This is a genomic window from Microterricola viridarii (genome assembly GCF_900104895.1).
Lineage (GTDB): Bacteria > Actinomycetota > Actinomycetes > Actinomycetales > Microbacteriaceae > Microterricola > Microterricola viridarii.
The window spans coordinates 2,045,252-2,102,922 of record NZ_LT629742.1; the positions used below are offsets into that span (position 1 = coordinate 2,045,252).

Consider the following 57,671-nt stretch of genomic DNA (forward strand, 5'->3'; position numbering starts at 1 on the left):
TACCACGTGCTCGTCCTGCTCGGGGCGTGAACTCGGCCTGCCGCTAGGCTGATCGCATGAACCACAAGCCCGTCACCCGCATCCTCGTGCTCAACGGCCCCAACCTCGGCCGTCTCGGCTCCCGCGAGCCGGAGGTGTACGGCTCCGGCAACCTCGCCGACCTGGAGGCGCTCCTCGTCGAGTCGGTGCCGCCCGGCATTGAGATCGACCTGCGCCAGACCAACGACGAGGGCGAGCTCATCGACTGGCTGCACGAGGCGGTCGATTCCGCCACGCCCGTCGTGCTGAACCCGGCCGCGTTCACCCACTACAGCTACGGGCTGCGGGATGCCGCCGCACTCGTCACCAAGGCCGGGCTGCCCCTCATCGAGGTGCACATCAGCAACCCGCACACGCGGGAGGAGTTCCGCCACGACAGCGTCATCAGCGGCGTGGCCACCGGCGTCATCGCCGGCTTCGGCTTCGACTCCTACCGGCTCGGCGTCGACCAGATCTTGCGCGCACGCTCCTAGCCGCCCGTCCAAAGCCAGGCGGCGCCTGGACGCGGCGGGAGCAGTGGTCAGCACGCTGACAGCAGAGGGGGAGGCCTCGCGTGCCGCTCGGAAGTGGCGGCTTTCAGCGAAGCACGCGGTGATCGACTAAACTTGCACGTCGGGCCGTGTGCGCGAGCATGCCGGCCGTGAAACTTTCCCAACTGAATGGACACAGACAATGGCTTCTACCGCTGACATCAAGAATGGCGTCGTTCTCAACATCGACGGCCAGCTCTGGACCATCATCGAGTTCCAGCACGTCAAGCCGGGCAAGGGTGGCGCCTTCGTGCGCACCAAGATGAAGAACGTCGTCACCGGCAAGACCGTGGACAAGACCTTCAACGCCGGCGCCAAGATCGAGACCGAGAACGTCGACCGCCGCGACTTCCAGTACCTCTACGCCGACGGCGAGTCCTACGTGTTCATGGACGTCACCGACTACGACCAGCTGCACGTTCCGGCCGCCGTCGTGGGCGACGCCGTCAACTTCATGCTGGAGAACCAGAACGTCACCCTTGGCCTGCACAACGGCAACCCGCTCTTCATCGAGCTGCCGGCATCCGTCACCCTGCTCATCACCCACACGGACCCGGGCCTGCAGGGCGACCGCTCGACCGGCGGCACCAAGCCGGCCACCGTCGAGACCGGTTACGAGATCCAGGTGCCGCTGTTCCTCGAGACCGGCACCAAGGTCAAGGTCGACACCCGCACGGGTGACTACCTCGGCCGCGTCAACGACTAATGAGCGCACGCACGAAGGCGCGCAAGCGCGCCCTGGACATCCTCTACTCCGCCGACATGCGGCAGATCTCGCTCGATGACGCCATCGCCGCCGAGGCGGCCCGCGCCGTCAGCGAGCCGGACCGCGCGGCCAGCTGGCTCTACGCCCGGGAGATCGTCGACGGCATCGTCGACAACCGGGCCGAGATCGACGAGCTCATCGAGACGTACGCCGTCGGCTGGACGCTGCACCGGATGCCGGCCATCGACCGGGCCCTGCTCCGCATCGGCATCTGGGAGATCATATTCAACGACGAGGTGCCGGATGCCGTCGCCATCTCGGAGGCCGTCGAGGCGGCCACCGTGCTCTCCACCGACGACTCCGCCGGTTTCATCAACGGCCTGCTGGCCAAGATCTCGCAGGTGAAGCCCGCCGGCTCGGCACGCTGAGCACAGCGACTGCAGAAACAGAATGAGGGCCACCCCGCCGGGGTGGCCCTCAGTCGTTCTGCGGGGTGCTAGACGGCCGTGTAGCCGCCGTCGATCAGCACGTAGGAGCCGGTCATGAAGCTGGCCTTGTCAGAGAGCAGGAAGGTCGCGAGGTTGGCGACCTCCTCTGCCCGGCCGAGCCGGCCGAGCGCGTGCTTCTGCTTGAGGCCGTTCAGCACGGCCTCCGGGGCGTGCTCGAGCAGCGGGGTCTGGATGTAGCCGGGCCCGATCGCGTTGACGCGCAGGCCCTGAGCGCCGTACTCGACCGCCGCGTTCTTGGTCAGGCCGACGACGCCGTGCTTGGCTGCCGTGTACGCGGCGTTGCCCGGGACGGCGACGGAGCCGTGGATGGAGGCCATGTTCACGATCGCGCCCTCCGCTGCACCGGCCGCGAGGATGGCCGGGATCTGGTAGCGCATGCCGTAGAGCACGCCGCTGAGGTTGATGGCGATGACCCGGTCCCAGTCGTCCAGGTCGACATCGCCGACGGGGGCGCTGGCGCCGCCGATGCCGGCGTTGTTCACGGCGTAGTGCAGGGCGCCGAAGGTCTCGACCGCGAAGTCGACCGACTTCTTGCTGTCCTCTGCGACGGCGGTGTTCGCCTGGAATGCCGCGGCGGAGCCGCCGGCGGCGGTGATCTCGTCGGCGACGCGCTGCGCGCCCTCCAGCGAGATGTCGGCCACGACGACGTTGGCGCCCTCGCGTGCCAGGTCCTTGCTGATGGCCTCGCCGAGGCCGGAGCCGCCGCCCGTGACGAGTGCGGTCTTGCCCGTGAAGTTGCCCATGATTTCTCCTTCTTCGCGGGATTGTGTCCCGCGACTGTTCCGGTGCCCGGCCCGTTCGGTCGGCCTCCATCTACAACCCTACGCCGCCCGCCGGCATTCCATGCATCTGCATGTAAATGCGCTGGCGACCGCCGCTACGGCTGCGGGTTGCGGGCGTCGTAGTTCCGGAAGGACGGCTGGGCGCGCATGATCAGGGCGATGAGCGCGATGATCAGCACGCCGCCGAGCAGGGGCGGGAACCAGAGCCCGACCGCCGTCGCCAGGATGCCCACGTAGAGGTCGCCGATGCGCGGCCCGCCGGTGACGACGACGGTGAAGATGCCCTGCAGGCGGCCCTGCATCGCGTCCGGGGTTGCCGTCAGCATCATGGTGCTGCGGAAGATGGCGCTCACCTCGTCGGAGGCACCCATGCCGGCCATGGCGAGCGCGGCCAGCACGAGGGCCGGCACATTGACGGCGCCGAAGTCCGCGCCGACGGTGCCGAACCAGCCCGTCTGCATGGCACCGACGACGAGGCCGAGCACGGCCACGCAGCCGCCGTAAACCATGATCGAGCGGGCGATGGCGACGCCGTAGCGGTGCACGTGCGCGACGGGCCCGCTGAACAGGCTGGTCAGGAAGGTGCCGAGCGCGGCCGCCGCGGTCAGCACGCCCACGGTCACGGCCCCGCCGCCGACGGCGAGCGCCGCCACGGCCGGCAGCAGGGCGAAGGGCCGGCCGAACGTCATCGCGACGATGTCGACGATGAAGCTGCTGCGAATGTTGGGCGCCTGGCGGAGGAAGTCGATGCCGTCGAGGAGCGAGCGCAGGCCAGCCCGCGTCGCCGACTTCTCCGCGGGCAGCCGCGGCAGCATCACGATGCCGAGGAACCCGGCGGTGAACAGCACGGCGTCCACCGCGAAGGTCACCGGGAAGCCGAGCGTGGCCACGAGCACGCCGGCCAGCGCCGGGCCGAGGGTGAGCTGCACGCCGATGCTGATGCCGTTCAGGGCGGCCGCCCGCGAGATGAGGTCGGCCGGGAGGATGCGCGGGATGACGGCGGCGCGGGTGGCCCCGCTGATGGTGGCGGCGACGGTGGCGATCGTCGTGGCCAGGTAGAACGGCCAGAGCGGGACGGCCGCGTCCGTGCCGCGGGTGAGCGTGTCGGCGAGGGAGAGGCCGAGCAGGCTGAGCGTGCCGAGCCAGGCGACGATCGAGCTGACGATCAGCACCGTGCGCCGGTCGAAGGCATCCGCCAGCACTCCGCCCCAGAGTCCGGCGATGATCATCGGCAGCAGGGCGATGCCGCCGACCAGGCCGACGGCGAGCGTGGAGTGCGTCATGTCGAAGATCTGCAGCCCGACGGCGACGATCGTCATCTGTGCGCCGATGCCGGCGATGGCCCCGCCGACCCAGAGCCGGCCGAAGGCGGGAACTCGCAGGGGGGCGAGGTCGACGAGTCGGCGGCGTTGCTGGGAGGGGGCTTGGGTCACCTGAAAACGATAGCGGCAACGCAGGCGCGGTTTTGCTCGTTGTCAGCGTGGTCCCGCGGTGCTAGCTTTCACGACGAAAGCTCACTTCTCAGTGCGAGGGAGTACCCCATGGCTGACACCAACGCGCCCGTGCAGCAGGCTCCGGAGCCGGAGCACCACCACGAGCTCCAGGCCGACGGGGTCACCGCGGCCGGCTCGATCGTGATGGCCGTCGCCGGCAGCGCCCCGGCCTACTCCATCGCCGCCACAACGGCGACGCTCGTGGCCGTGGCCGGCCTCGCCAGCCCGGCCGCGCTGCTCTGGTGCGCCCTGCCGATGCTCGGCATCGCCTGGGCCTTCGCCTACCTCGGCAGGGCTGACGTCAACGCCGGCGCCGCCTACTCCTGGGTGGGGCGCGCCCTGCACCCGATCCTCGGGTTCCTCTCCGGCTGGGCGCTCGTCATCTCCGCCACGATCTTCATGGTCGCCGGCGCGCTGCCGGCCGGCGTGATGACGGTGGCGCTGTTCAGCCCAGAGAACTCCGACAACGTGCCGCTGGTGACCGCCATCGGCGCCGTCTGGTTCCTGGTGATGGCGGCGTGCGTGCTGCTCGGCGTGCGCATCACGGCCCGCGCCCAGTGGATCATGTCGAGCGTGGAGGTCGCCATCCTGGTGGTCTTCGCCATCGCGGCGATCGTGACCGCGGCGACGGGCGCCCACGCCGGCCCCTCCTTCTCGTGGAGCTGGCTCGGCTTCGAGCACTTCAGCGGTACCGGCGCGTTCGTGGCCGCCGCGCTCATCGCCGCCTTCTATTACTGGGGCTGGGATGTCGCGGCCAACCTGAGCGAGGAGACGAAGAACGGGCGAAAGGCCTCCGGCATCGGCGGCATCGTCGGGGTGATCATCGTGTTCCTGCTGTTCGAGATCTTCACCATCGCGACCCTCGTCATCCTGCCCGCCGAGACGATCGAGGCCAACAGCGGCAACGTGCTCAACGTGCTCGGCGAGGCGATCTGGCCGGGGCCGGGCGGCAAGATCCTCATCATCGCCGTGATGCTCTCCACGATCGCCACCCTGGAGACGACGCTGATCCAGGTGACCCGCACCCTCTTCGCGATGGGCCGCGACCACACGATCCCCGCCGCGTTCGGCCACTCCCACCCGAAGTGGCGCACGCCCGCCTTCGCGACGCTCGTCGTCACCGGCGTCTCGCTCGTGCTGTTCATCGGCTCCAACTTCCTCGGCAGCGTCGGCGAGATCCTGAACAACGCGATCAGCTCGATCGGGCTGCAGATCGCCTTCTACTACGCCCTGGCCGGGATCGCCGTCGTCGTCGCGTACCGCCGGATCATCTTCAGCTCGGTGAAGAACTTCATCTTCATCGGCCTGTGGCCGGGCCTCGGTGCCCTGTTCATGGTGTGGATCTTCTTCGTCTCGATCCCGTCGCTGGAGACGATCGTGATCATCATCGGCCTCGGCAGCCTGGCCCTCGGCATCGTGCCGATCATCGTGTTCTGGAGGAAGGGCGCGGCCTACTTCAGCCGGCGCCCGCTGGAGCTGCCCGACGAGCTCGACGCCTCCGCGCCGGAAGACGTCGACACGGCCCCGCCCCGCTAGGCGCCCGGCGCGCGCCGGGCCTGCAGCAGGCGCAGGGTGTGCTGCACCACCTCGGCCGGCCCGTCGTGCTGGCGCAGGGCGGCGCCGACGCGCTCGGCGGATGCCCGGAATGCGGGGTCGGCGGACACCCGGCGCCACGCGGCCAGGATCTGCCGCGGCGACGGGGTGCCCGTGCGCAGGTCGATGCCGGCGCCGGCCCACGCCACCCGCGCCGCGATCTCCGGCTTGTCGAGGTCTCCGCCGGCCACGATGAGCGGGATGCCGTGCGCGAGGGCGGCCAGCACGCCGCCCCAGCCGCCGTTCGTGATCATCACATCGACGTGGGGGAGGAGGCCGGCGTAGGGGATGACATCGCTGACAGCGGCGTTCGGCGGGGCAGGGAAGGGCAGCTCCGGCCTGCCGCGCCTGCCCGTCACCGCCACCAGCCGCACGCGCTGCCGGCCGAGGGCGGCGAACGCCGGCTGGATCAGGTCGCGCGGCTCGGTGTTCAGGGTGCCCTGGGTCACGTGCACGACGGGGTCGCCGCCGGCCGCGGCATCCGGCAGCCAGTCTGGCCGTCGACCGGGCGGCGGCGGGGCGGCCGCCGCCGGGGTGAGCGTGCCGACGTAGACGACCTGCGACGGCAGGTCACGGCGCGGGTAGTCCAGCTCCGGCACGCCGCTGGCACAGACCAGCTCGGGCGAGTACCAGGCGTCGCCGAACGGCCGCCCGCCTGGCGCCAGTCCCGCATCGGAGCGGGCCAACCGGTAGTCGCGCTCCAGGCGCGCGCTGACCAGGGGCAGGATGCCGCGGAGCAGCGCATCGCGGGCGCGCCCGAGCGGGCCCCGGCCGGGCCGGATGCCGAGGCCCGGCGGCGGCAGGTCCCGGCTCGGGATCGTCAGCGGCACGATGCTCACGGTCGCCCACGGGGTGCCGGTGTGCTCGGAGGCCAGATGGGCGCCGAGGCTCAGCCCGTCGGCGACGATCACCTCCCACGGCTCCTCGTCGAAGGCGGCACGGAGGTCGACGCACTGCCCGGCCGCCGTGTTGATGAACACCTCCCGCACATTGGCGAGCATCTGGGCGGGCCCCTTCCGGTCCCGGAGGGCCGGAAACGCGGCCGGCAGATCGTGCTCGTCGAAGTCGGGGGCGACACGCCACGGCACGACCCCGGCCCCGAGCGAGGCGAAGGCCCCGGCGTGCGCGGCGCCCGTGTACACCCGCACCCGGTGCCCGTCGGCGAGGAACGCCTCGGCCACGGCGCGCATCGGCGCGACGTGCCCGACGAACGGCATGACGGCGATCATGATGGAAGCCATGCGGCCATGCTGCACCCGGCCGGCGCACCGGGCAACGGGGCTGGCACGGAGACCGGGGCGGACGGGAGGGCCCGCGCAGGCTGCTAGTGTGGACACCGCACTTTGACAACCTTTAAGAACCGTCCTGTGAGACGGAGAAGGGAGTCGGTTGATGGCACGCACAGTGCTGCAGCAGGCTGACATTGCCCGAGCGTTGACTCGGATCTCCCACGAGATCCTGGAGTCCAATCGGGGCCCAGACAACCTCGTGATCCTCGGCATCCCGACCAGGGGCGTGATCCTCGCCCGGCGCATCGCCGAGACCATCGCCCGCATCGAGCCGGATGCCGCCCCCGTCGCGGTCGGCACGCTCGACGTGACGATGTACCGCGACGACCTCTCCCGCACCCGCACCCGCACCCCGGCGCCGACGCACGTGCCGGGCAGTATCGACGGCAAGACCGTCGTGCTCGTCGACGACGTGCTGTACTCGGGCCGCACCATCCGCTCCGCCCTGGACGCGCTGAACGACCACGGCCGGCCGAGCGCCGTGCGCCTGGCCGTGCTGGTCGACCGCGGCCACCGCGAGCTGCCGATCCGCGCCGACTACGTGGGCAAGAATCTGCCGACATCCGCCGTGGAGCGCATCAACGTGCACCTCGAGGAGATCGACGGCGACGAGTTCGTGAGCATCGAGGGGGGCGGGGCCGAGTGATGCGCCACCTGCTCTCCACCAAGGACCTCTCCCGCGAGGCCGCCATCGAGATCCTCGACATCGCCGAGGACATGGCCGACGTGCAGCAGCGCGAGGTCAAGAAGCTGCCGACGCTGCGCGGCAAGACCGTCGTCAACCTCTTCTTCGAGGACTCCACCCGCACCCGCATCTCCTTCGAGGCCGCCGCCAAGCGCCTCTCCGCGGATGTCATCAACTTCAGCGCCAAGGGCTCGAGCGTGTCCAAGGGCGAGAGCCTGAAGGACACGGCGCAGACCCTGGCCGCGATCGGCGCCGACGGCGTCGTCATCCGCCACGGAGCCTCCGGGGCCCCCGCCGTCCTGGCCGCCAGCGGCTGGATCGACGCCGGCATCATCAACGCCGGTGACGGCACCCACGAACACCCCACCCAGGCGCTGCTGGACGCGTTCACGATCCGCCGCCGCCTGCACCCCGGCGCCTCCCGCGGCCGCGGCCTCGACGGCGTCACCGTCACGATTGTCGGCGACATCCTGCACTCGCGGGTCGCCCGGTCCAACGTCTGGCTGCTCAGCACCCTCGGCGCCAGCGTGCACCTGGTGGCCCCGCCCACCCTCGTCCCGGTGCACACCACGGCGTGGCCGGCGACGATCGGCTACGACCTGGACGCGGCGATCGACGCCGCGCCAGACGTCGTGATGATGCTGCGCATCCAGGCCGAGCGCATGAATGCGGCGTTTTTCCCGAACAGTCGGGAGTATTCCCGCACATGGGGTCTGGATGATGATCGCTTCCGGCGCCTCGCGCCGAGTAGCATTGTGATGCACCCCGGGCCGATGAACCGCGGCCTGGAAATCTCGTCTGCCGCAGCCGATTCGGCGCAGTCGACGGTGCTCGAGCAGGTAGCGAATGGAGTTTCGGTGAGAATGGCCGCGTTGTACGTCTTGCTTTCTGGCGAACGTGAGGTGGCCCGATGACTTCATCAACACCGAGCGAGCGCACCCTCATCACCGGCGCCACCCTGGCCGACGGACGCCGCACCGACCTGCTGCTGGAGAACGGCCGCATCACCGAGACCGGCTCCGGCCTGAGCTCCGCGGGCGCCGCCGTCGTCGACGCCGACGGGCTGCTGGCCCTGCCGGGCCTCGTCGACCTGCACACCCACCTCCGCGAGCCCGGCTACGAGCAGAGCGAGACCGTGCTGACCGGCAGCCGCGCCGCCGCGGCCGGCGGCTTCACCAGCATCTTCGCCATGGCGAACACCTCGCCCGTCGCCGACACCGCCGGCGTCGTCGAGCAGGTGCTCTCCCTCGGCGAGCAGGCCGCCTACGCCACCGTGCGCCCGATCGGCGCCGTCACCGTCGGCCTGGCCGGCGAGAAGCTGGCCGAGCTCGGCGCCATGGCCGCCTCCCGGGCCCAGGTGCGCGTCTTCTCCGACGACGGCTTCTGCGTCTCCGACCCGCTGCTCATGCGCCGCGCCCTCGAGTACGTCAAGGGCTTCGACGGCGTCATCGCCCAGCACGCCCAGGAGCCCCGCCTCACCGTCGGCGCCCAGATGAACGAGGGCGCCCTCTCCGGCGAGCTCGGCCTCACCGGCTGGCCGGCCGTCGCCGAGGAGTCGATCATCGCCCGCGATGTCCTCCTCGCCGAGCACGTCGGCTCCCGGCTGCACGTCTGCCACGTCTCCACCGCCGGCTCCGTCGACGTCATCCGCTGGGCGAAGGCCCGCGGCATCAACGTCACCGCCGAGGTCACGCCGCACCACCTGCTGCTGACCGAGGAGCTCGTCGCCAGCTACGACGCCCGCTACAAGGTCAACCCGCCGCTGCGCCGGCGCGAGGACGTGGAGGCGCTGCGCGCCGCCCTCGCCGACGGCACGATCGACATCGTCGCCACCGACCACGCCCCGCACCCGGTCGAGGCCAAGGACTGCGAGTGGGACGCCGCGGCGAACGGGATGGTCGGGCTCGAGTCCGCCCTCTCCGTCGTGCACGCCTCCGTCGTGGCGAACGGCCTGCTCGACTGGAACGACGTCGCCCGCGTGCTGAGCGGCGCCCCCGCCCAGATCGGCCGCCTCGCCGGGCACAGCAGCGTGCTGGAGGTCGGCGCGATCGCCGACATCGTGCTCTACGACCCGAACGCGAGCCGCGAGTTCAGCACCCAGAACCTGGCCGGCAAGGGCGTCAACTCGCCCTACCTCGCCATGACGCTGCCCGGCCGCGTCGAGGCCACCTTCCGGCACGGCTACGCCACGGTGCTGGGCGGCGAGCTGGTCGCGGCCGAGCAGGTCGCCCGCGCCGCCTCCATGCTGAGCGGGGCCAGCGCGTGAGCGTCGAGCGCGCGCTGCTGGCCGCCCTGCTGGTCGTCATCGTCGTCGTGCTGCTGCTCGTCATGGTGCGCAGCTGGAAGCGCCGCGGCCGCCGGGACCAGGGCCTGACCGCCTACCCGGTGCCGGCATCCGCCGCCGCGCCGAGCCTGAGCGTGCGGGCCAACTACGTCGCCACCACCCGGCACGAGCTGCCGCTGGAGCGCCTGCTGCCCGCCGGCCTGCGCTTCCGCGCGCAGGGCACGCTGGCCGTCGCCCCGGACGGCCTGACGATCGAGCTGGACGGCGGCGCCCCGCTCTTCATCCCGGCCGGCGCCCTCCGCGCCGTCGGCGAGAGCAGCTGGGCGATCGACCGCGGGGTCGAGCAGGGCGGACTCTGCCTCGTGAGCTGGCAGATGCAGGGCGGCCAGGATGGCGCCGCCACCATCGCAGACAGCTACTTCCGCGTGATCGACGCCGCAGAGAGGCCCAGAGTCCTCTCCGCGATCTCCACCATTCTTCCGGCCGTGAAACCGGCCGACGCCAACAGTGAGGCACCAAATTGACTATGGGAAGCGCAATGACAGCTGAAACCGCAACCACCCCGAACGCCCGGCCGGGCCAGGCAGTGCTCGTTCTCGAGGACGGCACCCGCTACGTCGGCCGCGCATACGGCGCGACCGGCCGCACCCTCGGCGAGGCGGTGTTCTCCACCGGCATGACCGGCTACCAGGAGACGCTGACCGACCCGAGCTACGCCGGCCAGATCGTGCTGATGACCGCGCCGCACATCGGCAACACCGGCGCCAACGACGAGGACATGGAGTCCAGCCGCATCTGGGTCGCCGGCTTCATCGTCCGCGAGCCCTCCCGCATCGTGTCGAACTTCCGCTCCCAGCGCAGCATCGACGACGACCTGGTCGCCGGGGGAGTCGTCGGCATCAGCGGCATCGACACCCGCGCCGTCACCCGCCGCATCCGCTCGGTCGGGGCCCTGCGCGCCGGCATCTTCTCCGGGGCCGACTTCGAGCTCTCCGACGCCGAGCAGCTCGAGCTGGTGCGCTCCGGCGCCCAGATGACCGGCCTGAACCTCTCGGGCGAGGTCTCCACCAGCGAGCGCTATGAGCTGCCGGCCACCACCGAGCGCGTCGGCACGGTCGCCGTGCTCGACCTCGGCGTCAAGACCTCCACCCTCGAGTTCCTGGCCGCCCGCGGCTTCGACGTCGTGGTGCTGCCGCAGACCACGAGCGCCGCCGAGATCCTCGCGCTCGCCCCCGACGCCCTGTTCTTCTCGAACGGCCCTGGCGACCCCGGCGCCTCGGACGGCCACGTCGAGCTGCTCCGCGAGGTGCTCCGGGCCGGCGTGCCGTACTTCGGCATCTGCTTCGGCAACCAGCTGCTCGGCCGCGCGCTCGGCTTCAACACCTACAAGCTGCCCTTCGGCCACCGCGGCATCAACCAGCCGGTGCTGGACAAGGCCACCGGCCGGGTCGAGATCACCGCGCACAACCACGGCTTCGCCGTGGAGGCGCCGATCGACGTCATCAGCGAGTCGACCGAGGGCTTCGGCCGCGTCGAGGTCAGCCACTACGACCTCAACGACAACGTCGTCGAGGGCCTGAACTGCCTCGACATCCCCGCATTCTCCGTGCAGTACCACCCCGAGTCCGCCTCGGGCCCGCACGACGCCAACTACCTCTTCGACCGCTTCCGTGACATGGTCATGGCGCAGCAGCAGCAGAACGGAAACAAGTAATGCCCAAGAGAGACGACATCAAGAGCGTTCTGGTCATCGGCTCCGGCCCGATCGTCATCGGCCAGGCGTGCGAGTTTGACTACTCGGGCACCCAGGCCTGCCGCGTGCTGCGCGAGGAGGGCGTGCGCGTCATCCTGGTCAACTCGAACCCGGCCACCATCATGACCGACCCCGACTTCGCCGACGCCACCTACGTGGAGCCGATCACCTGGCAGGTCATCGAGACCATCATCGCCAAGGAGAAGCCGGACGCCATCCTGCCGACCCTCGGCGGCCAGACCGCCCTCAACGCGGCGATCCAGCTGCACGAGAACGGCATCCTGGAGAAGTACAACGTCGAGCTCATCGGCGCCAACTTCGAGGCCATCAACAAGGGCGAGGACCGCCAGATCTTCAAGGACCTGGTGCTCGCCGCCGGCGCCGACGTGGCCCGCTCCTACATCGCGACCAGCGTCGAGCAGGCCGTCGAGCAGGCCAAGGACCTCGGCTACCCGCTCGTCGTGCGCCCCTCCTTCACCATGGGCGGCCTCGGCTCCGGCTTCGCGTACACCGAGGAGGAGCTGCGCCGCATCGTCGGCGACGGCATCCACCAGAGCCCGACCAGCGAGGTGCTGCTCGAGGAGTCGATCCTCGGCTGGAAGGAGTATGAGCTCGAGCTCATGCGCGACACCAGCGACAACACCGTCGTGGTCTGCTCCATCGAGAACGTCGACCCCGTCGGCGTGCACACCGGAGACTCGATCACCGTTGCCCCCGCGCTGACCCTGACCGACCGCGAGTTCCAGAAGCTGCGCGACATCGGCATCGACATCATCCGCGCCGTCGGCGTGGACACCGGCGGCTGCAACATCCAGTTCGCGATCGACCCGGCCGACGGCCGCATCATCGTGATCGAGATGAACCCGCGCGTCTCCCGCTCCTCGGCGCTGGCCTCCAAGGCGACCGGCTTCCCGATCGCGAAGATCGCCGCCAAGCTCGCCATCGGCTACCGCCTCGACGAGATCCCCAACGACATCACCAAGGTGACGCCGTCCAGCTTCGAGCCGACCCTGGACTACGTCGTCGTCAAGGTGCCGCGCTTCAACTTCGAGAAGTTCCCGGCCGCGGACGCCACCCTGACCACGACCATGAAGTCCGTCGGCGAGGCGATGGCCATCGGCCGCAACTACGCCACCGCGCTGCAGAAGGCGCTCCGCTCGATGGAGAAGAAGGGATCCTCCTTCCACTGGGGCGAGGAGCCACGCTCGCTCGCCGAGCTGCTGGAGATCTCGAAGGTCCCCACCGACGGCCGCATCGTCACCGTGCAGCAGGCCCTGCGCAAGGGCGCCTCGATCGAGCAGGTCTTCGAGGCCACCAAGATCGACCCGTGGTTCATCGACCAGATCGTGCTGATCAACGAGGTCGCCGAGACCATCGCCACCGCGGAGACCCTCGACACCGAGGTGCTCATCCACGCCAAGGACCACGGCTTCTCCGACGCCCAGATCGGCGAGCTGCGCGGTTTCGGCGAGGCCGACGTGCGCGAGGTGCGCCACATCCTCGGCGTCCGCCCCGTCTACAAGACCGTCGACACTTGCGCGGGCGAGTTCCCCGCCCTCACCCCTTACCACTACTCCAGCTACGACCTGGAGACCGAGGTGCTGCCGAGCGACCGCAAGAAGGTCGTCATCCTGGGCTCCGGCCCGAACCGCATCGGCCAGGGCGTCGAGTTCGACTACTCCTGCGTGCACGCGTCCTTCGCCCTCTCCGACGCGGGCTTCGAGACGATCATGATCAACTGCAACCCGGAGACGGTCTCCACCGACTACGACACCTCCGACCGCCTCTACTTCGAGCCGCTCACGCTCGAGGACGTGCTCGAGGTCATCCACGCGGAGAGCCAGAGCGGCGAGCTCGTCGGCGTCGTCGTGCAGCTCGGCGGCCAGACGGCCCTCGGCCTGGCCAAGGGCCTGGAGGCCGCAGGCATCCCGATCCTCGGCACCACGCCGTCGGCCATCGACCTGGCCGAGGAGCGCGGCTTGTTCTCCGGCATCCTCGAGGCGGCCGGCCTGATGGCCCCCCGCAACGGCACCGCGACCGACGCCCCCGGCGCCATCGCGGTGGCCGAGGAGATCGGCTACCCCGTGCTGGTGCGCCCGAGCTACGTGCTCGGCGGCCGCGGCATGGAGATCATCTACGACAGCGCCTCCTTCGCCGACTACTTCGCCCGCATCGAGGGCCAGGTCGTCGTCGGACCCTCGCACCCGCTGCTGGTGGACCGCTTCCTCGACGACGCGATCGAGATCGACGTCGACGCCCTCTATGACGGCACCGAGCTCTACATCGGCGGCGTCATGGAGCACATCGAGGAGGCCGGCATTCACTCCGGCGACTCCAGCTGCACCCTCCCGCCCGTCACGCTCGGCCGCGGCCAGATCGACAAGGTGCGCGAGGCGACCCTCGCGATCGCCCAGGGCATCGGCGTGCGCGGCCTGCTGAACGTGCAGTTCGCGATCGGCGCCGGCGTGCTCTACGTGCTCGAGGCCAACCCGCGCGCCTCCCGCACCGTGCCGTTCGTCTCCAAGGCGCTCGGCATCCCGCTGGCCAAGGCCGCCTCGCTCGTCATGGTCGGCAAGACCATCGCCGAGCTCAAGGCCGACGGCCTGCTGCCGGCCAACGACGGCTCCCGCGTGCCGCTGGACTCGCCCGTCTCCGTCAAGGAGGCCGTGCTGCCCTTCAAGCGCTTCCGCACCAAGGAGGGCACCGTCGTGGACTCCGTGCTCGGCCCGGAGATGCGCTCCACCGGCGAGGTCATGGGCATCGACAAGGACTTCCCGCGGGCCTTTGCCAAGAGCCAGCTGGCCGCCTACGGCGGAATGCCGCTCTCCGGCACCGTGTTCGTCTCGGTCAGCGACCGCGACAAGCGCTCCGTCATCCTGCCCGCGCTGCGCCTGCAGGAGCTCGGCTACGAGCTGATCGGCACGGAGGGCACCGTCGAGGTGCTGCGCCGCAACGGCATCCGCGCCGAGCAGGTGGCCAAGTTCTCCGAGAAGGCCACCGAGGCGGACTCCTCGATCGTCGAGCTGATCCACAGCGGAGAGGTGCAGGTCGTCATCAACACGCCGAGCGGCCGCTCCGCCCGTGCCGACGGCTACGAGATCCGCGCCGCGGCCGTCGCCGCCGACATCCCGCTGTTCACGACGATCGCCGAGCTCAGCGCGGCCGTCGGCTCGCTGGACGCGGTGCGCACCGGCTTCGAGGTCACGAGCCTGCAGGAGTACGCGATTCAGCGGGCAGCGAGCGCGTGAGCCAGCCAGAGGCACTGACTTTCGGTGACAAGCTCGGGGCGGTCTTCGACCGCTCCGGGCACCTCTGCGTCGGCATCGACCCGCACGCGTGGATCCTGGACCAGTGGGGTCTCGAGGACTCTGCAGAGGGCGCTCGCGAGTTCGGCCTGCGCGTCGTCGAGGCGGCCTGGAACCGGGCCGGCATCGTCAAGCCGCAGGTGTCGTTCTTCGAGCGGCACGGCTCCGCCGGCTACGCCGCACTGGAGCGGGTGATCACCGAGGCGCGTGCCGCCGGCATCCTCGTCATCGCCGACGCCAAGCGCGGCGACATCGGCAGCACCCAGCAGGCGTACGGCGAGGCGTGGCTGCGGCCCGGATCGCCGCTCGAGTCGGATGCCGTCACGCTCAGCCCGTACCTGGGGCTCGGCTCGCTGCAGAGCTCGCTCGAGCTCGCGGAGGCCGCGGGCAAGGGCGTGTTCGTGCTCGCCGCCACCTCCAACCCGGAGGCGGCCGGCCTGCAGACCGCCCGCGTCGCCGAGACCGAGCGCACCGTCGCGGCGAGCATGCTCGCCGGCGTCGCGCAGTGGAATGGCAGCCGGAAGGACCAATCCGAACGGCGCTTCGGCTCGGTGGGCGTCGTGCTCGGCGCGACCCTGGAGCTGGCGAAGTTCGGCATCAACATCAACGAGGAGCCCGTCGGCCCGGCCGTTCCCGTGCTGGCCCCCGGATTCGGGCACCAGGGCGCCGAGGTGAGCGAGACTCGCCGGCTGTTCGGCGCGCTCACCCCCGGCGTCATCGTCTCGGAATCGCGCGGCCTGCTCTCGGCCGGCCGCGACGGCATCGCCGACGCCATCGCGCGTCGCGCAGAGGAAGTGGAGGCCAAGCGTGGCTGACTCAGCTGTAAAAGACACCGACGGGCAGAACGTCGACAAGCCCAAGCACCTGAACCCGCCCGAGGTGGACCGGGTCGCGGCCAGCCGCGCCGCCGTCGCCGCCCGCCGGGCGCGCGCCGCCGTCAAGGCGGCGATCGCGGCGGGGGAGCGCAACCCGCTCGACGTCATGCGCACCGCCTTCGCGGAGCCGCTCGGCGCCGAGGGCAAGCTGCGCGTGACGGAGTTCCTCACCAGCATCCCCGCGATCGGCGTCACCAAGATGCACCGCATCATGGACGACCTCGGCATCTCCCCGGCGAAGCGCCTCGGCGGGCTCGGCAAGCACCAGCGGGAGCGCCTCTACGACTTCCTCTACGACCGGCTGTCCGCGCGCACCCCCGCGCCGGCGCGCCTGGTCGTGCTGGCCGGCCCGACCGCCGTCGGCAAGGGCACCGTCGCCAACCACATCCGGGAGAACCACCCGGACGTGCTGCTCTCGGTCTCCGCCACCACCCGGGCGCCCCGCCCCGGCGAGGTGGAGGGCGTCAGCTACTACTTCGTCGACGACGCCGAGTTCGACCGGATGGTCGAGGAGGGCGAGCTGCTGGAATGGGCGACGGTGCACAACGCGCACCGCTACGGCACCCCGCGCGGCCCCGTCGATGCGGCCCTGGCCGCGGGCAACAGTGTGCTGCTGGAGATCGACATCCAGGGCGCCCGCTCGGTGCGCCGGGCCATGCCGGAGGCCAGACTGGTGTTCCTGCAGCCGCCGAGCTGGGAGGAACTGGTCCGCCGCCTGGTCGGCCGCGGCACCGAGACGGCCAGCGAACAGGCCCGCAGGCTCGAGACGGCGAAGGTCGAATTGGCCTCCGTCGACGAGTTCGATTTCCAGGTCGTGAACAGCGACGTGGGCGAGGCCGCGCAAGAAGTCGTAGACTTGATGAAGACTCGCAAGGCGAAGCGCTGACCCAGCGCGCCCTTTTCCTCGTTTTGCTCACCCCTCACACAGGAGTTCCACATGGCTGACAAGCTCACCGGCATCATCGACCCGCCCATCGACGAGCTGCTCTCGAAGGTCGACTCCAAGTATGCCCTCGTGATCTTCGCCTCCAAGCGCGCCCGCCAGATCAACGACTACTACTCCGACCTGCACGAAGGCAGCCTGTTTGACAACGTCGGCCCCCTGGTCGACTCGTCGATCGAGGACAAGCCCCTGTCGATCGCGATGCACGAGATCAACGAGAACAAGCTGACGGTTCGCCCGAACGCCGAATAACCCTGTAGAAGGCGGCTCTTCCGTGTCCCAGCCCCTCACGATCGTCGTCGGCATCAGCGGCGGCATCGCCGCGTACAAGGCTGTCAACGTGGTGCGGGCATTCGTGCTGGCCGGGCACTCTGTGCACGTGGTCGCCACGGATGCCGCACTGCGGTTCGTGGGCCGGCCGACGCTGGAGGCCATCTCGCGGAACCCCGTGCACAGCGAGCTGTACGAGGGAGTCGCCGAAGTGCGGCACGTGGCGATCGGCCAGTCGGCCGACCTCATCGTGATCGCCCCGGCGACGGCGAACACCATCGCCAAGCTGGCCGCCGGCATCGCCGACGACCTGCTCGGCAACACCGTGCTGGCCAGCACCGCCCCGCTCGTCATCGCCCCGGCGATGCACACCGAGATGTGGCAGAACCCGGCCACCGTCGCCAACATCGCCACGCTGCGCTCGCGCGGCGTCACGGTGGTCGGCCCCGCCGTGGGCCAGCTGACCGGCGCCGACTCCGGCCCCGGCCGGCTCGAGGAGCCCGACGCGATCGTCCGCGCCGCCCTCGCCGCCTACGACGCGTCCCGCCCCGACGCCCGGGCCGCGCAGCTCGACCTGGCCGGCCGACGCGTCGTCGTCACCGCCGGCGGCACCCGCGAGCCGTTGGACCCCGTGCGCTTCCTCGGCAACCGCTCCAGCGGCAGGCAGGGCATCGCCCTGGCCGAGGCGGCGGCCGCCCGCGGCGCCGCGGTGGTGCTCATCGCGGCCCACCTCGAAGTGCAGGCGCCGGCCGGCGTCGACGTGCGCGAGGTCTCGACGGCCTTGCAGATGCAGGATGCCGCCGCCCTGGCATCCGAGGGCGCCGACATCGTCATCATGGCGGCCGCCGTCGCCGACTACCGCCCCGTTGAGGTCAGCGAGGGCAAGATCAAGAAGGACGAGCGCGGCGACACCATGACGCTCGAGCTCGTCCGCAACCCCGACATCCTGGCCGGCCTCGCCGCCGCCAAGGCCCCCGGCCAGCTCGTCGTCGGCTTCGCCGCGGAGACCGAGCCGGACCGCGCCGCCCAGCTGGAGCTCGGCCGTAGCAAGCTCGCCCGGAAGGGCGCCGACCTGCTCGTGCTGAACCGGGTCGGCTGGAGCGAGGGCTTCGCCACAGAACGCAACGACATCACGGTGCTCGATGCCGGCGCGGATATAGTGTTGGAGGCCGTCGGCAGCAAGCTGTCGGTGGCCCATCGCATACTTGATGTGATCGCGGAACGTCTGCACTAGCAGCCCGCGCGACCACCGTTTTTCAGCACCACAACCTTCGATCAGAGACAGGCCCATGAGCGAGCTTCGGCTATTCACTTCGGAATCGGTCACCGAGGGACACCCAGACAAGATCTGCGACCAGATCTCCGACAGCATCCTCGACGCCATGCTGGCACTCGACCCGCACAGCCGGGTCGCCGTCGAGACGCTGGTGACCACCGGGCTCGTGCACGTCGCGGGTGAGGTCACCACCGAGGCGTACGTCGAGATCCCCTCCATCGTGCGCGAGCGCATCACCTCCATCGGCTACGACTCCTCCGACGTCTGGTTCGACGGGCGCTCCTGCGGGGTGTCGATCTCGATCGGCGGCCAGTCGCCGGACATCGCCCAGGGCGTCGACAAGGCCTTCGAGAGCCGCACGCTCTCCAGCCACGAGCGCTACGACCAGCAGGGTGCTGGCGACCAGGGCATCATGTTCGGCTACGCCACCACCGAGACGCCGCAGCTGATGCCGATCCCGATCTGGATCGCGCACCGCCTCGCCGAGCGCCTCGCCGAGGTGCGCAAGGCCGGCCTCGTCGACTACCTGCGACCGGATGGCAAGACCCAGGTCACCATCGGCTACGAGGGCCAGATCCCGCGCAGCGTCGAGACCGTCGTGCTCTCCACCCAGCACTCGCCCAAGGTCAGCCAGGAGCAGCTCGCCCGCGAGATCAACGAGCTCGTCATCCGCCCCGTCCTCGACCTCGTCGAGCTCGACTCCGCCGGCGCGAAGACCCTGATCAACCCGACCGGCAAGTTCGAGATCGGCGGCCCGCAGGGCGACGCCGGGCTCACCGGCCGCAAGATCATCATCGACACCTACGGGGGAGCCAGCCGCCACGGCGGGGGAGCCTTCAGCGGCAAGGACCCGTCCAAGGTCGACCGCTCCGCCGCCTACGCCATGCGCTGGGTCGCCAAGAACGCCGTCGCCGCCGGCCTGGCCGAGCGGCTCGAGGTGCAGGTCGCCTACGCCATCGGCAAGGCGGCCCCCGTCGGGCTGTACGTGGAGACCTTCGGCACCGGCACGCTGCCTGACGCCGACATCACCCGCGCCATCCGCGAGGTGTTCGACCTCCGCCCCGGCGCCATCATCGACGACCTCGACCTGCTGCGCCCGATCTACGCGCAGACCGCCAGCTACGGCCACTTCGGCCGCGAGCTCCCCGACTTCACGTGGGAGCGGCTGGACCGGGTCGACGATCTGAGAAGCGCAGCCGGGCTCTGATCATGCGGTCCGGTGTGGTCGCCCGCGTCCTGATCGACAACCCGCTGCCGCAGCTGGACCACCTCTTCGACTACGGCGTGCCGGAGGCGCTGGCCGGCGACATCCGCGTCGGGCAGCGGGTCAAGGTGCCGTTCCGCTCCGGCGGGCGCATCATCGACGCCTACGTGATCGAGCTGGTGGACCCCGCAGGCGCCGATGACTCCTTCTCGGGCACGCTCAGCGACATCGACTCGCTCGTGTCGACGGCCGCCGTGCTCACCCCCGACGTCTACGAGCTGGCGCGCCGCATCGCCGACCGCGGCGCCGGCAGCGCCATCGACGTGGTGCGGCTGGCCGTGCCGCCGCGCGCGGTGCGGGCCGAGAAGAAGTGGCTGGCCGCGCAGGCGGATGCCGCAGCCGCCGAGCCCGAGCCCGAGCCCGCGCCCTCATCTGACCCGGTCGCCTCGCCCGCTGTGCCCTCCGCCGAGCCGGTGCTCCCTGGCCTCAGCGGCTACACCGACGCCGTCGTGGCCGGGGCCCTCGACCCGGACGGGCGGGTCGCGATGACCGCCGTGCCGCGGCTCGTGCAGACGCCGTCCGGCGCCTGGGTGGGCCACTGGGCCCTGACCATGGCCGAGCTGGCCGCGCGCACGCTCGCCGGCGGGCGCAGCGCCCTGCTGGCCGTTCCCGACTTCCGCGACCAGGAGCAGCTGCTCGCCGCCCTGCACGCGCTGCTGCCGGCGGAGCAGATCTCCCGCTTCGACGCCCGGCAGACCACGACGGAGCGCTACAGCGCGTTCCTGGCCTGCCTCGGCCCCGAGCCACGCGTCGTCGTCGGCAACCGCTCCGTCGTCTACGCGCCGGCCAGCGCGCTCGGGCTCATCGCCCTCTGGGACGACGGCGACCCGCTGTACGCCGAGTCGCTCGCCCCCTACGCCAACGCCCGCGACGTCGCGCTCATCCGGCAGGGCCTGAGCGGCTCCGCGCTCGTCCTGCTCGGCCACGCCCGCAGCATCGAGGCGCAGCGCCTCGTCGAGATCGGTTGGCTGCACGAGCTCGCGCCCGAGCGCTTCTCCCGCCCCAACATCATCGCCACCGCCCAGCAGGGCCAGCCGGACGAGCACGCCCAGGCGGCGCGCATCCCGTCGCTGGCCTGGCGCGAGGCGAAGGACGGCCTCGGCCGCGGGCCCGTGCTCGTGCAGGTCGCCTCGCCCGGCTACGCGCCCGTCGTCGCCTGCGCCAGCTGCCGCGAGGCCGCCCGCTGCGCCCACTGCCAGGGTCCGCTCGGCCAGAACGCCCCGGGAGCGGCGCCCAGCTGCCGCTGGTGCGGCGCGATCGCCGCGAACTGGACCTGCGGCACCTGCGGGGGGCACGCGCTGCGCACCGTGCGGATCGGCGCCGGGCGCACCGCAGAGGAGCTCGGCCGGGCCTTCCCCGGCGCGCTCGTCGTCGTCGCCGACGGCGAGAACCCGATCCTCAGCGTGAGCGCGAAGCCCGCGCTGGTGATCGCCACCCGCGGGGCCGAGCCGGTCGCCGCCGGCGGCTATGCCGCCGTGCTGCTGCTGGACGGCGAGCGGATGCTCGGCCGCGAGTCCCTGCGGGTCGCAGAGGACGCACTGCGCTGGTGGTCCAACGCGGCCGTGCTGGCCGCGCCCGGGGCGCCGGTGATCCTGGCCGGGGTGGGCGGCGCCCTCGCCTCCGCGCTCGGCACCTGGCAGCAGGCCCAGTGGGCCGGCCGCGAGTTCGCCGACCGGCGCGCCCTGCGCTTCCCACCCGCCGTGCGCACCGCCTCCGTCACCGCGGCCCCCGGCGTGCTCGACGGCGCGCTGGCCGAGCTGCGTGAGCTGGACGGCGTCGACATCCTGGGGCCGGTCCCCGCCCCGCCCGCCGGGCCGGGCGCGGCGGCATCCGACGGCCTCATGCGCGCCATCGTGCGCTTCGACTACGCGGCCGGCGCCGAGGTGGCCCGGCGCCTGCGGGCCGCCATCGTCGCCGTGGCGAGCTCGCGGAGGCGGCCGCCCAAGGGGGGCGCCTTCCGGCCCGCACCTACACTGAGAGTTCGATTTGATGACCCGGAGATCTTCTAGATGAGACTTGTTTTTGCCGGAACGCCCGACGCCGCGGTGCCGAGCCTCCGACTGCTCGCGGGCGGCCCGCACGAAATCGCGGCCGTCGTCACCCGGGAGGATGCCCCGCAGGGGCGCAAGCGCATCCTGACCCCGTCTCCGGTGGCGCAGGCCGCCGCAGCGCTCGGGCTGCCGGTCATCAAGGCGAACCGCCTCGACGAGGCCGTCACCGCCCAGATCGCGGCGCTCGGCGCGGAACTCGGCGTCATCGTCGCCTACGGCGGGCTCGTGCGCGAGCCGCTGCTCTCCACGCCCCGCCTCGGCTGGATCAACCTGCACTTCTCGCTGCTGCCGCGCTGGCGCGGGGCCGCCCCGGTGCAGCGGGCGCTCATCGCCGGCGACGAGCGCACCGGCGCCGACGTCTTCCAGCTGGTTGCAGCCCTCGACGCCGGCGACGTCTTCGGACGGATCGAGCGGCCCATCACCGAGGCGGACACGTCCGTGACGCTGCTGGCCGAGCTCGCCGTCTCCGGCGGGGCCCTGCTGGCCCGCGTCGTGGACGAGCTCGCCGACGGCAGCGCCGTCGCCGTGCCGCAGAGCGGCGAGCCCACCCCGGCTGCCAAGCTCGGCATCGACGACGCCCGGCTGCACTGGTCGGAGCCCGCCGAGACCGTCTTCCACCGCTACCAGGGCGTCACCGCCGAGCCCGGCGCGTTCACCCTGCTCGACGGCGCCCGGTTCAAGCTGCACGAGCTCCGCCACGCGCGGGATGCCGCAGCGCTGCCGCCCGGGCACATCAGATCCGTCGACGGCCGCGTGCTCGTCGGCACCGCCAGCACCCCGCTCGAGCTGCTCCGTGTGCAGCCGGCCGGCAAGACCCCGATGAACGCCGCCGACTGGTGGCGCGGCATCGCAGCAGAGGAGGTGATCGCCGAATGAGCGATCCCAGGAACAGTTCGCCCCGGCGGAACAGCCAGGGCCGGGCGCCGCAGCGCCGCCCACAGCAGCAGGTGCAGCCCGCCCGGCTCGTCGCCTACGAGGTCATCGCCGCCGTGCGCGAGTCCGACGCCTACGCCAACCTGCTGCTGCCCAGCCGCATCCAGAAGGCCGGCCTGAACTCGGCCGACGCCGCGCTGGCCACCGAGCTCACCTACGGCACGCTCCGCATGCAGGGCTTCTACGACAAGGTCATTGAGCTCGTCGCCGACCGCACCGTTGACAAGATCGACCCGGCCGTGCTCGACGTGCTGCGCCTCGGCGCCCACCAGCTGCTGGCCACCCGGGTGGCCACGCACGCCGCCGTCAACGAGTCGGTCGCGCTGGCCAGCCAGGTCGCCTCCCGCTCGGCCACCGGCTTCACCAACGGCGTGCTGCGCACCATCTCGCGCAGCTCGCTCGAGGAGTGGCAGGGCTGGGTGCAGGAGGAGACCGAGGGCGCCGACGAGAAGCTCGCCGTGCTGCACTCGCACCCGGCCTGGGTGGTGCGCGCGCTCCGCGCCGCGCTGGACGCCGAGGGCCGCGCCGACGAGCTCGAGCAGCTGCTGCAGGCCGACAACGTCGCCCCCAGGGTCAACCTGGCGGCGCTGCCCGGCCTCGTCGATCAGGTGGATGCCGCCGGCCTCGGCGACGCGGACGCCTTCTCGCCGATCGGCTTCGTGCTCTCCGGCGGCGACCCGCTCGGCGTCACGGAGCGTTTCGGCGGCCGCGTGCGCGTGCAGGACGAGGGCTCCCAGCTGGCGGCACTCGCCCTCAGCCGGGCCGAGCCGGTCGTCGCGGGGGAGCGCTGGCTCGACCTCTGCGCCGGCCCCGGCGGCAAGGCGGCGCTGCTCGCCGCCGAGGCGCGACTGGGCGGCGCGGAGCTCACCGCCAACGAGCTGGTGCCCGCCCGGGCCGGCCTCGTGCGCAACGCCCTCGCCGGCGTGCCCGGCGAGGTGCCCGTGCTGGAGCTGGACGGCACCACCATCGGCGACACGCACCCCGCCGCCTTCGACCGGATCATGCTCGACGCGCCCTGCACCGGCCTCGGCGCGCTGCGCCGGCGCCCGGAGGCCCGCTGGCGCAAGACGCCGAACGACGTCGCCGAGCTGAGCGTGCTGCAGGGCAAGCTGTTCGACGCCGCCTTCGCCGCGCTGAAGCCCGGCGGCATCCTCGCCTACGTCACCTGCTCGCCGCACCTCGGCGAGACGCTCGGCACCGTCAACGGCGCCCTCGCCCGCTGGGGCGACGCGCTCGAACAGCTGCCGACCCGCGAGGTGCTCGAGGGCATCGCCGCGAACCCGCTGGACGTCGGCGGCGACGGCCGGACCGTGCAGCTCTGGCCGCACCGCCACGGCACCGACGCCATGTTCATCGCGCTGTTCCGCAAGAACTAGCCGCACCCGTCCGCCGGGCGGCCGCACCTCGGGAGGCGTTCGACGGGTCGGGAGGCACCTGTCGGCCGAAACCCGCCTCCCGATCCGCCGTCTGCCTCCCGATCGGTCGCGGCGCCCGAAGCCCTGAGCGACTTCGCGGGAACGGCTGCCTGCGGCATCCGCCGGCCCGGCCACACGCGCTGGTCGGGTGTTGGTTTCGGTCGCTGGCGCTCCCTCGAGCCAACGGGGTTGCGGATCCGGAGGCACCCGCGACATCGGGAGGCAACTTCGGGCCGGAAACAGCCTCCCGATCCGCCGTCGGCCTCCCGATCGGTCGCAGCCGCTCCCTCGAGCCAACGGGAGCACGAGGCTGGAGCTGGCCCTTTCCGTTGATCGAGTAGGCCCGCGAGTGTCGTATCGAGATCTCGCAACGGGGTCTCGATACGCGCCGCAGGCGGCGCTACTCGACCAGCGGGTGGGTGCCACCCGTGTCCCGGGGCGTTGGCTTCGGTCGCTGGCGCTCCCTCGAGCCAACGGGGTGCATGCGCGCATCCGCACGGCGGCTGGAGGGCGCCGCGCCGCGAGGGACGAGCAGCCGAGCCAACGTGGGCAGCCGCCCGCTCGCTAGCATAGGAGCCATGTCGACCAGCAGCGCCCCCCGCATCAACCCCAGCATCCTCACCGCCGATTTCGCGAACCTCGAGCGCGAGCTCGGCCGCATCGCCACCGCCGACTTCGTGCACGTGGACGTCATGGACAACCATTTCGTGCCGAACCTCACCTTCGGCAAGACGATGGTGGAGCGCCTCAACGAGGTCTCCCCGATCCCGCTGGACGTGCACCTGATGATCTCGGATGCCGACCACTGGGCGCCCGGCTACGCCGAGGTGGGGGCGGCATCCGTCACCTTCCACGCCGAGGCCAGCACCGACCCGGTCACCCTGGCCCGGCGGCTGCGCCAGCGCGGCGCCCGCGCCGGCATCGCCCTGAAGCCCGGAACCGACGTCGAGCCGTACCTGGAGCTGCTTCCCGAGTTCGACCAGATTCTCATCATGACCGTGGAGCCCGGCTTCGGCGGGCAGAGCTTCATGACCGACATGATGCCCAAACTCCGACGCGCCGCCGACGCCGTGGCCGCCAGCGGCCTGGACGTCTGGCTGCAGGTGGACGGCGGCATCAGCCTGGACACCATCGGCACCGCGGCCGAGGCCGGCGCGAACACCTTCGTCGCGGGCTCCGCCGTGTATAACGCGGGCGAGCCGGAGGCGCAGATTGCGGCCCTGCGCGCCGCCGCGGCGTCATCGGCCCACAAGCACTAGTACCCTGTAGAGGTGAAAACTTTCGACGCCCTCTTCGCCGAGCTCTCCGAGAAGGCCCGCATCCGCCCCGAAGGATCGGGAACCGTGCGTGAGCTCGACGCGGGCGTGCATGCCATTGGAAAGAAAATCGTCGAGGAGGCCGCCGAAGTGTGGATGGCCGCCGAGTACCAGAGCGACGACGAGACCGCCGAGGAGATCTCGCAGCTGCTCTACCACCTGCAGGTGCTGATGCTGGCGAAGGGTCTCAGCCCCGCCGACATCTACCGACATCTCTGATTCGCCGCGCACCAGTGCCGGCCGCTCATGTCACCGATGACTGATCCACACGAACCAGAGAGCACCACCATGCTGAGAATTGCCGTGCCCAACAAGGGCTCACTGTCCGACACCGCCGCCCAGATGCTGTTCGAGGCGGGCTACACCGGCCGCCGCGACCCGCGCGAGCTGCACACTCCCGACCCCCGCAACGACGTCGAGTTCTTCTACCTGCGCCCGCGCGACATCGCCACCTACGTCGGCTCCGGCGCCCTGGATGTCGGCATCACCGGCCGCGACCTGCTGCTGGACTCCGGCTCGCCCGCCACCGAGGTGCACGAGCTGAACTTCGCCGAGTCGACGTTCCGCTTCGCCGGCCCCGCCGAGCGCTTCCGCGAGCTCGGCGACCTCGCCGGCGTGCGCGTCGCCACCAGCTACCCGGGCCTCGTCGGCGATTTCCTCCGCGAGAAGGGCATCGAGGTCGAGCTGGTCAAGCTCGACGGCGCCGTCGAGTCCGCCGTGCGGCTCGGGGTCGCGGATGCCGTCGCCGACGTCGTCTCCACCGGCGCCACGCTCCGCGCCGCCGGCCTGGCCATCTTCGGCCCCGTCATCCTCGAGTCCACCGCCGTCCTCATCCGCTCCGCGGACGAGAAGCCCGGCGTGGCCACCCTGCTCCGCCGCCTGCAGGGCGTGCTCGTCGCCCGCCAGTACGTGATCATGGACTACGACATCCCCGTCGCGCTGCTGGAGCAGGCCACCCGCGTCGCCCCCGGCATCGAGTCGCCCACCGTCTCCCCGCTGCACGACCCGGAGTGGGCGGCCGTGCGGGTGATGATCCCGCGGGCGGAGACGAACCAGATGATGGACGCGCTCTACGAGATCGGCGCCCGCGCCATCCTCGTCAGCTCGATCCACGCTGCGAGGCTGTGACGGCCATGGCACTCTCCGTGCGCGTCATCCCGTGCCTCGACGTGGCCGACGGCCGCGTCGTCAAGGGCGTCAACTTCCAGAACCTGCGCGACGCGGGCGACCCCGTCGAGCTGGCCAAGCGCTACTTCGAGCAGGGGGCGGACGAGCTCACCTTCCTCGACGTCACCGCGACCGTCGACAACCGCTCCACCACCTACGACGTGGTGCGGGCCACCGCCGAGCAGGTCTTCATCCCGCTCACCGTCGGCGGCGGCATCCGCAGCGTTGAGGACGTCTCCCGGCTCCAGGCCAACGGCGCCGACAAGGTGGGCGTGAACAGCGCCGCCATCGCCCGCCCGGCCCTGATCGCCGAGATCGCCGACCGCTTCGGCTCGCAGGTGCTCGTGCTCTCGCTCGACGTCAAGCGCAGCGAGCGCACCGAGTCCGGCTTCGTCGTGACCACCCACGGCGGCCGCACCGAGACCGACCTGGACGCGCTCGACTGGGCGCGCCAGGCCATCGAGCTCGGCGTCGGCGAGCTGCTCGTCAACTCGATCGATGCCGACGGCACCAAGGCCGGCTTCGACCTCGAGCTGATCCGCATCATGCGCGAGCTCAGCACCGTGCCCGTCATCGCCTCCGGTGGCGCCGGCGCAGTGGAGCACTTCCCGCCGGCGATCGCCGCCGGCGCCGATGCCGTGCTGGCCGCCTCCGTGTTCCACAACGGCGAGCTCACCATCGGCCAGGTCAAGGCGGCCATCGCGGCCGAGGGAATGCCGGTGCGCGCATGAGCGACAACGCGAACGGCACCGGCACCGGCAACGCCGACGTCGACGCCGTCATCGCCCGCGCCGCCTTCAACGCCGACGGCCTGCTTCCGGCCATCATCCAGCAGCACGACACCCGCGAGGTGCTGATGCTCGGCTGGATGGATGCCGAGGCACTCCGCCGCACCCTGACCGAGGGCCGCGTCACCTTCTGGTCGCGCTCCCGCCAGGAGTACTGGCGCAAGGGCGACACGTCCGGCCACGCCCAGTTCGTGCGCGGCGCCGCACTCGACTGCGACGACGATGCGCTGCTGGTGCAGGTCGAGCAGATCGGGGCGGCCTGCCACACCGGCGCGCTCTCCTGCTTCGACGTCGACCCCCTCCAGCCCGTCATCCTGCCCGCCTGAGACACAGTTCGCCCGACGTTCGCCCCGACGAGGAGCCTGACATGAGCACCGGAACCACCACGCGCGCCGACTTCGACGCGGTCGCCGCCGAACACCGGGTGATCCCGGTGATGCGCGAGCTCTTCGCCGACGGCGAGACGCCCGTGAACATCTACCGCAAGCTTGCCGAGGGCCGCCCGGGCAGCTTCCTGCTGGAGTCGGCTGAGCAGGGCGGCATCTGGTCCCGGTTCTCCTTCGTCGGCGTCTCCTCCTTCGGCGTCCTCACGCAGAACGAGGAGTCCGTCGCCTGGATCGACTACGGCGCCCCCGCAGAGCGCGTGCTCGGCGACGCGGCCGGCCTCGCGCCGCTCGCCGCCCTCGAGCAGCTGTTCGAGCGCTGGAAGACGCCGCAGCTGCCCGGCCACCCTCCGCTGACCGGCGGCCTCGTCGGCTTCATCGGCTGGGAGGCCATCCGGCAGATCGAGAAGCTGCCGAACAAGCCGCCGAAGGAGTCCGGCGTGCCCGGCCAGGCGTTCAGCTTCGTCGCCGAGCTCGTCGTCATCGACCACAAGTACGGCACCGTGCAGCTGATCGCCAACGTGCTGAACGACGGCCGCGACGACGCGGACACCCTGTGGACGGACGCCCAGTCCCGCCTGGACGCCCTGCAGCGGCGCCTCGCCCAGCCGTCGGAGGCGTGGCTCGCCGAGGTCGACATGAACACGGCCCCGCACGGGCGCTCGCGCACCGCGGAGGCCGACTTCCTGGCATCCGTGGAGACCGCCAAGGAGTACATCCGCGACGGCGACATCTTCCAGGTCGTCATCTCGCAGCGCTTCGAGCAGGACTGCACCGCCGCCCCGATCGACGTCTACCGGGTGCTGCGCAGCCTCAACCCGAGCCCGTACATGTACCTGCTCAGCCTGGAGACCCCCGACGGCGAGCCGTACTGGATCGTCGGCTCCTCGCCGGAGGCCCTGGTCAAGGTGCAGAGCAACCGCGTCTTCACCAACCCGATCGCCGGCTCCCGGCCGCGCGGCGCGACGCCGGAGGCCGACGCCGACCTGGCCACCGAGCTGCTGGCCGACGCCAAAGAGCGCGCGGAGCACCTGATGCTCGTCGACCTGGCCCGCAACGACCTGGCCAAGGTGTGCACCCCCGGCAGCATCGAGGTGACCGAGTTCATGCGCATCGAGCGGTTCAGCCACATCATGCACATCGTCTCCGCCGTCGAGGGCGACCTCACGGAGGGCAAGAACGCGATCAGCGTGTTCCGGGCCACGTTCCCGGCCGGAACCCTCTCCGGCGCGCCGAAGCCGCGCGCCCTGCAGATCATCGACGAGCTCGAGCCGGCCCAGCGCGGCGTGTACGGGGGAGTGGTGGGCTACTTCGGCCTCGCCGGCGACGCCGACCTCGCCATCGCGATCCGCACCGTCACGATCATGGGCGGCGTGGCCACCGTGCAGGCCGGGGCCGGCCTCGTGCTCGACTCCGTGCCGCAGACCGAGTTCGAAGAGACACAGAACAAGGCCGCGGCGCCGCTGCGCGCCGTCGCCGTCGCCAACGCACTACACAGGGTGGTCTGAGCATGAGTGCCGCACGAATCAAGGGGCTCCTCATCGTCGGCGGGCTGCTGTCCGCCGTCCTCGCCCTCCTCGCCTGGACCCAGACCTGGGTGGTCGCGCACGTGGAGGGCATCCCGATCGACATCGACGGGGCCGCCGCCGCCCCCGCCCTGTCCGCGCTGGCCCTGGCCGGGCTCGCCCTGGGCGGCGCGCTGGCCATCGCCGGCCCCGCCTTCCGGCTGGTGCTCGGCGTGCTCGAGGTGCTGCTCGGCGTGTCCGTGGTGATCGCCTCCTCCGCCGCCATCGCCGACCCGGCCGCCGCCGCCATCGCCGACGTCACCAAGCTCACCGGCGTGGCCGGCGACAGCGCCGTTCTGGCGCTGATCTCGGATGCCGCCATCACGCTGTGGCCGTGGGTCGGCGTGGCCTCCGGCGTGCTGTTCGCCGCCGCCGGCCTCGGCGTGCTGCTCAGCTCGCGGCGCTGGCCGGGCCCCGGCCGCAAGTACCAGGCGGTGCGCCTGGAACACGCCGACGGCGCCCCCCTCAGCGCCAAGGACGCTGCCATCGACAACTGGGACGAGCTCAGCCGCGGCAGCGACCCCACCGACCAGCAGTAACCCCGCTCTTCCCCGGCTGCCCGGCCGCATGCGGCGGAGCCGCTAGACTTTCACACACCCCCTTCAACCTCTAAGGAGAACCATGAGCACAGAGTCAGTCGAGCCAGGACACGGCAATTCGCCGGCCGCATGGACCTCGGTCGTCATCATGCTCCTCGCCTTCCTCATCGGAACCGTCGCGTTCTTCCTGGAGCAGGAGTGGCTCGTCTGGGCCTCCGCCGGGCTCCTCGTCGCCGGCCTCATCGTCGGCTGGGCCCTCGCCAAGGCCGGATACGGCGTCAACGGCCCGAAGTACGCCCCGAAAGCGCACTAGCGAGTGCTGACCGAGCTCACCGCCGGCTCCGTTGAAGATGCCGAGCGGCGGCGCCTGAGCCGCCCATACGCCGCCGTCGAGGCCGCCGCTCTGGCGCGCCCGGCGGCCCTCGACGCCCTTGCCGCGCTGGCCCCGGCCGAGCGAGTCAAGGTCATCGCCGAAGTCAAGCGGTCGAGCCCGTCGCGCGGCCAGCTGGCCGAGATCCGCGACCCCGCCGCGCTGGCATCCGCCTACGAACAGGGCGGGGCCAGCGCGATCAGCGTGCTCACCGAGGAACGCAAGTTCGGCGGCTCGCTCGCCGACCTGGAGGCCGTGCGCGCCGCGGTGAGCCTGCCGGTGCTCCGCAAGGACTTCATCGCCACGCCGTACCAGGTGCTCGAGGCCCGCGCCGCGGGCGCCGACCTGGTGCTGCTCATCGTCGCCGCGCTCGAGCAGCCGCTGCTCGCCGAGCTGCACACGCTGATCCTCGAACTCGGCATGACGCCGCTCGTCGAGACGCACAGCGCCGACGAGCTGGAGCGCGCCATCGACCTCGGTGCCGCACTCATCGGCGTCAACGCGCGCAACCTTTCCACCTTCGAGATGGACAAGAACCTCTTCGGCACCCTGTCCGAGCGCATCCCGGCCGGAACCATCAAGGTCGCCGAGTCCGCGGTGCTCTCCGCGGCGGATGTCGCGCACTACCGCGCGGCCGGCGCCGACGTCGTGCTCGTCGGCGAGGCGCTCGTCACGAGCGACCCGATCCGCACGCTCTCCGAATTCCTGGCGGTCCCAGTAAGGAATCAACCGTGACGAACCCCACCGACCCGACCCCCTCCCGCAACCTGCGCGACGAGCTCGGCCCGTACTTCGGCGACTTCGGCGGGCGCTTCGTGCCCGAGTCGCTCGTCGCGGCCCTGGACGAGCTCACCGAGGCCTACGAGCTGACCAAGAAGGACCCGGCGTTCGCGGCGGAGCTCGCCGAGCTGCACAAGACCTACACCGGCCGGCCCTCCATCATCACCGAGGTGCCCCGCTTCGCCGAGCACGCCGGCGGCGCCCGCATCATCCTCAAGCGCGAGGACCTGAACCACACCGGCTCGCACAAGATCAACAACGTGCTCGGCCAGGCCCTGCTCACCAAGCGGATCGGCAAGACCCGCGTCATCGCCGAGACCGGCGCCGGCCAGCACGGCGTCGCCACCGCGACCGCCGCCGCCCTGTTCGGCTTCGAGTGCGTCGTCTACATGGGCGAGGTCGACACCGAGCGCCAGGCGCTCAACGTCGCCCGGATGCGCCTGCTCGGCGCGGAGGTCGTCGCCGTCAAGGCCGGCTCCCGCACGCTCAAGGACGCCATCAACGACGCCATGCGCGACTGGGTCACCAACGTCGAGAACACCAACTACATCTTCGGCACGGTCGCCGGGCCGCACCCCTTCCCGGCCATGGTCCGCGACTTCCAGAAGATCATCGGCGAGGAGGCCCGCGCCCAGGTGCTCGAGCTGACCGGCGCCCTGCCGGATGCCGTCGCCGCGTGCGTCGGCGGAGGCTCCAACGCCATGGGCATCTTCCACGCCTTCCTCGACGACCCCTCCGTCGCCCTGTACGGCTACGAGGCGGCCGGCGAGGGCGCCGACACGCCGCGCCACGCCGCCACCATCACCAAGGGCAGCCCGGGCGTGCTGCACGGCGCCCGCAGCATGATGCTGCAGGACGAGGACGGCCAGACCTACGAGTCGCACTCCATCTCCGCCGGCCTCGATTACCCGGGCGTCGGACCGGAGCACGCCTGGCTGAACAGCATCGGCCGGGCCGGCTACCGCCCCGTCACCGACGCCGCAGCCATGGACGCGCTCCTGCTGCTCAGCCGCACCGAGGGCATCATCCCCGCCATCGAGTCGGCGCACGCCCTCGCCGGCGCGCTGGAGCTCGGCCGCGAGCTCGGCCCGGACTCGACCATCCTGGTCAACCTGAGCGGCCGCGGCGACAAGGACATGGAGACCGCCGGGCGGTACTTCAAGCTGATCGACGAGGGGGCCACGCAGTCATGAGTGCTGTTGAGCAGACCATCCGCACCCGCGTGGACGCCGGCAGCGGCGCCCTGATCGGCTACCTGCCGGTCGGCTTCCCGAGCCTCGGCGGCAGCATCGACGCCGCCGTCGCGCTCGTCGAGAACGGCGTCGACATCCTCGAGATGGGCCTGCCGTACTCCGACCCCGTGATGGACGGCAGCGTCATCCAGGCCGCAACCCAGCAGGCCCTGGCCGACGGCTTCCGGCTGCGCGACGGCTTCGAGGCCGTGCGCGCCATCACCGCCCAGGTCAGCGCCCCGGTGCTGATCATGACCTACTGGAACCCGGTCGTGCAGTACGGCGTCGAGCGCTTCGCCGACGACCTCGCCGCCGCCGGCGGGGCCGGGCTGATCACGCCCGACCTGATCCCCGACGAGGGCGCTGACTGGATCACCGCCTCCGAGCGCACCGGCCTCGACCGCGTCTTCCTCGCCGCCCCCACCTCCACGCCCGAGCGCCTGCGCCGGGTCGTCGAGTCCAGCAGGGGCTTCGTCTACGCCGTCTCCACCATGGGCATCACCGGTGCCCGCGCCGACGTCGATGCGGCCGCCCGCAGCCTCATCGAGCGTCTGCGCGAGGCGGGATCCACGAGCGCCTGCGTCGGCGTCGGGATCTCCACGCCGGAGCAGGTGCGCGAGGTCCTCGGCTACGCCGACGGCGCCATCGTGGGCTCCGCCCTGGTCAAGGCACTCGCCGAGGGGGGAGTCGACGCCGTCGGCGCCCTCGCCCGCGAGCTGGCCGCAGGCAAGAACGAACTCTAACTTTTCACCGACCGAAAGGCAGTACTGGTGTTTGCACCGTTGAGCATTCCGAGCCCCGAGTGGAGCTACTTCGACCTCGGTCCGTTCCGCATCCACGCCTACGCCCTGTGCATCCTGGCCGGCATCGTCGCCGCGACGATCATGACCAGCATGCGCCTGACCAAGCGCGGTGCAGAGCCCGGCATCGTGCTGGACATCATCCTCTGGGCGGTGCCGCTCGGCATCATCGGCGCGCGCATCTACCACGTGCTCACCCACCCCGGCGACTACTTCTACCCGGGCGCCGACCTGCTGCGCACCCTGTACATCTGGGAGGGCGGCAACGCCATCTTCGGCGCGCTCATCGGTGGCGCGATCGGTGCATACATCGGATGCCGCATGACCGGCATCCGCTTCTGGTCCTTCGCCGACGCGCTCGCGCCCGGCATGTTGCTGGCACAGGCCATGGGCCGTCTCGGCAACTGGTTCAACGCCGAGCTGTTCGGCCTGCCCACCACGCTGCCGTGGGGCCTGGAGATCTCCCAGAGCAACCCGGCGTTCCCCGTCGGGCTGCCGGAGGGAACCCTGTTCCACCCCACCTTCCTCTACGAGATCATCTGGAACCTGGCCGGCGTCGCCGTCATCCTGCTGCTGGAGCGCAAGCTCACGCTGCGCTGGGGCAAGGCCTTCGCCGTCTACCTGATCTGGTACGGCCTCGGCCGCAGCTTCTTCGAGGCCATCCGGGTCGACCCGAGCGAGATGTTCCTCGGCGTGCGCACCAACATCTGGGCCGCCTGGCTGGCCGTGGTGATCGGAATCGTGCTGTTCATCGTGCAGTCGCGCCGCCACACCGGGGTCGAGATCAGCCCCTACGTGCCGGGTCGTGAATGGAACCCCGACGACGCTGATATAGAATCTGACAACGCAGATTCTGAGGAAGACGACCACGGCGATGGAGCCGCGACCATTCAGTCCACTGCCGCCGCAGCCACAAGCACACACGGCCCCAACTCCTAGGCTCACCCACCCAGCGAGTTCTGCTCATCTCCCCTCGCATTCGAGGGGTAGCGCAACAACCCATTTGTGGGCCAATGGCGTCCCTTCGCACTCCGAGCGTGAGGACGCCCAACCGTGACGTTTCAGCAGACATTTACGAGGTTCAGTCAAATCCCGGGTCGACAGGGTCTCTACGACCCTGGGCACGAGAAAGACGCCTGCGGCCTGGCCATGGTCGCAACCCTCCGTGGCACGGCAGGCCACGACATCATCACGGCGGCGCTCAACGCGCTGCGCAATCTGGAACACCGCGGGGCCGTCGGCTCCGACGCCGGAACCGGTGACGGCGCGGGGATCATCACGCAGATCCCCGACGCCTTCCTCCGGGCGGTGACCGACTTCGAGCTTCCCGCCGTCGGCCGCTACGCGGTCGGCAACGCGTTCCTCCCCACCGATCCCACCGCCCGCACCGCCATCAAGCGGGCCATCGCCGACATCGCCGGCGAGGAGGGCCTCACCGTCCTCGGCTGGCGCGAGGTTCCCGTCCGGCCCGACGAGGTCGGCACCCTGGCCCGCGCGGCGATGCCCGCCATCCAGGCCTTCTACGTGCAGAGCGCGCGCAGCACAGAGACCGGTGCCCCGCTCTCCGGCATCGAGCTGGACCGCCAGACCTACCGGCTGCGCAAGCGCGCAGAGCGAGAGCTCGAGATCTACTTCGCCTCGCTCTCCTGCCGCACCCTGGTCTACAAGGGCATGGTCACCACGCTCCAGCTGGAACCCTTCTACCCCGACCTCTCCGACGAGCGCTTCGCCTCCACGCTCGCGCTGGTGCACTCGCGCTACTCCACCAACACCTTCCCGTCCTGGCCGTTGGCCCAGCCGTTCCGGATGATCGCGCACAACGGCGAGATCAACACCATCCAGGGCAACCGCAACTGGATGCGCGCCCGCCAGTCCCAGCTGGAGTCGGAGCTGCTCGGCGACCTCGCCCCGCTGCTGCCGATCGTCACGCCCGGTGCCAGCGACTCCGCCTCCTTCGACGAGGTGGTCGAGCTGCTCACCCTGTCCGGGCGCTCGCTCCCGCACGCGGTGATGATGATGGTCCCGGAGGCCTGGGAGAACCAGACCGAGATGGACGCGGAGCGCCGCGACTTCTACGACTACCACTCCATGCTCATGGAGCCGTGGGACGGCCCGGCCGCCATCGTGTTCACCGACGGCTCGCTCGTCGGCGCGACGCTGGACCGCAACGGCCTCCGCCCCGGCCGCTTCGTGATCACGGATGACGGCCTCGTCGTCCTGGCCAGCGAGATCGGCGTGCTGGACTTCGACCCGGCCACCATCGTGCGGAAGGGGCGCCTGCGCCCCGGCAAGATGTTCCTCGTCGACACCGTCGCCGGCCGGCTCATCGAAGACGATGAGATCAAGGCCGAGCTGGCCGCCGCCGAGCCCTGGGGGCAGTGGCTGGAGCAGAGCCGGATCAAGCTGGCCGAGCTGCCGGAGCGCGAGCACATCGTGCACCCGCCGGCCTCCGTCGTGCGCCGCCAGCGCACCTTCGGCTACACCGAGGAGGAGCTGCGGCTGCTGCTGACCCCAATGGCCCGCTTCGGGGCGGAGCCGCTCGGCGCGATGGGCTCCGACACCCCGATCGCCGTGCTCTCCGACCGCCCGCGGCTGCTGTTCGACTACTTCACCCAGCAGTTTGCCCAGGTCACCAACCCGCCGCTGGACTCGATCCGCGAGCAGCTGGTCACCTCGCTCGGCAGCTCGGTCGGCCCGGAGCACAACCTGCTCAGCTCCGGCCCGGAGCACGCCGGCCAGGTCTCGCTCACCTTCCCGGTGATCGACAACGACGAACTGGCCAAGATCCAGCACATCGACCCGCAGCCCGGCAGCAAGAGCACCGTCACGATCCGCGGCCTGTACCGCTTCGACGAGGGCGTCAACGCCCTGCGCGACCGCCTGGCCGCGCTGAACGTCGAGGTGGACCGGGCCATCGAGGCCGGCGCCCGCTTCATCGTGCTGAGCGACCGCGACTCCAACAAGGACCTGGCGCCGATCCCGTCGCTGCTGATGACGGCATCCGTGCACCACCACCTCACCCGCTCGGAGCACCGCATGAAGGTGGGCCTGCTGGTGGAGGCCGGCGATGTGCGCGAGGTGCACCACGTCGCCCTGCTGATCGGCTACGGCGCCTCCGCCGTGAACCCCTACCTGGCGATGGAGAGCTGCGAGAACCTGGTCCGCAGCGGCGTCATCACCGACGTCACCCCGGAGAAGGCCGTCGGCAACGTCATCAAGGCGCTCGGCAAGGGCGTGCTGAAGATCATGTCCAAGATGGGCATCTCCACCATCGCCTCCTACTCCGGCGCGCAGGCCTTCGAGGCACTCGGCCTGGACGAGGGCTTCATCGAGGAGTACTTCACCGGCACCACCTCCAAGCTCGGCGGCGTCGGCATCGAGGTCATCCAGGCGGAGAACCTCAAGCGGCACACCTCCGCCTACCCGGAGGATGCCGCGGTCACCGTGCACGAGCGGCTGCAGACCGGCGGCGAGTACCAGTGGCGCCGCGACGGCGCCCCGCACCTGTTCAACCCGGAGACGGTGTTCCGGCTGCAGCACGCCACCCGCACCCGCCGCTACGACATCTTCCGCGAGTACACCAAGCTGGTCGACGACCAGGCGGAGACGCTGATGACGCTGCGCGGCATGTTCGCGCTCCGCACCGGCCGGCGCCCCGCCGTCCCGCTGGAGGAGGTCGAGTCCGTCGCCTCCATCGTCAAGCGCTTCTCCACCGGTGCGATGAGCTACGGCTCCATCTCGCAGGAGGCGCACGAGACGCTCGCCATCGCCATGAACAGCCTCGGCGCCAAGTCCAACACGGGCGAGGGCGGCGAGGACCTGGACCGGCTGCTCGACCCGGAGCGGCGCAGCGCCATCAAGCAGGTGGCCTCCGGCCGTTTCGGCGTGACGAGCATGTACCTGAGCCACGCCGATGACATCCAGATCAAGCTCGCCCAGGGCGCCAAGCCCGGCGAGGGCGGCCAGCTGCCCTCCACCAAGGTCTACCCTTGGGTGGCGCGCACCCGGCACGGCACCCCCGGCGTCGGGCTCATCTCGCCGCCGCCGCACCACGACATCTACTCGATCGAAGACCTCAAGCAGCTCATCTTCGACCTCAAGCGGGCCAACCCGAAGGCGCGCATCCACACCAAGCTGGTCAGCCAGTCCGGCATCGGCGCGGTCGCCGCCGGCGTCGCGAAGGCGCTCTCCGACGTCATCCTGGTCTCCGGCCACGACGGCGGAACCGGCGCCAGCCCGGTCAACTCGCTCAAGCACGCGGGAACCCCGTGGGAGCTCGGCCTGGCCGAGACCCAGCAGACGCTGATGCTGAACGGGATGCGCGACCGGGTGGTCGTGCAGGTCGACGGCCAGCTGAAGACCGGCCGCGACGTCGTCATCGGCGCCCTGCTCGGCGCGGAGGAGTTCGGCTTCGCCACCGCCCCGCTCATCGTCGAGGGCTGCATCATGATGCGCGTCTGCCACCTGGACACCTGCCCGGTCGGCGTCGCCACGCAGAACCCGGAGCTGCGCAAGCGCTTCACCGGCAAGCCGGAGTTCGTGGTGAACTTCTTCGAGTTCATCGCCCAGGAGGTGCGCGAGTACCTCGCGGAGCTCGGCTTCCGCACCCTCGGCGAGGCCATCGGCCACCACGAGATGCTCGACACCGCCCAGGCGATCAACCACTGGAAGGCGTCCGGCATGGACCTGACGCCGATCCTGGTCGGGCCCGACTTCTCGGACGCCGAACCGCGCCAGAGCGCGCGCGAGCAGGACCACGAGCTGGAGAGCCACTTCGACAAGCAGCTCATCCAGCAGGCGGCCGGGGTGCTGGAGCGCGGCGGCCACGTGGCCATCGAGCTGCCCATCCGCAACACGGAACGCGCCGTGGGCACGATGCTCGGCCACGAGGTGACCATGCGGCACGGCGTCAACGGCCTGCCGGAGAACTCCATCGAGGTGACGCTGCACGGCTCCGCCGGGCAGTCGCTCGGCGCCTTCCTGCCCGGCGGCATCACGCTCCGGCTCGAGGGCGACTCCAACGACTACGTCGGCAAGGGCCTCTCCGGCGGCCGCATCGCGGTGCGCCCGGACCGGCAGAGCCTGTTCCCGGCCGAGCGCAACGTCATCGCCGGCAACGTCATCGGCTACGGGGCGACCAGCGGCTCGCTGTTCCTCCGCGGCATCGTGGGGGAGCGCTTCCTGGTGCGCAACTCCGGCGCCACCGCCGTCGTCGAGGGCGTCGGCGACCACGCCCTCGAGTACATGACCGGCGGACTCGCCCTCATCCTGGGCGGCACCGGGCGCAACCTCGGCGCCGGCATGTCCGGCGGCACCGCGTACGTCTACGAGCTGAAGCGGGAGCGGGTCAACCCCGACTCCCTGGCCAGCGGCGAACTGGAGCTGCTCGAGCTCGGCAGCGCCGACCGCGAGATCGTGCGCGACCTGCTGGAGCAGCACCGGGCGGAGACCGGCTCCGCCGTCGCGGAGCGCATGCTGGCCGACCTCGACGGCGCGATCTCGCGCTTCGTCAAGGTGCTGCCGCGCGACTACGCGGCCGTGCAGGGCATCCGGGCCCAGGCAGAAGCCGACGGGATCGACCCCGACGGCACACATATGTGGAATCGAATTCTGGAGGTGACCGGTGGCTGACCCCAAAGGCTTCATGAAGACAACTGAGCGCGAGCTCCCCGCCCGGCGCCCCGTCTCGGTGCGCCTGATGGACTGGAAAGAGGTGTACGAGGCCGGCGACTCCGCCGTGCTCAAGCGCCAGGCCGGCCGCTGCATGGACTGCGGCGTGCCGTTCTGCCACCAGGGCTGCCCGCTCGGCAACCTGATCCCGGAGTGGAACGACCTCACCCACCGCGGTGAGGGGCACGCGGCGATCGAGCGGCTGCACGCCACGAACAACTTCCCGGAGTTCACGGGCAGGCTCTGCCCGGCCCCGTGCGAGTCGGCCTGCGTGCTCGGCATCAACCAGCCGGCCGTCACGATCAAGCAGGTCGAGGTCTCCATCATCGACCAGGCCTTCGACAACGGCTGGGTGACGCCGCACCTGCCGGGCCGCCTGACCGGCAAGACGATCGCCGTCGTCGGCTCCGGCCCGGCCGGCCTGGCCGCGGCCCAGCAGCTCACCCGGGCCGGCCACACCGTGGCCGTGTTCGAGCGCGACGACCGCATCGGCGGCCTGCTGCGCTACGGCATCCCCGACTTCAAGATGGAGAAGCGCCACATCGAGGGCCGGCTGGCCCAGATGAGCGCGGAGGGCACCCGCTTCCGCCCCGGCGTGAACATCGGCGTCGACATCAGCTGGGCCGAGCTGCGCCGGCGCTACGACGCCGTCGTGGTCGCCACGGGCGCCATGGTTCCCCGCGACCTGTCCATCCCCGGCCGCGACCTGCCCGGCGTGCACTTCGCCATGGAGTACCTGGTGCAGGCGAACCGGGTCGGCGCCGGCGACGCGGTCCCGGACCAGATCAGCGCGGCCGGCAAGCATGTCGTCGTGCTCGGCGGCGGCGACACCGGCGCCGACTGCATCGGCACCGCACACCGGCAGGGCGCCGCGTCCGTGACCAACCTGGCCATCGGCAAGCAGCCGGGGCTGACGCGCCCGAGCCACCAGCCGTGGCCGATGGACCCGCTCCTCTTCGAGGTGCAGAGCGCACACGAGGAGGGCGGCACCCGCGAGTACCTCGCCTCCACCGTCGAGTTCCTCGCCGACGAGGCCGGGGCGCTGCGCGCGGTGCGCGTGGCCGAGACCGAGTTCGTCGACGGACGCCGTGTGCCGCGCTCCGGCACGGAGCGCGAGATTCCGGCCGACCTGGTGCTGTTGGCGCTCGGATTCACGGGCCCGGAGCAGGAGCACCTGGCGCCCCAGCTGGAGCTCGGTTTCGACGAGCGCGGCAACGCCGAGCGCGGGGCCGACTACCAAACCAGCCACGAAGGTGTCTTCGTGGCCGGTGACGCGGGCCGCGGCCAATCGCTCATTGTCTGGGCAATTGCCGAGGGTCGTGCTGCGGCATCCGCCGTAGACCGGTACCTTGAAGGGGAGACGCTTCTTCCCTCCCCGGTCAAACCCACCGACAGAGGATTCAGCCTCTAAAACTTCTCGCGGCAGGAACGGCCATCGCCGCCGTCGCGGCAAGAATCCATCCTGAGTCCATTCAGGCAAAAAATACGGAGTACATAAATGAGACGCGCGAAAATAGTCGCAACCCTCGGGCCGGCCACGTCCAGCTACGAACAGATCCGGGCCATCATCGATGCCGGTGTAGACGTCTGCCGCATGAACCTGAGCCACGGCACCTACGACGTGCACGAGGGCGTTTACCAGAACGTCCGCAAGGCCGCCAACGACTCCGGTCGCGCCGTGGCCGTGCTGGTCGACCTGCAGGGCCCGAAGATCCGCCTGGGCAAGTTCTCGGACGGCCCGCACGACCTCGCAGAGGGCGACATCTTCAAGATCACCACCGAGGAGATCCTCGGCACCAAGGAGATCTGCGGCACCACGTACAAGGGCCTGCCCGGCGACGTGAAGCCGGGAGACTTCCTGCTGATCGACGACGGCAAGGTGCGCGTCGAGGTCGTCTCGACCGACGGCACCGTCGTGACCACCAAGGTCATCGTCGCCGGCACCGTGTCGAACAACAAGGGCATCAACCTGCCCGGCGTCGCCGTCAACGTGCCGGCGCTCTCCGAGAAGGACGAGGACGACCTGCGTTGGGGCCTCGAGCTCGGCGCCGACCTGATCGCCCTCTCCTTCGTGCGCAACGCCGAGGACATCACCCGGGTGCACGAGATCATGGACGAGGTCGGCCGCCGCGTGCCGGTGATCGCCAAGATCGAGAAGCCGCAGGCCGTCGAGGCCCTCGAGGGCATCGTCGACGCCTTCGACTCGATCATGGTCGCCCGCGGCGACCTGGGCGTCGAGCTGCCGCTGGAGGCCGTGCCGATCGTGCAGAAGCGTGCCGTCGAGCTCGCCCGCCGCATGGCCAAGCCGGTCATCGTCGCCACGCAGATGCTCGAATCGATGATCTCCAGCCCGGTCCCGACCCGTGCAGAGACCTCCGATGTCGCCAACGCCGTCCTCGACGGTGCAGACGCCGTCATGCTCTCCGGCGAGACGAGCGTCGGCGAGTACCCGGTCGTCACGGTGCAGACCATGGCCCGCATCGTCGACTCCACCGAGGAGCACGGCCTGGAGCGCATCCTGCCGCTCACGGTCAAGCCTCGCACCCAGGGCGGGGCGATCACCCTCGCCGCCGCCGACGTCGCCGACTTCGTCGACGCGAAGTACCTCGTCGTCTTCACCGAGTCCGGTGACTCCGCGCGCCGCATGTCGCGCATCCGCTCGAGCATCCCGATGATCGCGCTGACGCCGGAGCCCAGCATCCGCCGCCGTCTGGCCCTGACCTGGGGCATCCAGACCTATCTGGTCGACCGGGTCACCCACACCGACCAGATGATCGGTCAGGTCGACGACGTTCTGCTCGGCCAGGGCATGGCCGAGATCGGTGACAAGGTCGTTGTCATCTCCGGGTCCCCTCCCGGAATCGTCGGCTCGACCAACGACATCCGCGTGCATGTCGTCGGTGACGTCCACAACGAGGCAGCGCCCGCGTACAAGCGCAGCTAGTTCTCGTTGACACAGGCCCGGTTCATTCGTGAGCCGGGCCTGTGGCGTTCCCGGGCGGCGCGGATGTAGTGTGTGGGCCAGCCCCACCGACAACGACGTCAAGGAGTCGACGATGCCCGCAAGCGTTCTGCCCGACGTGCACATCCCCGCCGTCAGCATCTACGAGTCGGTGTTCGGCGCACTGAGCGAGGAGGATCTCGCCGCCGTCGCCATCATCGACGGCGTCACCGGGGCCGAGACCAGCTTCGGCCAACTGCGCGGGCAGATCGACGCCCTCGCCGGCGCCCTGGCCGTCCGCGGCGTCGAGCTCGGCACCGTCGTCGGCCTGCTCTGCCCGAACGTGCCCGCGTTCGCCACCGTCTTCCACGGCATCCTGCGCGCCGGCGGCACCGTCACCACGATCAACTCGCTCTACACGGCGGGGGAGATCGAGAACCAGCTGCGGGATTCCGGTGCGACCTGGCTGTTCACCGTGTCGCCGTTCCTGCCCGCCGCCGAGGCCGCCGCGGCGGCAGTCGGCATCCCGCCGGAGCGACTCGTCGTCCTTGACGGCGCCGACGGGCACCCCTCGCTGCGGGAGCTGCTCGGCGCGGACGAGCGGCCGCCGGAACTGCACTTCGACCCCGCCACCCAGATCGCCGTGCTGCCGTACTCCTCCGGCACGACCGGGCACCCCAAGGGGGTCATGCTCACCCACACCAACCTGGTCGCCAACGTCGCCCAGGGCATGGGCGCGATCGGGGTTGAGCGGGGCGAGCGGGTGCTCGCCGTGCTGCCGTTCTTCCACATCTACGGGCTCACCGTGCTGCTGAACTACGCGCTCACCCTGCGCGCCGTGCTCGTGACCATGCCGCGCTTCGAGCTGCCCGAGTTCCTCCGCATCACGAGCGAGCACCGCTGCAACTGGCTGTTCATCGCGCCGCCGATCGCCGTGGCCCTCGCCAAGCACCCCCTCGTCGACGACTACGACCTCTCCAGCGTCACGGTGGTCTTCTCCGGCGCGGCCCCGCTGGCCGGCGCCCTCGCCCACGCCGTCGCCGCCCGGCTCGGCTGCACCGTTGCGCAGGGCTACGGCATGACGGAGGCCAGCCCGGCGACACACGTGATCCCGAACACCCGCCCCGACATCGACCGCTCCAGTGTCGGGCTGGCCCTGCCGAACACGCAGTCGCGCGTCGTCGACCCGGAGACGGGCGCCGACGTGGACGTGCCGGAGGCCGGGCCGAGCCTGCCGGGGGAGCTCTGGGTGCGCGGCCCGCAGGTGATGGCCGGCTACCTGGGCAACGCGGCGGCGACGGCAGAGACGCTCGACGCCGACGGCTGGCTGCACACGGGCGACCTCGCGACCGTCGACGCCACCGGCGTCTACTGGATCGTGGACAGGCTGAAAGAGCTGATCAAGTACAAGGGCTACCAGGTGGCGCCCGCCGTGCTGGAGGCGGTGCTGCTGGAGAATCCGGGCATCGCGGATGCCGCGGTGATCGGCGTCTCCGACGAGGACGGCCAGGAGATCCCGCAGGCCTTCGTCGTGTTGCAGCAGGGGGCGAGCCTCTCCGAGGGCGAGGTGATCGCGTTCGTCGCCTCGCGCGTCGCCCCGCACGAGAAAGTGAGGCGAGTTCGTTTTGTCTCCGCGATCCCCAAATCCAGTGCGGGGAAGATCCTCCGGCGCGAGCTGCGTGAGCACTCCTGATGGGCGCGTATTCCGCGGCCCATCAGGGGTTTCAGGGGGAGTTGTGCCGGTGGTGGGACTCGAACCCACACGTCTCTCGACAAAGCATTTTGAGTGCTCCGCGTCTGCCATTCCGCCACACCGGCGCACAAGACCTCGATCAGAATACCGTAGGCTTGACGCTGTGACTGACACAGACATCACCCCAGCCCCACCGCGCCGCGTCGTCGTCGCAGAAGATGAGTCTCTGATTCGTCTCGACATCGTCGAGATCCTGCGTGACGCCGGCTTCGAGGTCGTCGGTGAGGCCGGTGACGGTGAGACCGCGGTCGCACTCGCCACCGAGCTGCGCCCCGACCTCGTCATCATGGACGTCAAGATGCCCCAGCTGGACGGCATCTCCGCCGCCGAACGCCTGAGCAAGGGCCACATCGCGCCCGTCGTCCTGCTGACCGCGTTCAGCCAGAAGGAGCTCGTCGAGCGTGCGACCGAGGCCGGCGCGCTGGCCTACGTCGTCAAGCCGTTCACCCCGAACGACCTGCTGCCGGCGATCGAGATCGCCCTGGCCCGCTACGCCCAGATCATCGCCCTCGAGGCCGAGGTCTCCGACCTCGTCGAGCGCTTCGAGACCCGCAAGCTCGTCGACCGGGCCAAGGGCCTGCTGAACGAGAAGATGGGCCTCACCGAGCCCGAGGCGTTCCGCTGGATCCAGAAGGCGTCCATGGACCGCCGCCTGACCATGCACGACGTCGCCCAGGCGATCATCGAGCAGCTCAGCGCCAAGAAATAGCCAGCAAGACCACGATTTCACGAGGAGCGGATGCCGACGGCGTCCGCTCCTCGGCGTTTAAGCCGCGCTCGGGCGCAGGTCCTTGATCAGGTTCGTGATCCGGATGGTGCAGCAGCGCCGGCCCGCCTCGTCGCTGATCGCGATCTCGTGCGTCGTCAGCGTGCGGCCGAGGTGGATCGGCGTGCAGACGCCCGTCACCCAGCCCTCCGTCGCCGAGCGCGTGTGGGTGGCGTTGATCTCGATGCCGACGGCGAGGCGGCCGGGGCCGGCCCAGAGGTTCGCCGCCATCGAGCCGAGCGACTCGCCGAGCACCACGAACGCGCCGCCGTGCAGCAGCATGGCCGGCTGCGTGTTGCCCTCCACCGGCATGCGGGCGACGGAGCGCTCGACCGTGAACTCGGTGAACTCGATGCCCATCTTCTCGGCGAGGGCGCCGACTCCACGCTGGACGACCCACTCGAGGGCGTCGGTATTGGTCTCGCTCATGCTCACCTTTGAAGTCTGTTGCCCCACGAAGTCCCGCGCCCTGTCGGTGCTGGCTTGTAGGCTGTGTCTGTGTCGGATTCAGAAAAGCCTACCCTTCTCATCATCGACGGCCATTCGCTGGCGTTCCGGGCGTTCTACGCCCTCCCGGTGGACAGTTTTCAGACCAGGGACGGGCAGCACACCAACGCCATCCATGGCTTCATCTCGATGCTGCTCAACCTGCTGAAGAACGAGAAGCCGACGCACATCGCCGTCGCGTTCGACATCTCCCGCTTCTCCTTCCGCACGCGCGAGTACCCCGAGTACAAGGGCACCCGCGGCGAGACGCCGCCGGAGTTCATCGGCCAGATCCCGCTGCTGCAGGAGGCGCTGGCCGCGATGAACATCGTGACCATCACGAAGGAGGACTTCGAGGCCGACGACATCCTCGCCACCCTCTCGGTGCGCGGCACAGAGGCCGGCTACCGCGTCCTCGTCGTCTCCGGTGACCGCGACAGCATCCAGCTCGTCAATGACAACGTCACGCTGCTCTACCCGAACACGCAGGGCGTCTCCCAGCTGAAGCGCTACGACCCGGCCGCCGTCGAGGAGCGCTACGGCATCCGCCCGGAGCAGTACCCGGACGTCGCCGCCCTCGTCGGCGAGACCAGCGACAACCTGATCGGCATCAGCAAGGTCGGCGAGAAGACCGCCGTCAAGTGGCTCGGCCTCTACGGCAGCCTCGACGGCATCCTCGAGCACGCAGAGGAGATCAAGGGCGTCGTCGGCAACAACCTGCGCGAGCAGAAGGAGAACGCCATCCGCAACCGGCGGCTGAACCGCCTGGTCACCGACCTGGAGCTGCCGGTCGGCGTTCCCGAGCTGGAGCGCGGCCCGATCGACGAGCAGGCGGTGCGCGACATCTTCGCCCGCCTCGAGTTCCGCAGCCTGCTCGACCGGGTGCTCAAGCAGGAGCTCGCCGAGGGCGCTGAGAGCCCGGCCGGCGGCGAGGCCGCCGCGGCCGCCGCCGACATCCCGCAGACCCCCACCGCCCAGACGCTGCTCGACGAGGAACTGCGCGGCTGGCTCGACCGCGTCACCGCCACCCACCCGGCCGGCCTCGGCCTGAGCGTCGAGGTGCTGGACGGCCAGGCCATCGGCTTCGGCATCGCCAGCGAGACCGAGACGGTCAGCCTGCCCTGGATTCCCGGCCGCACCGACTACGCGCCGTTCGAGGAGTGGCTGGCCAGCGACGCCCCCAAGATCATGTGCGACGCGAAGGGGCAGCTGAAGGCCGTCCGCCGCTCGGGCCTCGCCTTCGCCGGCCTCGCCACCGACGCGCTCGTCGCCGGCTGGCTGCTGCGCCCGGGCGGCCAGGAGAAGACCCTCGTCGACCTCGTGGCCCGCTACCTGGAGGAGACCGTCCCGCAGCCGGACGCTAACCAGCTCGTGCCCGACGACAGCGCGCCCTCCGGCGCCCCCGTCGAGGCCTGGTACGCGCTGCGGGTCACCCCGCAGATCGTCGAACAGCTCGACGCGGGCTCCCGCAGCGTGCTCGACGACATCGAGATGCCGACACTCGCCGTGCTGGTCGAGATGGAACTGCGCGGCGTCGCCGTCAGCCATGACGAGCTCGCCGCCCTCTCCTCCGAGCTCGGCGAAACCGCCGCCGGCATCGCCGCGCAGGCCTTCGCCGAGATCGGCCGCGAGGTCAACCTCGGCTCGCCCAAGCAGCTGCAGGAAGTGCTGTTCGACCAGCTCGGCATGCCCAAGACCCGCGCGACCAAGACCGGGTTCTCCACGGATGCCGGCGCGCTGGCCGACCTGCAGCAGAGCAACCCGCACCCCTTCCTCGGCCTGCTGCTCGAGCACCGCGACGCCACCAAGCTCCGCCAGATCGTCGAGACGCTGGACAAGGCGATCGACACCACCGGCCGCATCCACACCACCTACATCCAGGTCGGCACCGCCACCGGCCGCATCGCCTCCACCGACCCCAACCTGCAGAACATCCCGGTGCGCACGGAGGACGGCCGCCGCATCCGCGCCGCCTTCCATGTCGGCGACGGCTACGAGACCCTGCTCACCGCCGACTACTCGCAGATCGAGATGCGCATCATGGCGCACCTCTCGGAGGACGCCGGGCTGATCGAGGCGTTCAACGCCGGCGAAGACCTGCACCGCTTCGTCGGTTCGCGGATCTTCGGCGTCGATCCGGCCGACGTGACCCCGGCCATGCGCAACAAGGTCAAGGCGATGTCCTACGGCCTCGCCTATGGGCTGAGCGCCTTCGGCCTGTCCAAGCAGCTGCGCATCGACACGGCAGAGGCCAAGCAGCTGATGACCGACTACTTCTCCCGCTTCGGCGCTGTGCGCGACTACCTCCGCCACGTCGTCGAGCAGGCCAAGGTCGACGGCTACACCACCACCCTGTTCGGCCGCCGCCGGCCGTTCCCCGACCTCGCCAGCCCCAACCGGGTGCACCGCGAGGCCGCGGAGCGCCAGGCGCTGAACTCGCCCATCCAGGGCTCGGCCGCCGACATCATGAAACGCGCCATGATCGCCATCGAGAACGACATCGCCGCTCAGGAGCTGCGGAGCCGCATGCTGCTGCAGGTGCACGATGAGTTGATCTTCGAGGTCGCCCCCGGCGAGGCCGAGGTGCTCGAGGGCATCGTCCGTGGCGGCATGGGCGGCGCGGCGGAACTGCTCGTGCCGCTGGACGTGCAGCTCGGACACGGAACGAACTGGGACAGCGCCGCGCACTAGCCGGGCGGCGGCCGGTGCAGCCGGCTCAGGCGGCAGGCAGCCAGGTCCGCGCGGCCGCCACCAGCGCCGTGACCCCGATGCTCAGTGTGGGATCGATCACCGGGGCGTAGTGCGGGGAGTGGTTCGAGGGCACGGTGAGCAGGGCGGGGTCGGTCATGTCACCCGTTGTGAACAGCGACGGGTCGCTTCCGCCGAGCAGCCAATAGGCGAGCGGGGCACCGCAACTCGTCGCCAGCACGCCGACGTCCTCGCTGCCGGAGCCCGCTCCCGGATCCAGGACGTTGCCCGCTCCCAGCCAGGCGCTGAACACACTGAGCGTCTTGCTGAGCGCCTCCGCGTCATTGACCACGATGGGAAAGCGCTCGATCTCGGTGATCGTCGGCGGCTCGGGCGAGCCGGCCGTCGCGGCCTCGCCGGACACGATCCGGGACACCCCGCTCAAGATGCGCTCGCGCACGCGGGCGTCGTAGCTGCGGATGTTCAGCTGCAGCTCGGCCTCGCCGGGGATGACGTTGGCGGCGTCGCCGGCATGAATCGACCCGACGGTGAGGACCGCCGTGGCCGTGCTCGGGATCTCTCGGGAGATGATGGTCTGCAGCCGCAGCACGGTCTCGGCCGCCAGCACCACCGGGTCGACCGATGCCTCGGGCATCGAGCCGTGGGCGCCCTTGCCGATCAGGCGGACGCGCAGCGAGTCCGAGGCTGCGTACGAGGGCCCGGCGTGGCCGGCGATCTTGCCGGCCGGCAGCGGCGCAACGTGCTGGCCGAGAACCACATCGGGCACCGGGAACCGCTGGAACAGGCCGTCGTCGACCATCGCCTGCGCCCCCGCGCCGAGTTCCTCCGCCGGCTGGAACACCAGCAGCAGCGTTCCCGCCCAGCTGGCGCGGTCGGCGGAGAGCACCTCCGCCGCGCCCAGCAGGCAGGTGGTGTGCAGGTCGTGCCCGCAGGCATGGTCCACCGGGACGAGCTTGCCGTTGGCGTCGGTGGCCGTGACGGTGCTCGCGTAGGGGAGCCCGGTGTCCTCCTTGACGGGCAGGGCGTCCATGTCGGCCCGCAGCAGCGCGGTCGGTCCGTCACCGTTCCGGAGCACGCCGACGACGCCGGTCCGGCCGACGCCGGTCGTCACCTCGTAGCCCAGCTCTGACAAGCGGCTCGCCACGATGTTCGAGGTGCGGGTCTCCTGGAACCCGAGCTCCGGGTGACTGTGCAGATCCCGGTAGAGGTCGGCGAGATCCGGGTTGACGGTGACTTCTTCGAACACTTCTGGGCACATGAGATTCCCTCGACTTGGTTGGTTTCGCGTCACGCTACGTCAACCGCATCCCACTGTCCAGTGCCCGCAAACTGCACCGGAACACACGCGTCGTCTGTTCTAGGCTGAACGCATGAGCAACGACATTCAGCGCACGCCCACCGAGATCGACCAGATCGCCGAGAACTGGGTCGACACCCTGGTCGAGCTGCAGCCGACCGTCGGAACCTACATCGGCCGCAACGAGGTGAACGGCCGTTTCGGCGACTACTCGCCGGCCGGGCAGGAGGCGATGAGCGCCGCCGCGCGCGGGGTCATCGCCGAGCTGGACGCCGCGGCGCCCGTCGACGCCGTCGACGAGGTCACCCAGACTGACCTGCGGGCGACCCTGGAGCTGCAGCTGCGCAGCGCCGACGCGCAGCTGCACTTGCGCGACCTCAACGTGATCGCGTCGCCCGCGCAGGAGATCCGCGAGGTGTTCGACCTGATGCCGACGGCCACGGTCGAGGACTGGGAGCAGATCGGCTCCCGGCTGGCGGCCGTGCCCGATGCCATCGACGGCTACATCCAGACGCTGCGCGCCGGCATCGCCGCGGGTGTCACGCCCGCCGTCCGGCAGGTGCACGAGGTCGCGGCGCAGACCAACCGGCTCTGGGCCGACAACGGCTTCTTCACCGAGTTCACCGCCGGCGCCTCGCTGGAATCGGGCGAGCTGCCGGCGTCGCTGGCGCGCAAGCTGGCGGAGGGCGCCGGTGTCTCCGCCGTCGCCTACCGCAAGCTGAGCGAGTTCCTCACGCAGGAGCTGGCGGCAGCCGCGACCGAGGCCGACGGCGTCGGCCGCGACATCTACGCGCTGGCGTCCGAGCACTTCCTCGGCTCCAAGATCGACCTCGACGAGACCTACGAATGGGGTGTCGAGGAGCTGGCCCGGATGACGGCCGAGCAGGAGAGCATCGCCAAGGAGATCAAGCCGGGCGCCAGCGTGCTGGAGGCCATCGACTTCCTCGACAAGGACCCCAGCCGGAAGCTGCACGGCACCGAGGCGTTGCAGCGCTGGATGCAGGAGACCAGCGACCGGGCCGTCGCCGAGCTCGGCCGGGAGCACTTCGACATCCCCGAGCAGATCCGCGAGCTCGAGTGCATGATCGCCCCCACCCAGGAGGGCGGCATCTACTACACGCCGCCCACCGACGACTTCTCCCGCCCGGGCCGCATGTGGTGGTCTGTGCCGGAGGGCGTCACCGAGTTCGAGACCTGGCGCGAGCTCACCACCGTCTACCACGAGGGCGTTCCCGGCCACCACCTGCAGTTGGCGCAGGCCGTCTACAACCGCTCGACCCTGAACACCTGGCGCAGGCAGCTGGCCGGCACCTCCGGCCACGCGGAGGGCTGGGCCCTCTACGCCGAGCGTCTGATGGAGCAGCTCGGCTACCTGGACGACCCGGCGAACCGGCTCGGGATGCTCGACGGGCAGCGGATGCGGGCCGCTCGCGTCGTGCTCGACATCGGCGTGCACCTCGGCAAGCAGCGGCCGGACGGCAACGGGCCGTGGACGGCCGAGTACGCCTTCGAGTTCCTCAGCCAGAACGTCAACATGAACGAGGGCTTCGTGCGCTTCGAGGTGAACCGCTACCTCGGCTGGCCCGGCCAGGCGCCCTCCTACAAGGTCGGCCAGCGCATCTGGGAGCAGCTGCGCGACGAGGCCGCCGCCCGCGCCGGCGCGAGCTTCGACATCAAGGCGTTCCACAAGCGGGCCCTCGACCTCGGCGGCGTCGGTCTCGACACGCTGAAGTCGGCGCTGCTGCGCTGACGCCGGTGAGGCCGGCCGGGGGGAGCTCGCCGTACGAGGCGGTGCTGGGGGAGCGGATGCAGGAGCTGCACCCGCGCCTGCGCGCCTATTTCGCCGCGATCCCGCCCGGCTGGCACGGCTGGGGTTCCGGCGTCTTCGACACGGCCGGCACCCCGCGCCGCTGGCTGAGGCCCGTCCTCCGGGCTCTGCACCGGCAGGGCATCCTCCTGGCCGGCTGGCAGCGCGATGTGCCGTTCACGGTGCGCAACGAGCCCGGTGAGCGCCACACCGTCCGGGCCGTCCGGTGCTTCCACCTGCACGACGGCGAGTGGGCGATGGTCGACGTGATCGGGCTCAACGGCCGCGGGCGCCTCATCGACCGGCTCGGGCACGCCGGGCTCGTCGAGGCCGAGTTCGCGGCGGATGTCGCCGGCGGCGCCCTCCGGCTGCACTCCACCCGCGTCACCCTGTGCATCGGGCGGCTGCGCCTGCGCGTCCCCCGGTTCTTGGCGCCCACCGTGCTGCTCACCGAACGCTGGGACGACGCCGAGGAGCGACAGGTCATCGCCCTGACGATGACGGCGCCCCTCCTCGGTACCCTGTACGAATACGGCGGCTCGTTCCGATACGAGGTCCGCCAGGGGGAGGGGCAGCCGTGACGAGGCGGATCGTGATCGCCGGGGCGTCCGGGTTCATCGGCCGGTACCTGGCCGAGCGCTACCGCTCTGCCGGGCACAGCGTGCAGACGATCGGACGCCGGGGCGCCGACGCCGACTGGACTGACCCCGCCGCCATCACCCGGTTGCTCGACGGGGCCGACCTGCTCGTCAACCTCTCCGGCAAGAGCGTGAACTGTCGCTACACGGCGGCCAACCGCGCCGAGATCCTGCGCTCGCGCGTGCAGACGACGAGGCAGCTCGCCGACGCGATCGCCGCCTGCCAGAGCCCGCCGCCGCTCTGGGTCAACTCCTCGACCGCCACCATCTACCGGCACGCCGACGACCGCGCCATGACCGAGAGCACGGGCGAGATCGGCACCGGCTTCTCTGTGGGCATCGCCACCGCCTGGGAGCGCGCGTTCTTCGCGCCGGAGCTGCCGGGCACGCGCCGCGTCGCCCTGCGCATGGCGATCGTGCTCGGCGACGGCAGCGCGCTGCTGCCGCTCGTGAACCTGGCCCGCTTCGGACTCGGCGGCCCGCAGCGCGACGGCCGCTGGTTCGGCACGGCCCGCCGGCGTGCGGCGGGCACCTTCCACGAGTACCGGCCGACGGCCGGCAGGCAGCGCTTCAGCTGGGTGCACATCGATGACGTCGGCAACATCATCGACTTCGTCGCAGCCCACCCCGAGGTCTCCGGCGTGCTCAACGTCTCGGCTCCCGGCGCCTCCGACAACACCGAACTCATGGAAACGCTCCGCCGCCTGGTGCGGATGCCGATCGGGCTGCCCACCACCCGCTGGATGCTGGAGCTCGGGTCGGCCGCGATCCGCACCGAGACGGAGCTCGTGCTGAAGAGCCGCTGGGTGGCGCCGGAACGCCTGACCGGGCTCGGCTACCGCTTCGAGCACCCCGAGCTGGAGCCGGCACTGCGCGACATCCTGACCGAGAGGGCCAGCAGGTGAGCGCCCTGGGCCTCGGCGCGCTCGCCCTGCTCGCCGCCCTCGCGGCCACGGCCCTGCTGCTGCGCGCCAGCCAGCGCCGCCGCCCCGGCCGCATCGCGCAGTACGCCCCGCCGCCCGGCCTCGGCATCGTGACGGCCGCCGTTCTCACCCGCACCGAGCGCCGCGCCGTCGCGGCGGAACTGGTGCACCTCGCTGTGCGGGGTAACGTGCGCTTCCTAGCCCCGGATGCCGCAGGCAGCAGCCTCCGGGTCGAGCTGCTGGACGGGCCGGCGCTGGACGCGCAGCAGCGCGCACTGCTGGTGGCTGTGTTCGGCGCCCCACGCGGGCAGAAGCGCGGGCGGAAGCGCCCGCGCCGGGCGATCGGACGCGACGCCAAGCTCGGCCGCGCCGTCAGCGGCGTGGTCGACGCCGAGATCGCGCGGCTGAAGGCCACTGGCGGCGTTCTCCTGGACGCCAGCTGGCCCGCCGTCCTGATCCGCTGCCTCGCCGTCGCCGCACTCGGCCTGTACGCGCTCACCCTGATCTGGGCCCCGAGCCTCCCGGTGGCGCTTCTGGGCGGCGCCGGGGCGGTCGGGCTCGCCGCCGTCGCCGTGCTCGCGCCGCCGCCCCGAATGCGGCGCTTCTCCGCAGCCTCCTTCGCGGTGCGCGACCACCTCGCCGGGCTGCGCGACTACATCGCACTGGCGGAGGCCGACCGGCTGCGCTTCCTGCAGTCGCCAGCCGGCGCCCTGACCCGCCCCGTCGACACGCCGGAGGGCCGGCTGGAGGCACTCGTGCTGAACGAGAGGCTGCTGCCGTTCGCGGTGCTGTTCGGCCTGGAACGAGAGTGGGCGAGGCAGCTTCAGACGGAGCGCCGCGAGCTCACGGCATCCGGCGTCCTGAACGCCATCGACGGGGCCCAGCCGCTCGGTTTCCTCGGCGATCTCGGCCTGGACCTGCCCCTCGTCGAGCTGCTGGACGGGCTGCGCAGCCTCGACGTGGACCTGTCGCTGCTGGCCGGAATCGAGCTGCCCGACATTGACCTGGGAGCCCTGAGCCTCGACTTGTAACCCCCCTCGAAGTCGGGCTAAGCTAGAACGTCACGTTTGTGACGATTTATCCGTATGCCCCTCGCAGATTTCACACAGCTCTTCCCTGCGGGTGGCCCGAACTTGTCCGTACTGGAGCATCTACTACATGACAATCGTAACGACCGCCAAGGCACCCAAGCAGGTCGCCATCAATGACATCGGATCTGCTGAAGACTTCCTCGCCGCGGTCGAGAAGACTCTGAAGTTCTTCAACGACGGTGACCTCATCGAGGGCACTGTTGTGAAGATCGACCGCGACGAGGTTCTCCTCGACGTGGGATACAAGACCGAGGGCGTCATTCCCTCGCGTGAGCTGTCCATCAAGCACGACGTTGACCCGAGCGAGGTCGTCAATGTTGGCGACACCGTCGAGGCCCTCGTTCTCCAGAAGGAGGACAAGGAAGGTCGTCTCATCCTGTCCAAGAAGCGCGCACAGTACGAGCGTGCGTGGGGCGACGTTGAGAAGATCAAGGACGCCGATGGCGTTGTCACCGGTTCGGTCATCGAGGTCGTCAAGGGTGGCCTCATCGTTGACATCGGACTCCGTGGCTTCCTCCCGGCATCGCTCATCGAGCTGCGCCGTGTCCGCGACCTCACGCCGTACCTCGGCCAGGAGATCGAGGCCAAGATCCTCGAGCTCGACAAGAACCGCAACAACGTTGTGCTTTCGCGTCGCGCCCTGCTGGAGCAGACGCAGTCCGAGAGCCGCACCACCTTCCTGAACAACCTTCAGAAGGGTCAGGTCCGCAAGGGCGTCGTCTCCTCGATCGTCAACTTCGGTGCGTTCGTGGACCTCGGCGGCGTCGACGGCCTCGTGCACGTCTCGGAGCTCAGCTGGAAGCACATCGAGCACGCCTCTGAGGTTGTTGAGGTTGGCCAGGAAGTCACCGTCGAGATCCTCGAGGTTGACCTCGAGCGCGAGCGCGTGTCGCTGTCGCTCAAGGCAACGCAGGAGGACCCGTGGCAGGTCTTCGCCCGCACCCACGCCATTGGCCAGGTTGCACCGGGCAAGGTCACCAAGCTCGTTCCCTTCGGCGCGTTCGTTCGCGTTGCAGAGGGCATCGAGGGCCTCGTGCACATCTCGGAGCTCTCCGGCAAGCACGTTGAGCTCGCCGAGCAGGTTGTCTCGGTCGGCGACGAGGTCTTCGTCAAGGTCATCGACATCGACCTCGAGCGTCGCCGCATCTCGCTGAGCCTCAAGCAGGCCAACGAGGGTGTCGACCCCGAGGGCACCGAGTTCGACCCGGCCCTCTACGGCATGCTCACCGAGTACGACGAGCAGGGCAACTACAAGTACCCTGAGGGCTTCGACCCGGAGACCAACGAGTGGCGCGAGGGCTTCGACACCCAGCGCGAGAAGTGGGAGCAGGAGTACGCTGCTGCCCAGGCTCGCTGGGAGGCTCACAAGAAGCAGGTTGCAACCGCGAACGAAGAGGCTGCCGTTGCCGGCGAAGCCGCTGCGGCCGGTTCGACCTTCTCCAGCGAGTCCACCGGTGGTGGCACCCTCGCCGACGACGAGTCGCTCGCCGCTCTGCGCGAGAAGCTCTCTGGCGGCAACTAGTCACCAGCTAGGCATCTTCTAGCTAGACAGTGAACGGGTCGGTCCTTCGGGACCGGCCCGTTTTCGCGTCCCCCTTCGCGCCGTGCGCCGCGCTGCCTATGCTGGGGGCATGCAGACCGGCCGCCTCCAACAACACGCTGACTCCTTCCGGCACGGGGCGGACGGCTACGACGCGCACCGGCCGGGCTACCCGGAGGACTGCGTCGACTGGCTGCGCGGCGGCGCCTCCACGCCCCTCGACGTGCTGGACCTCGGTGCGGGCACCGGCAAGCTGAGCGCGCAGCTCCGCGAGCGCGGCGACCGTGTCACCGCCGTCGACCCGTCCGCCGACATGCTGCGGGTCGCCGCCGAGCGGATGCCGGGGCTCAGCTCCCTCGTCGGAACCGCCGAGCGCATCCCGCTGCCAGAGGCCAGCGTCGACCTCGTCACCGTCGCGCAGGCCTGGCACTGGGTGGACGAGCAGCAGGCCACGCGCGAGGTGCTGCGCGTGCTCCGCCCCGGCGGCCGGCTCGGCCTCATCTGGAACAGCCGAGACGACACCGTGCCGTGGGTGGCCGCGCTCTCCGCCGCCATGCACCAGGGTGCGCACGCAGCCGAGTTCACGCCGGCCCTCGGCGCGGGGATGACCGTGCTGGCGCGGCAGGTGACGCGCTGGAACCAGCGGACGACGCGCGCCGGCATCCTCGGCCTCGCCACCACCCGCAGCTACTACCTCGTCGCCTCCCCGGCCGAGCAGAACGCCATGCTCTCCCGCGTCGAGGGCGTGCTCGATGCGCACCCGGAGACCCGCGCGGAGACGATCCTGCTGCCCTACGTCACGGAATGCTGGCTGGCTGCAGCCTGGCCCGACGCGAGCGCCTGAGCCGGCGCAGCCAGCGGAACAACAGCAGCACGCCGCCGGCCATCGCCAGCAGTGCGAGGAGCGGCGCGAGGAGCGCCAGCACCGACAGCACGACGCTGCTCACGTCCTCCGCGGCGCTGAGCACGGGGGCGGCCGCCCCCGCCGTCAGGGCGTTGGCGATCGGCCGCACCGACAGTTTGGCCAGGTGCACGCCGAGGGCGATGACGGCGCCCAGGGCGATCGGCACCCACTGATTCGAGCTGAAGAACGCCGCAGGGTCGGTGATCGCCACCGTCGTCGCCGTCGTTCCCGAGCCGAACGCCAGCCCGCCGGAGGTCGGCCGGATGACGGTCTGCAGCATGTCGTTGACCGAGTCCAGCCCGGGCACCTTGTCGGCGAGGACCTCCACCACCAGGAGCACCGCGAGAATGCCGAGCACCCAGTCGTTCTGCAACCAGGCCCAGTTCGCCGGCAGCTCGACCAGCCCGGTGAACCGTGCGCCGAGCCCGATCAGCAGCAACGGGACGTAGGCGTTCAACCCGGCGGATGCCGCCAGGGCGGTCCCCGTCAACAACTCCAACATGCGCAGAGTCTGGCACGGATAAGGTGTGAATATGTATCTCATCGGCTTGACGGGCGGAATCGCCTCGGGCAAATCGACGGTGGCCCGCCGTCTCGTGCAACACGGCGCCGTGCTGGTGGACGCCGACGTGCTCGCGCGCAAGGCCGTGGAGCCGGGCACCCCGGCCCTCGCCGCCATCCGCGAGACCTTCGGCGATCAGGTGTTGCGCGCCGACGGGAGCCTGGACAGGGAGAAGCTCGGCGCGGTCATCTTCCACGACGACGCGGCCCGCGACAAGCTCAACGCCATCGTGCACCCGGCCGTGCGCGAGCTCGGCGAGAAGATGAAGGCGGAGGCCGTCGCAGCCGACCCCGACGTCGTCATCGTGCACGACATCCCGCTGCTGGTCGAGGCCGGCCGGGCCGGGGAGGGCTTCGACAAGATCGTCGTCGTCGAGGCGCCGAAGAAGACCCGCGTCGCCCGGTTGGTCGAGGAGCGCGGGCTCGACCCCGCCCACGCCGTCGCCCGGGTCGAGGCGCAGGCCAGCGACGAGGAGCGCCGCGCCGTCGCCGACGTCGTGATCGACGCCGACGGCACCCTCGCCCACACCATGAGCCAGGTCGACGACCTCTGGCTGCAGATTCAAGCAGAGCGCGGTGTCGGCGGGCGTCCGTAGACTTGGGGCATGGAACCCACCCGCTCCGTCCGCCCCTTCGAAGTCGTCAGCGACTACACGCCGAGCGGTGACCAGCCCGGCGCCATCGCCGATCTGACCGCGCGCATCAACGCCGGCGAGACCGACGTGGTGCTCCTCGGCGCCACCGGAACGGGCAAGTCGGCGACGACGGCCTGGCTGGTCGAGGCGGTGCAGCGCCCCACCCTCGTGCTCGCCCACAACAAGACGCTGGCGGCGCAGCTGGCCAACGAGTTCCGCGAGCTGATGCCGCACAACGCCGTCGAGTACTTCGTCTCCTACTACGACTACTACCAGCCGGAGGCGTACGTCCCGCAGACCGACACCTTCATCGAGAAGGACAGCTCGGTCAACGCCGAGGTGGAGAGGCTCCGGCACTCCACCACCAACTCGCTGCTCAGCCGGCGCGACGTCATCGTCGTCTCCACCGTCTCCTGCATCTACGGCCTCGGCACGCCGGACGAGTACATGAACGCCATGGTCGCCCTCCAGGTCGGCCAGAAGATCGGCCGCGACGCCCTGGTGCGCAAGTTCGTCTCGATGCAATACCAGCGCAACGACATCGACTTCTCCCGCGGCAACTTCCGGGTGCGCGGCGACACCATCGAGATCATCCCCGTGTACGAGGAGCTGGCGATCCGCATCGAGATGTTCGGTGACGAGATCGAGGCGCTGTACTCGCTGCACCCGCTCACCGGCGATGTCGTGCGCAAGCTCGACTCCGTCGCCGTGTTCCCCGGCTCGCACTACGTCGCGAGCACCGAGGTGATGCAGAAGGCCATCGTCACCATCCGCGAGGAGCTGGAGTGGCGGCTGGCCCAGCTGGAGCGGGAGGGCAAGCTGCTGGAGGCGCAGCGGCTGCGCATGCGCACCAACTTCGACCTGGAGATGATGGAACAGATCGGCTTCTGCTCCGGCATCGAGAACTACTCCAGGCACATCGACCAGCGGGCGGTGGGGGAGGCCCCGCACTGCCTGCTCGACTACTTCCCGGACGACTTCCTCGTCGTCATCGACGAGTCCCACGTGACCGTGC

At 70.6% G+C, this 57,671-nt stretch carries 51 protein-coding genes and 1 tRNA gene (2 of these 52 running past the window's edge); 45 read left to right on the forward strand and 7 right to left on the reverse strand.

Annotated features, from left to right (window positions below; translation table 11 throughout):
- The 4 genes from BLT62_RS09355 to nusB form a co-directional block, all read left to right on the forward strand.
- On the forward strand, positions 1–30 hold the final stretch of the coding sequence (locus BLT62_RS09355) for a hypothetical protein (protein ID WP_083363809.1). It extends 171 nt beyond the left edge of the window; only the last 30 of its 201 coding nucleotides appear in the window; its start codon lies off the left edge, out of view; its stop codon occupies positions 28–30.
- Between the two features lie 26 nt (positions 31–56).
- Positions 57–512, forward strand: coding sequence for a type II 3-dehydroquinate dehydratase (locus tag BLT62_RS09360; RefSeq protein ID WP_083363810.1), 456 nt, complete (start codon positions 57–59; stop codon positions 510–512).
- A 199-nt stretch (positions 513–711) separates the two neighbouring features.
- Entirely contained in the window at positions 712–1,275 is a 564-nt protein-coding gene (gene efp / locus BLT62_RS09365) for an elongation factor P (RefSeq protein WP_083363811.1), read from the forward strand.
- A complete protein-coding gene (nusB, locus tag BLT62_RS09370; RefSeq protein ID WP_083363812.1) occupies positions 1,275–1,703 on the forward strand; it encodes a transcription antitermination factor NusB in 429 nt (142 codons plus the stop codon). The genes efp and nusB overlap by 1 nt, the downstream gene beginning before the upstream one ends.
- Positions 1,704–1,771: 68 nt before the next feature.
- Here nusB and BLT62_RS09375 read toward each other — a convergent pair whose 3' ends face one another.
- Together BLT62_RS09375 and BLT62_RS09380 are read right to left on the reverse strand one after the other, a co-directional pair.
- Complete coding sequence (locus tag BLT62_RS09375) at positions 1,772–2,527, reverse strand: SDR family NAD(P)-dependent oxidoreductase (protein WP_083363813.1); 756 nt, start codon at positions 2,525–2,527, stop codon at positions 1,772–1,774.
- A gap of 134 nt (positions 2,528–2,661) precedes the next feature.
- Positions 2,662–3,999 carry an MFS transporter gene (locus tag BLT62_RS09380; protein WP_083363814.1) on the reverse strand — a complete coding sequence of 446 codons (1,338 nt, stop codon included), beginning with the start codon at positions 3,997–3,999 and terminating at the stop codon, positions 2,662–2,664.
- Between the two features lie 108 nt (positions 4,000–4,107).
- On the opposite strand from BLT62_RS09380, the gene BLT62_RS09385 reads away from it, so the two are divergent.
- Positions 4,108–5,595, forward strand: coding sequence for an APC family permease (locus BLT62_RS09385; RefSeq protein ID WP_083363815.1), 1,488 nt, complete (start codon positions 4,108–4,110; stop codon positions 5,593–5,595).
- Here BLT62_RS09385 and BLT62_RS09390 read toward each other — a convergent pair.
- Positions 5,592–6,893 (reverse strand): glycosyltransferase, encoded by a 1,302-nt coding sequence (locus BLT62_RS09390; RefSeq protein ID WP_083363816.1) that lies wholly within the window; start codon positions 6,891–6,893, stop codon positions 5,592–5,594. The genes BLT62_RS09385 and BLT62_RS09390 overlap by 4 nt on opposite strands.
- 148 nt (positions 6,894–7,041) lie before the next feature.
- Between BLT62_RS09390 and pyrR the strand changes: the two genes are divergently transcribed.
- The 30 genes from pyrR to BLT62_RS09545 all read left to right on the forward strand — a co-directional run bounded on the left by pyrR (position 7,042) and on the right by BLT62_RS09545 (position 43,239).
- Positions 7,042–7,587, forward strand: a complete 546-nt coding sequence (gene pyrR / locus BLT62_RS09395) for a bifunctional pyr operon transcriptional regulator/uracil phosphoribosyltransferase PyrR (RefSeq protein ID WP_083363817.1) — start codon at positions 7,042–7,044, stop codon at positions 7,585–7,587.
- Positions 7,587–8,540 (forward strand): aspartate carbamoyltransferase catalytic subunit, encoded by a 954-nt coding sequence (locus BLT62_RS09400; protein ID WP_083363818.1) that lies wholly within the window; start codon positions 7,587–7,589, stop codon positions 8,538–8,540. Before pyrR ends, BLT62_RS09400 begins: the two co-directional genes overlap by 1 nt.
- Positions 8,537–9,892, forward strand: coding sequence for a dihydroorotase (locus BLT62_RS09405; protein WP_083363819.1), 1,356 nt, complete (start codon positions 8,537–8,539; stop codon positions 9,890–9,892). Before BLT62_RS09400 ends, BLT62_RS09405 begins: the two co-directional genes overlap by 4 nt.
- Positions 9,889–10,434: a PH-like domain-containing protein gene (locus BLT62_RS09410; protein WP_083363820.1), complete on the forward strand. Its 546-nt coding sequence runs from the start codon at positions 9,889–9,891 to the stop codon at positions 10,432–10,434. The genes BLT62_RS09405 and BLT62_RS09410 overlap by 4 nt, the downstream gene beginning before the upstream one ends.
- A gap of 14 nt (positions 10,435–10,448) precedes the next feature.
- Entirely contained in the window at positions 10,449–11,624 is a 1,176-nt protein-coding gene (gene carA / locus BLT62_RS09415) for a glutamine-hydrolyzing carbamoyl-phosphate synthase small subunit (RefSeq protein ID WP_172829678.1), read from the forward strand.
- Positions 11,624–14,911, forward strand: coding sequence for a carbamoyl-phosphate synthase large subunit (gene carB, locus BLT62_RS09420; RefSeq protein WP_083363821.1), 3,288 nt, complete (start codon positions 11,624–11,626; stop codon positions 14,909–14,911). The genes carA and carB overlap by 1 nt, the downstream gene beginning before the upstream one ends.
- Positions 14,908–15,783 (forward strand): orotidine-5'-phosphate decarboxylase, encoded by an 876-nt coding sequence (gene pyrF, locus BLT62_RS09425; RefSeq protein ID WP_083363822.1) that lies wholly within the window; start codon positions 14,908–14,910, stop codon positions 15,781–15,783. The genes carB and pyrF overlap by 4 nt, the downstream gene beginning before the upstream one ends.
- Before the next feature lie 49 nt (positions 15,784–15,832).
- Positions 15,833–16,729 carry a guanylate kinase gene (gmk, locus tag BLT62_RS09430; RefSeq protein ID WP_083365402.1) on the forward strand — a complete coding sequence of 299 codons (897 nt, stop codon included), beginning with the start codon at positions 15,833–15,835 and terminating at the stop codon, positions 16,727–16,729.
- Between the two features lie 51 nt (positions 16,730–16,780).
- Positions 16,781–17,038, forward strand: coding sequence for a DNA-directed RNA polymerase subunit omega (rpoZ, locus tag BLT62_RS09435; RefSeq protein ID WP_083363823.1), 258 nt, complete (start codon positions 16,781–16,783; stop codon positions 17,036–17,038).
- A gap of 22 nt (positions 17,039–17,060) precedes the next feature.
- A complete protein-coding gene (gene coaBC / locus BLT62_RS09440; RefSeq protein ID WP_083363824.1) occupies positions 17,061–18,290 on the forward strand; it encodes a bifunctional phosphopantothenoylcysteine decarboxylase/phosphopantothenate--cysteine ligase CoaBC in 1,230 nt (409 codons plus the stop codon).
- A gap of 55 nt (positions 18,291–18,345) precedes the next feature.
- Complete coding sequence (gene metK / locus BLT62_RS09445; protein ID WP_083363825.1) at positions 18,346–19,539, forward strand: methionine adenosyltransferase; 1,194 nt, start codon at positions 18,346–18,348, stop codon at positions 19,537–19,539.
- 2 nt (positions 19,540–19,541) lie between these two features.
- The gene (locus tag BLT62_RS09450; protein ID WP_083363826.1) at positions 19,542–21,605 is read left to right on the forward strand and encodes a primosomal protein N' family DNA-binding protein; all 2,064 of its coding nucleotides are present in this window, start codon (positions 19,542–19,544) and stop codon (positions 21,603–21,605) included.
- Complete coding sequence (gene fmt, locus BLT62_RS09455; RefSeq protein WP_083363827.1) at positions 21,606–22,523, forward strand: methionyl-tRNA formyltransferase; 918 nt, start codon at positions 21,606–21,608, stop codon at positions 22,521–22,523.
- Positions 22,520–23,956, forward strand: a complete 1,437-nt coding sequence (locus BLT62_RS09460; protein ID WP_083363828.1) for an RsmB/NOP family class I SAM-dependent RNA methyltransferase — start codon at positions 22,520–22,522, stop codon at positions 23,954–23,956. The genes fmt and BLT62_RS09460 overlap by 4 nt, the downstream gene beginning before the upstream one ends.
- 617 nt (positions 23,957–24,573) lie before the next feature.
- Entirely contained in the window at positions 24,574–25,254 is a 681-nt protein-coding gene (gene rpe, locus BLT62_RS09470; RefSeq protein WP_083363830.1) for a ribulose-phosphate 3-epimerase, read from the forward strand.
- A gap of 12 nt (positions 25,255–25,266) precedes the next feature.
- Positions 25,267–25,530 carry a phosphoribosyl-ATP diphosphatase gene (locus tag BLT62_RS09475; RefSeq protein WP_083363831.1) on the forward strand — a complete coding sequence of 88 codons (264 nt, stop codon included), beginning with the start codon at positions 25,267–25,269 and terminating at the stop codon, positions 25,528–25,530.
- Positions 25,531–25,599: 69 nt separating this feature from the next.
- A complete protein-coding gene (hisG, locus tag BLT62_RS09480; protein WP_083363832.1) occupies positions 25,600–26,439 on the forward strand; it encodes an ATP phosphoribosyltransferase in 840 nt (279 codons plus the stop codon).
- A 5-nt stretch (positions 26,440–26,444) separates the two neighbouring features.
- Complete coding sequence (gene hisF / locus BLT62_RS09485; RefSeq protein ID WP_083363833.1) at positions 26,445–27,209, forward strand: imidazole glycerol phosphate synthase subunit HisF; 765 nt, start codon at positions 26,445–26,447, stop codon at positions 27,207–27,209.
- Positions 27,206–27,592, forward strand: a complete 387-nt coding sequence (gene hisI / locus BLT62_RS09490; RefSeq protein WP_083363834.1) for a phosphoribosyl-AMP cyclohydrolase — start codon at positions 27,206–27,208, stop codon at positions 27,590–27,592. The genes hisF and hisI overlap by 4 nt, the downstream gene beginning before the upstream one ends.
- 41 nt (positions 27,593–27,633) lie before the next feature.
- Positions 27,634–29,157 (forward strand): anthranilate synthase component I, encoded by a 1,524-nt coding sequence (locus BLT62_RS09495; protein ID WP_083363835.1) that lies wholly within the window; start codon positions 27,634–27,636, stop codon positions 29,155–29,157.
- A gap of 2 nt (positions 29,158–29,159) precedes the next feature.
- Positions 29,160–29,753 carry a Trp biosynthesis-associated membrane protein gene (locus BLT62_RS09500; RefSeq protein ID WP_083363836.1) on the forward strand — a complete coding sequence of 198 codons (594 nt, stop codon included), beginning with the start codon at positions 29,160–29,162 and terminating at the stop codon, positions 29,751–29,753.
- An 82-nt stretch (positions 29,754–29,835) separates the two neighbouring features.
- On the forward strand, positions 29,836–30,066 hold the full coding sequence (locus tag BLT62_RS09505; protein ID WP_083363837.1) for a DUF6704 family protein: 231 nt from the start codon (positions 29,836–29,838) through the stop codon (positions 30,064–30,066).
- 3 nt (positions 30,067–30,069) lie between these two features.
- Positions 30,070–30,858, forward strand: coding sequence for an indole-3-glycerol phosphate synthase TrpC (trpC, locus tag BLT62_RS09510; protein WP_083363838.1), 789 nt, complete (start codon positions 30,070–30,072; stop codon positions 30,856–30,858).
- On the forward strand, positions 30,855–32,096 hold the full coding sequence (gene trpB / locus BLT62_RS09515) for a tryptophan synthase subunit beta (protein WP_083363839.1): 1,242 nt from the start codon (positions 30,855–30,857) through the stop codon (positions 32,094–32,096). Before trpC ends, trpB begins: the two co-directional genes overlap by 4 nt.
- The gene (trpA, locus tag BLT62_RS09520) at positions 32,093–32,878 is read left to right on the forward strand and encodes a tryptophan synthase subunit alpha (protein WP_083363840.1); all 786 of its coding nucleotides are present in this window, start codon (positions 32,093–32,095) and stop codon (positions 32,876–32,878) included. Before trpB ends, trpA begins: the two co-directional genes overlap by 4 nt.
- A gap of 27 nt (positions 32,879–32,905) precedes the next feature.
- The gene (lgt, locus tag BLT62_RS09525; RefSeq protein WP_083363841.1) at positions 32,906–33,874 is read left to right on the forward strand and encodes a prolipoprotein diacylglyceryl transferase; all 969 of its coding nucleotides are present in this window, start codon (positions 32,906–32,908) and stop codon (positions 33,872–33,874) included.
- 114 nt (positions 33,875–33,988) lie between these two features.
- Positions 33,989–38,566 carry a glutamate synthase large subunit gene (gltB, locus tag BLT62_RS09530; RefSeq protein ID WP_083363842.1) on the forward strand — a complete coding sequence of 1,526 codons (4,578 nt, stop codon included), beginning with the start codon at positions 33,989–33,991 and terminating at the stop codon, positions 38,564–38,566.
- Entirely contained in the window at positions 38,559–40,016 is a 1,458-nt protein-coding gene (locus BLT62_RS09535; protein ID WP_083363843.1) for a glutamate synthase subunit beta, read from the forward strand. The genes gltB and BLT62_RS09535 overlap by 8 nt, the downstream gene beginning before the upstream one ends.
- An 87-nt stretch (positions 40,017–40,103) precedes the next feature.
- Positions 40,104–41,549, forward strand: a complete 1,446-nt coding sequence (pyk, locus tag BLT62_RS09540; RefSeq protein ID WP_083363844.1) for a pyruvate kinase — start codon at positions 40,104–40,106, stop codon at positions 41,547–41,549.
- A 112-nt stretch (positions 41,550–41,661) separates the two neighbouring features.
- Positions 41,662–43,239 carry an AMP-binding protein gene (locus BLT62_RS09545; RefSeq protein ID WP_083365403.1) on the forward strand — a complete coding sequence of 526 codons (1,578 nt, stop codon included), beginning with the start codon at positions 41,662–41,664 and terminating at the stop codon, positions 43,237–43,239.
- A gap of 44 nt (positions 43,240–43,283) precedes the next feature.
- Here the strand turns inward: BLT62_RS09545 and BLT62_RS09550 are convergent.
- Positions 43,284–43,364: transfer RNA gene (locus tag BLT62_RS09550), tRNA-Leu, on the reverse strand.
- A gap of 38 nt (positions 43,365–43,402) precedes the next feature.
- Here BLT62_RS09550 and BLT62_RS09555 point away from each other — a divergent pair.
- Entirely contained in the window at positions 43,403–44,008 is a 606-nt protein-coding gene (locus BLT62_RS09555; RefSeq protein ID WP_067227073.1) for an ANTAR domain-containing response regulator, read from the forward strand.
- A gap of 57 nt (positions 44,009–44,065) precedes the next feature.
- Here BLT62_RS09555 and BLT62_RS09560 read toward each other — a convergent pair whose 3' ends face one another.
- Entirely contained in the window at positions 44,066–44,494 is a 429-nt protein-coding gene (locus tag BLT62_RS09560; RefSeq protein ID WP_083365404.1) for a hotdog fold thioesterase, read from the reverse strand.
- 69 nt (positions 44,495–44,563) lie between these two features.
- On the opposite strand from BLT62_RS09560, the gene polA reads away from it, so the two are divergent.
- Positions 44,564–47,242: a DNA polymerase I gene (gene polA / locus BLT62_RS09565; RefSeq protein WP_083363845.1), complete on the forward strand. Its 2,679-nt coding sequence runs from the start codon at positions 44,564–44,566 to the stop codon at positions 47,240–47,242.
- A 25-nt stretch (positions 47,243–47,267) separates the two neighbouring features.
- Here polA and BLT62_RS09570 read toward each other — a convergent pair whose 3' ends face one another.
- Positions 47,268–48,506 (reverse strand): amidohydrolase, encoded by a 1,239-nt coding sequence (locus BLT62_RS09570; RefSeq protein WP_331710496.1) that lies wholly within the window; start codon positions 48,504–48,506, stop codon positions 47,268–47,270.
- Between the two features lie 124 nt (positions 48,507–48,630).
- Here BLT62_RS09570 and BLT62_RS09575 point away from each other — a divergent pair, with 124 nt between their 5' ends.
- From BLT62_RS09575 to BLT62_RS09600, 6 genes are all read left to right on the forward strand, one after another.
- On the forward strand, positions 48,631–50,307 hold the full coding sequence (locus tag BLT62_RS09575) for a DUF885 domain-containing protein (protein ID WP_083363847.1): 1,677 nt from the start codon (positions 48,631–48,633) through the stop codon (positions 50,305–50,307).
- Positions 50,308–50,363: 56 nt separating this feature from the next.
- Complete coding sequence (locus BLT62_RS09580) at positions 50,364–50,945, forward strand: DUF4166 domain-containing protein (RefSeq protein WP_156786470.1); 582 nt, start codon at positions 50,364–50,366, stop codon at positions 50,943–50,945.
- Positions 50,942–51,907, forward strand: coding sequence for an epimerase (locus tag BLT62_RS09585; protein WP_083363848.1), 966 nt, complete (start codon positions 50,942–50,944; stop codon positions 51,905–51,907). Before BLT62_RS09580 ends, BLT62_RS09585 begins: the two co-directional genes overlap by 4 nt.
- Positions 51,904–52,956: a DUF2207 domain-containing protein gene (locus tag BLT62_RS09590; protein ID WP_172829679.1), complete on the forward strand. Its 1,053-nt coding sequence runs from the start codon at positions 51,904–51,906 to the stop codon at positions 52,954–52,956. Before BLT62_RS09585 ends, BLT62_RS09590 begins: the two co-directional genes overlap by 4 nt.
- A gap of 127 nt (positions 52,957–53,083) precedes the next feature.
- Positions 53,084–54,538, forward strand: a complete 1,455-nt coding sequence (gene rpsA, locus BLT62_RS09595; RefSeq protein WP_083363850.1) for a 30S ribosomal protein S1 — start codon at positions 53,084–53,086, stop codon at positions 54,536–54,538.
- Positions 54,539–54,647: 109 nt separating this feature from the next.
- Positions 54,648–55,400 carry a class I SAM-dependent methyltransferase gene (locus tag BLT62_RS09600; protein ID WP_083363851.1) on the forward strand — a complete coding sequence of 251 codons (753 nt, stop codon included), beginning with the start codon at positions 54,648–54,650 and terminating at the stop codon, positions 55,398–55,400.
- Here the strand turns inward: BLT62_RS09600 and BLT62_RS09605 are convergent.
- Positions 55,354–55,962 carry a DUF4126 domain-containing protein gene (locus tag BLT62_RS09605; RefSeq protein WP_083363852.1) on the reverse strand — a complete coding sequence of 203 codons (609 nt, stop codon included), beginning with the start codon at positions 55,960–55,962 and terminating at the stop codon, positions 55,354–55,356. The two genes, BLT62_RS09600 and BLT62_RS09605, sit on opposite strands and share 47 nt — an antisense overlap.
- A 31-nt stretch (positions 55,963–55,993) precedes the next feature.
- Here BLT62_RS09605 and coaE point away from each other — a divergent pair, with 31 nt between their 5' ends.
- Positions 55,994–56,617, forward strand: coding sequence for a dephospho-CoA kinase (coaE, locus tag BLT62_RS09610; RefSeq protein WP_083363853.1), 624 nt, complete (start codon positions 55,994–55,996; stop codon positions 56,615–56,617).
- Between the two features lie 9 nt (positions 56,618–56,626).
- Positions 56,627–57,671, forward strand: the 5' portion of a protein-coding gene (uvrB, locus tag BLT62_RS09615) for an excinuclease ABC subunit UvrB (RefSeq protein WP_083363854.1). It continues 1,022 nt past the right edge of the window; 1,045 of the gene's 2,067 nt are visible here — the first part of the coding sequence; it begins with the start codon at positions 56,627–56,629; the stop codon falls past the right edge of the window.

Bases quoted from the DNA above. Each gene is read 5' to 3' on its own strand.
- BLT62_RS09360 (WP_083363810.1), top strand. From the start codon at position 57: ATGAACCACAAGCCCGTCACCCGCATCCTCGTGCTCAACGGCCCCAAC.
- efp (WP_083363811.1), top strand. From the start codon at position 712: ATGGCTTCTACCGCTGACATCAAGAATGGCGTCGTTCTCAACATCGAC.
- nusB (WP_083363812.1), top strand. From the start codon at position 1,275: ATGAGCGCACGCACGAAGGCGCGCAAGCGCGCCCTGGACATCCTCTAC.
- BLT62_RS09375 (WP_083363813.1), bottom strand. From the start codon at position 2,527: ATGGGCAACTTCACGGGCAAGACCGCACTCGTCACGGGCGGCGGCTCC.
- BLT62_RS09385 (WP_083363815.1), top strand. From the start codon at position 4,108: ATGGCTGACACCAACGCGCCCGTGCAGCAGGCTCCGGAGCCGGAGCAC.
- BLT62_RS09390 (WP_083363816.1), bottom strand. From the start codon at position 6,893: ATGGCTTCCATCATGATCGCCGTCATGCCGTTCGTCGGGCACGTCGCG.
- BLT62_RS09400 (WP_083363818.1), top strand. From the start codon at position 7,587: ATGCGCCACCTGCTCTCCACCAAGGACCTCTCCCGCGAGGCCGCCATC.
- BLT62_RS09405 (WP_083363819.1), top strand. From the start codon at position 8,537: ATGACTTCATCAACACCGAGCGAGCGCACCCTCATCACCGGCGCCACC.
- carA (WP_172829678.1), top strand. From the start codon at position 10,449: ATGACAGCTGAAACCGCAACCACCCCGAACGCCCGGCCGGGCCAGGCA.
- carB (WP_083363821.1), top strand. From the start codon at position 11,624: ATGCCCAAGAGAGACGACATCAAGAGCGTTCTGGTCATCGGCTCCGGC.
- rpoZ (WP_083363823.1), top strand. From the start codon at position 16,781: ATGGCTGACAAGCTCACCGGCATCATCGACCCGCCCATCGACGAGCTG.
- metK (WP_083363825.1), top strand. From the start codon at position 18,346: ATGAGCGAGCTTCGGCTATTCACTTCGGAATCGGTCACCGAGGGACAC.
- BLT62_RS09450 (WP_083363826.1), top strand. From the start codon at position 19,542: ATGCGGTCCGGTGTGGTCGCCCGCGTCCTGATCGACAACCCGCTGCCG.
- fmt (WP_083363827.1), top strand. From the start codon at position 21,606: ATGAGACTTGTTTTTGCCGGAACGCCCGACGCCGCGGTGCCGAGCCTC.
- BLT62_RS09460 (WP_083363828.1), top strand. From the start codon at position 22,520: ATGAGCGATCCCAGGAACAGTTCGCCCCGGCGGAACAGCCAGGGCCGG.
- rpe (WP_083363830.1), top strand. From the start codon at position 24,574: ATGTCGACCAGCAGCGCCCCCCGCATCAACCCCAGCATCCTCACCGCC.
- hisG (WP_083363832.1), top strand. From the start codon at position 25,600: ATGCTGAGAATTGCCGTGCCCAACAAGGGCTCACTGTCCGACACCGCC.
- hisF (WP_083363833.1), top strand. From the start codon at position 26,445: ATGGCACTCTCCGTGCGCGTCATCCCGTGCCTCGACGTGGCCGACGGC.
- hisI (WP_083363834.1), top strand. From the start codon at position 27,206: ATGAGCGACAACGCGAACGGCACCGGCACCGGCAACGCCGACGTCGAC.
- BLT62_RS09495 (WP_083363835.1), top strand. From the start codon at position 27,634: ATGAGCACCGGAACCACCACGCGCGCCGACTTCGACGCGGTCGCCGCC.
- BLT62_RS09500 (WP_083363836.1), top strand. From the start codon at position 29,160: ATGAGTGCCGCACGAATCAAGGGGCTCCTCATCGTCGGCGGGCTGCTG.
- BLT62_RS09505 (WP_083363837.1), top strand. From the start codon at position 29,836: ATGAGCACAGAGTCAGTCGAGCCAGGACACGGCAATTCGCCGGCCGCA.
- trpA (WP_083363840.1), top strand. From the start codon at position 32,093: ATGAGTGCTGTTGAGCAGACCATCCGCACCCGCGTGGACGCCGGCAGC.
- pyk (WP_083363844.1), top strand. From the start codon at position 40,104: ATGAGACGCGCGAAAATAGTCGCAACCCTCGGGCCGGCCACGTCCAGC.
- BLT62_RS09545 (WP_083365403.1), top strand. From the start codon at position 41,662: ATGCCCGCAAGCGTTCTGCCCGACGTGCACATCCCCGCCGTCAGCATC.
- BLT62_RS09560 (WP_083365404.1), bottom strand. From the start codon at position 44,494: ATGAGCGAGACCAATACCGACGCCCTCGAGTGGGTCGTCCAGCGTGGA.
- BLT62_RS09575 (WP_083363847.1), top strand. From the start codon at position 48,631: ATGAGCAACGACATTCAGCGCACGCCCACCGAGATCGACCAGATCGCC.
- BLT62_RS09580 (WP_156786470.1), top strand. From the start codon at position 50,364: ATGCAGGAGCTGCACCCGCGCCTGCGCGCCTATTTCGCCGCGATCCCG.
- rpsA (WP_083363850.1), top strand. From the start codon at position 53,084: ATGACAATCGTAACGACCGCCAAGGCACCCAAGCAGGTCGCCATCAAT.
- BLT62_RS09600 (WP_083363851.1), top strand. From the start codon at position 54,648: ATGCAGACCGGCCGCCTCCAACAACACGCTGACTCCTTCCGGCACGGG.
- BLT62_RS09605 (WP_083363852.1), bottom strand. From the start codon at position 55,962: ATGTTGGAGTTGTTGACGGGGACCGCCCTGGCGGCATCCGCCGGGTTG.
- coaE (WP_083363853.1), top strand. From the start codon at position 55,994: ATGTATCTCATCGGCTTGACGGGCGGAATCGCCTCGGGCAAATCGACG.